Genomic DNA, 57,671 nt, shown 5'->3' on the forward strand with positions numbered 1-57,671 from the left:
ATCTTTTTTAGTAGTGTTGTATCAATATTTGATGCAAAACATTCAGCATAATATTCAACTTGAACATACTGCAGAATATTTTGGAATGAGCCCAGCGAGCTTGAAGCGTAAACTAAAAAAGCACCACACCCATTTTCAAGCTCAGCTTGACCAATGCCGTCTACATACTGCAATCAAGCTATATCGCATTTATGGCTATAAGACCGAACAAGTGTCTGAGTATCTTCAAATCAATGATGCGAATAATTTTAGACGTGCTTTCAAACGATGGAGCGGTATGTCACCACATGCAATTTGATCTCACGATATGGTAAAACTAAAAGAAAAAGGCTAACTATTATTTGTAATACCTAGCCTTGTTTATCTGACTTAAATTAACTGATTTAGGTTATCTGACTTAATCTTCTAACTGAAGATCAGTAGTCTGACGATAGGTTTTCACTTCTTTGCCTTCAGGATCGACATAAACGAGCTCAACCCGACGGCTCAAAGCATGTCCCATTTTCGCTTCATCATTAGCAATCAACTGAGTTTAGCCTTCTGCTTCCATCGCAATACGACTTTCGGTAATACCATGCTGTATCAGATAGCTTGCAACCGCATCAGCACGCTTTTTCGATAAACGTAAGTTGTAAGCTACACTGGCACGAAGATCAGTAAAGCCGTACAAAGTCATGGTATGGTCAGGATATTTATTCATGAACCGAATAATCTTATTCAAAATCACCGCACTTTCATCGGTGATATTTGATTGATCTAAACCGAAATGAACGACATTTGGAATCTTACCAAACTTAATGGCTTCTTCGGTTTCAAACTCATCAAGCACCGTTGGTTCAGGCTCAGGAATGACCACAGGCGCAACTACCGCAGGCGTCCAAATTGGCCATTGCCCTTTCACACCATTACACGCTTTTTCACCACCATTTAATTCTTCTAGTGATGGGTAAGTCACTTTAGGTAATTCTTGTGGTGCATTTGGATTGACAGTCAACACCTGGTAAGTTGCACGATCTAAAAGACGCTGCGCCGATAAAAACTTTTCACGAGAATGACGCCATCCGAGTTCGCAATGCTCTGCAACCGCCCAAACCAAAATGACTTCGGCTTGCGCAGTTTCTGCATAACTCGTATTAAATCCTTCATGGTGCTTTAATACTTCAGCAGTTGCCCACAAATCACGACGCATCACACCTGACATTGACAATACATTGGTCGTCAAGCTTAATTCTTCTGCTTGACCTTGCTCTAATGCGCTGATGATACGATCTGCTTCAGCAAGTGCTTCTTTGCGAGTATTTTTAATAAAACCACGTTCGCCACCTTCGTGAGCTGCATAAGTGAGCCACGTTGCTGCTTTTTTCGCATGATAATATTGAATACTTTGTTTATTGGCAAAAAATGGTAAAAGACGTCGTTGCATCTCAGCAACGTCTTTGTCTTGTGGATTGGCAATATACGTAGATTCGTCAATCGTTGGTCGAGCTAAACTTGTTGTAAGTTTCTTTTCAGCAGTAACTACAGGTGCAGATGGTTGAACTGGATTACTCATCTGCTCTGGCTGAGATGGTAGACTTGCAACAGCCTCTTGTGGAATCGAATCAAGCTCGACTGCAAAAGTTACAGTCGTATTTAAGGTGATTAAACCCAAAGACATCGCAACAATTAATGCAGGGCGTTGAAAGCCTCTCCAAGTCCGATCTGTACTGACTTGGTTAATATTTTTTTGCTTCATCGCTTTACTATTCATAGCTTGCTTATTCATAACTATGGCTCTCTCGAAGCATTAACAGATGAATCTTTACGTTTAAACAAGTTTTCATCAAACTTGAAGCGCATACGTAAATAAGGTCCTTTTACCGTGGTGTCACTATCAACAAGATCTTCATCGTCATAACCAGAGAAGTTATAACCACCTGACAACCATAGGTTTGCTGCAACAAGATAACCAACTTCCCCACCTACGAGCAAGCGTTTTCCTTCACTTACATCAGACCACAATAGACCACTGTGGATTCCAGCATCCCAACGCTCATTAATATCGTACATTGCACGACCTGAAACGAGGTATGTTGTACCGTCTGATTGTAGGCCTGAGAATGTCGTATCAACTTTTTTCATTGCATACTGACCAGACAAGGTCATTGCACGAGTTGGATGATAGTTCATATGTGTCGAGAAGATATACACATTCTTCAAGAATTTATTGCTTAAGTCAGATTCGTTCTTGTCATAACGATACTCAACTTTAGTCAACGCATCAAAACGATTGGTATCTGTATCACGATAAGCTGCACCAAGTTGGAAGCGATCGACAAGACGATTCCCACTATTTTCACTCTTATTGTCAGTGAAGCTGATTACATTCTTCGCAAGTAAAGTCACATCATCAGAATACTTATACGCTACGCCGAGGTTGTTCAATACTGTATCCGATTGATCAGCCCAACGTGCTTCAATACGACCTACCGCTTTCCAGTTTTCAGGTGCTAAATATTCTGCTCCAAGACTTACCGCTGTATTGTCTGCACTCAGATTGTTTGCACCAGATACTGCTTTAACTTGCTCAAAGCCTGCATTGACATAGAAGCCTTCTTCAAGCTCCCAACGGTTACGCAAACCAATCGCTGCTTCTGCTTCGCGAGCGCTGATACCATCACGTACACGATACTCACTGAATGCTGTAGAGTCGTTGTTATAACGGCTTTCTAAACCAAATACAGTGACGTTACGACGTTGTGTATCATTCAATTCGTACAAACCGCTAATACTTGAAACCAACTCGTGACGACCATAAGCACGTAGCTTAGTATTGATTTGGTAGTCTGCACCTACAGCAAATACTTGACGATCAGATTCTTCAATATCTTGCTCATATTCGATGAAGGCACTTGAACCTGCCCATGGCAATTGACCTGTCAATTTTGTACGAACAGTCGTACCACTATACGGTGCAATTTGATTAGTATTTGCAGTTGCAGGCTCAGACTCGTCGTAATAACGCAAGCCAAACTCAATTGCTAGAATCTTATTAATTGCACGTTGAATACTTGCAGATACACCTTGATTTACGCCGTTGTTTAAATCTTCTGTACGGATAAATTCGATATTTACCAAACCAACATTGTTAATGTTGGCACGTGCTTTGATCCCGCTTTCACTACGACCTGATGAGATCGGTGATGACGTATTGTAGAAGCCTTCATCTGCATTATTGTGATATGCACGGAAGTCCATATTCTTATAAGCATAATCAAGCTCAATGCGGTAAGCATCACCTGAGATCTCACCTGTTTCTGATGGATCGACATTGATCTGTGTCAATATATTGACATCGCTCACATTTACTTCAGATGTTGCAAACTCAGCAACCAACTTACCTGATTTGCCAAGATTAACCACAGTATTCGCACTGCTTAGTTGTTCTTCATTCAAAGGATTGTCACTTTGAACGTGTGAAGCACCAACTTTAACGCTATCAGTGATTTTGTATGAGCCTGATACACCACCAACAATATACTCTTCGCCACCCTGATCTGACTCAACTGTGATACGAATATACATTGGGTTTAAATTTGCATCGACACTTGGTACTGGATCTTTTAAATAAATACTATTACTAAAAGTATCTACTTCATAATCAGTAAAACGAGTCAATGTTTCAGTAGAAATGATCAGTCCTGGATTGTTACGATCACGGACTAAGATTTCAACTTTTTCACTATTTTCTAGAATGTCATCAGTGTCAACATTACCTAAGCTATATGGACCTGAGATACCTAATGCACGCTGTTCAGTAACGACTTGCTCAGTATTTGTTTCTGCAGCAAATGCTGAAACTTTATATTTATCACCTTCGATGACACCACGTACACCAGTCAAAGAACGGTTGTATTGACCGAGCGACAAGCCTTCATCATTTTCTGTGCGTGTTACATAGTCGCCATACATGACATGTGAGCGACCTTTGTCCACACGAATATAAAGCTTACTTGTTGACTGAGCTTCAAAACCTTTTGCCGCAGAATCACCGTACACTGGATAGTATTCATCTGGACGGATATCACGGAACAAACGCTGACTATTATCTTTATCAGAGTCATAAGCCAAAGTAAGTAGGTATTCGCCTTTTACCTTACCTTTTAAGAACATCGCAGCACGACCAGTGGTTTTCAGTTTACCATCGTCAGCGCTAGATATTTCTTTTAACTCTTCTTCAAAACCATCATTAGAATCAACTTTGTTGAGTTCACTTGGGTTAAAGTCTTTAAATGAAATTGCACCTTCGATGATACCCGTTGCAATAATCGGGCGAAGATTTGGCAAAAAACGTACAGGCGTACTTGCATGAAAGATACCACTTTCAACAGAAAGGATACCTTCACCTGCATCATTTGGAGATTGAATTGGTACAATTAAAGTACCACCTTCAACGAATACTTGAATGCCCGGTTCTTTTTTATCTAAATCTTCTAGTTCTACTGTACCAATATTTGATTGTACAGTGAGTGGCGTGCGGCTAGATACCACAGTACCAAAACGGTCTACGATTTTTAACTCAACATTCAAACGATCTGTACCATTCGCTTGTGCCATTTGAGCAGTTGCATTCAGTACAATCTTGTCAAGTTGATCAGGTGCAATCACTTCGATCTTTTTAGATTCACGAAGATTACCCATCATATCAAGCTGACGTGCTTCGATCGTATTTTTACCCGGTTTAAGCGCTACACCAATAAAGTCCAAACCAGACACTTGGAAATCAGGCAATACTGCACGTTTACCGATACGCTTTTCGCCAACTTGTTCGCCATTTACCCAAAGCTGTTGGTTCGTACCAGCTGTACCTTTGATCTGAATAGTGGCTTGCGGATAGGCCAACACTTGACCTTCACGTAAGTTTAGGATTTCAAGTTTATTATCTGTTGCATTTTCTAAGGCTTTTTCAAGACTAACCGTAGTTTCAACTTTTTTAGGTTCAAACTGAACTGGCTTCAAGTCCATCAACTTTTCTTTAGAATAGTCAACAGCACAATTCGAGCTAATGCCTTGTGCAGAAATACAACCACTTGCAGGCTGACCACGTGCATCAGATACACGGAAGTTTAATGGATCAATCGTTAAGTCTGTGCGTAGGATTTGCTCAAGCTTTGAATTTTTTAATTCAATTGATTCTTTACGCTTAAGGACTTGATCAATCAAAGTTTCAGAACAAGTACCAGCCGCACCACTAGAGATCGCAAAATCAGCACGATGCAATTCACCACGTTTCAAATCGACGAAACGGCTGTTCGGATCACCAGCTTGGCGATTACTAATCAAAAGCAATTCTGCTTCTGATGGCAACGTAATACGGTCAACTTTTAAAACGTGAGTTTTAGCTGAAATACCATAGAAATCGTATTTACCTTCGCTATCGGTAATCGCATAGCTACCATCTTCAAGATAAACACGTACACCCGGTACACCGATTTCGCCGAAGTCTTGTACGCCATTACGATTGCAATCTGTGAAGATCTTACCAACGATAAAGCCTTCGGAGATCATCGCACCTGGGGTTACTTCAACTTTAGCAGAAGCCTCATTTGACTCTTTGCCTGTTGAATCTTTTGCACGGACACGGTTGATCCCATCACCATTTAATGCGTTTGGACCAATATAAACTCTATATTGAACTTTAACTTCTTCATTAGCTTTTAAAGTTCCAAGACCCAATGTTAAGTAAGGTCCTTTGCCACCGTATGGATCGTCAACTTTCGTGCCATCAACTCGCATTGATCCTTCAACGTAGATAAAACCACGTGGTAAGGTATCTTTGATCGAAACATCAGTCGCATCAACATTGCCACGGTTAGCTACCGTAACTGTATATTCTTCAAAATCACCAATTTCCGCTTCGTTATCGGTCGCAACTTTTTTCACAAATAAGTTCGAGCGACTTTCATCTGACAATGGGTCAATTGGAATATCAATATTGAGTACGGTTTCACCTTGACCAATATCGAATTCACCAGCATATGACCATTCTGGATTAACAATTTTGTCAGATGAAAAACCTGAAATTGGATATACAGATTTGTCACTAGTAAACTTATATTCTGTATTGCTAGGAATCGTGCTTGTATCTACATCAATTATATAGCGACCTGCATTAACGTGTGGGTAAACAAATTCACCGTCGCTATTTGTTAGCTGAGTCGCAGAGATCGAAATCATCGCACCAGTTACAGGGTCGATACGATAAGCAACATTGTTACCAATAGGTTGACCTGTAGTAGCATCAATCAGTGTAACCGTAGCACCTGCAACTGGTAAACCTGTTTTTGCATCAAAAACCGTACCATAGTTATCCATTAATACTTGCGTATCGACATTATCAAATGTTTGCGTGGATTGATTGTTTGCATCCAAACAATCGGTCAAGTTAATCGCAACTTGATCACGCTTCACTGTTTGCAAAATATCATCTTGATTGATCGCAACGTCTGAACGTGTTGTTGGCAACTCGTAGCGGAATAGACCAGTGTTTGCACCAGTTTCCACACCGATAATTTCTTCCAAATCACCAGTTTTGCTAGATTGAACACGAATCTTAACACGATCAACTGTATAACGATCGGCATTACATGTTGCACTACGAGATTCAATATACAAAGGACGCTCTGCAGTGCCTGAGCCAAGTATGGTACTGAAATCGCTGGATTTATTGAAGATTTTTGAACTACCAGATATCGCTGTTGATACTTGGTTTGATGGTGTGACTTTTTGTCCACCAGTGGTTGCGTATTCAACATTAAAAACATTCTTTACAATTGTTTGTGCAATACCACTATTCATCGTAACGACGAAATCAACTTGCTCTGTCGTCTTTGCAGCAATCGTCGGAAAACCCACAACAAGCTGATCAATCGTTGATAAGTCAGTTGGCGCTGTTGTGCTATAATTATTTGCACCAGTTTTATAAAGTACTTTTGCTTGAGAATTCGTAGGGCGAGCAGATTTAAATGTTGTATTGGCAGGAATATCATCGACCAATAAGACCATTTGTTGTGTTTGACCATCAATTGTCACATCAATTGGCGTAGCTGCTTTTGAAGCATTATTTTGAATGCGCAACGTGTAGTCAAGATCGAAATCTGATGCGTTATCAGGATCAAACGACTGTTGCTGTACTTCTTTAGTCGCAACAAGTTCTGGAATAACGACATTTGCACTATCAATCGCACTTGCTGTAGCATCAGTATCTTCAACAACTACTGCATTAATCGGTAAATCAAGCTTCTGACCATTTGTCAGTGATGAACTTGCTGTAGCAACCACCCATAAATCAACACTCTCTCCCGGTTGAAGGAGAATGTATTGCGTAAACTCAGGGTCGCTAGAGTCAAATTGACCGTTTTTGTTTGAATCGATATATATTTTGACATTACTTAAACCAGTAATATCAACCGTATCTAAACTAACACGTGCAGGTGTATTACTATTATTTGTAAGTGTGTTAGACCAAATCACCAATTGACTTGGCTCAATCTCTTGAGCAATTGGCGTGGTTAAGTGAATTGCATATAGTGCGGAAACATTAATTTCTACTGCATTAGAAGTAACTGTTTGCTCAACACCTGAACTATCTACAAAGTATGTTGCATATGCAATGTTCTGAATCGTACTATTTGCACTAGGCATGGCTGCATTGCCATATTGCGCTAACAACATAGACATTGTCAACGCCGACAGTACAAATGTCGTTTTTTGGCAAGTCTGTAGTTTTGTCGATTGCAACACTGCGATGACCTTAAATAGATAATTTGAGATAATGAGATGCTTATATTTAGATATAAGCATCTCACAATACAGCCTTCTAGAGGCTGTATTGCTTATACCAAAACTTTAGATTAGTTTGCGTCCACTTTGACAGCGAATTCAATCACTACTTGTTTTAATGGATCTACTGCAAATCCTGGAGAAGTAATAACACTACCATTACTACCATTAGACACTGTCACACTAGGGTTACCTAATGCAGCTTGTACTGGTGTATAACCAGTGGTAAACGCTGGTGCAGGAGCTGTCGAAACAGTAGTATATGCTGGTACTGGGTCACTCATTACGACATTAGTCACTTGTTGATTACCATCATTGGTTGCAACAATGCGATACTGAATACATTGTCCTGGTTTTGCTTGTAAAGTACCTTTGGTGAACGAAATTTCATCTGTATCAGTCAAATCGCCATCACAGTTAATATCTAAACCTTGGAATTTCTCAAGACGCAATTGACCAATATTTACCACTGTACGGTCAACGACTTGAACTGCTGCAGGCGCATTCAAGCCACCCAATGTACCTGTTGGCGTAATGGTAATTGTAGAAAGATCATATTGACCAGCTGTTGCATTCAACGGCGCTTCAACTTTCACCAAGATACTCACAGATTCACCTGGTTGTAAACCTGCTGTACCAGTCTGTGATAACAAGTCCTGTAAAGAACCTGCACCTGTACCTGAAAAGTTAGTTACAAGTTCATTAATATCTGCAACACCATCATTATCTAAATCTACATATACCGATGTCACTGCACCAGCCATTGTACCCGCGTGAGTCGTTGATGGATCAGTAAGTGTTAATACACTTGAGCCAACACCTTCATCAAAACCACCGTTGTTGGTCAAAGTATGTGTATAAAGGATTGTACCACCTGGTTGAATCTGACCTTGTTGGTCTGCAAGGAAGTCAATATCACGTGCCAATACATCCACGATGCTAAGCTTCAATGTATCATTTGCAGATGCAGACGGATTATTTACAGGATCAATTGTTAAGATCACATCATCCGTAGTCGCTGAATTTATAGGCGTTGAGTAGTTTGATGGCAAAGTTACTTTTGCAACGATGTTTGCAGTTGAACCAGCCGCGATAGGACCTGTATCCACGATACCATCGCCATTTGTATCTGTTAAAGGTGTTGCACCATCAGATTTAAACAGTTCAACGGTACTACCTGCTGGAAGATCAGCCTGATTTACAGTGACGTTATATGTTTCTACACCAGTACCTGTATTGTGGATCACAATTTGATCTGGGCCTTGATCTGCTGAGCCTGTATTGTTACCAAATACTACTGGTGTACCAATGGTTGCATTTTCTTTAACAGTGTTATCTTGGTTGACATCACTTGGCACTGTTGCAGCATCTGCGTAATCGTTGTTTGTCCTTTCATTGACAGTACCCGAATAGGTTCTAGTCACGGTCACGACAGTTTGGTTAGAGTTAGTCGGTGTTACGCCATTTGGGGTTGTGCTTGCATCATTATCATTATCATCAAAGACAGATGCGGTGTTGAGAATGTTTGCAGTGTTCGTTGTATTTGCTTGGACTTTAAATTTGATCGTGCCTGTTGAGTTTGCAGGAACGTTATCCAATGAAATTAACATTACACCAGTTGTAGCATTAACTTGATAGTTAATGCCTGCAGGATCACCAAAAGCTCCATCAGTTAAAGGGGTTGCAGAACCATTCCAACGACCAGAATTTGGTACATAAGCAACTTTAGTAACATCAATGTTATCTGTAATAGATACATTAGCCGCCGCAGCATTACCAGTGTTACGATATGTCAATGTATATTCGATTTCACCATTTGCGCTGACGCTAGATACACTTGCAGCTTTCTCAATACGTAATACCGCACCGTTCGTTACAACAACAGTATCTGTATCTGTATCAGTTGCGCTATCAAATGCACTGGTCGCAGTGATAGTGTACTGTGCCTGACCTGTAGTGACTGTACTCGGTACAGTTGATTCAATAATCAAACCAACTGATGCACCTGGTGCTAAAGTTACTGAAGTTACAGGAGTATTACTATCTTTAACACCATCATTGTTAGCATCTAAATATACTTGTAGATTATTCAAGTTAAAGGCATCAGTTGTTAACTGTGCAAGTGCAAGTGTATATGTATCTGAACCATTACCTGTATTTGTTAATGTATGCGACAAGCTTACCGAACCATTTGGATTCGCAGATGCTGTACGATTATCAACCAAAGTAAAGCTACCCACTTGTAGTACTGTAGTTGTTACTTGGTTAGATGTAACAGATTGTGGGTTACCACTTGCATCATTATACGTTGCAGATGCAATGTTATTGATGTTTGATCCAGCTGCAGGAGCGGCCGCTTGGGTTGTTTGCGCTACAGCAACACCACCTAGAGCTAGTGCAATCGAAGTTGCTAGCTGGGTAATGCGCGGTAATTTAAAATTTTGAGACATTTTTACCTTCCTCATAAAGAGCATATTTAAGATTAATTACTTACAGCTGTACTATTAATGCGTGTTTGCGCAGAAACAGCAATTGACTTCCCAGCAGGAAGCTCTGCGATGGTCCAACGCAGAGCACGATAGTCTGCTAGTGGAACATTCACTACCTGATCGCCAACCTTTTTCTTCAGTGGCATTGGTGCAAAATTCACACCATCAGTACTTGCTTGAGCCTTTGTTGGAGCAGACTTAGCAAGGAATTGCGTTTCAGCAGGAATTGGTAAAGTTGCTACCAAGTTTTTGATCGTCCCTGCTGTGTTATTTGTATATACTGCACGATACTCAACCACCTGCCCCGGTTTCACTTCTGAAGCTACTTGTTCCGTAATTTTACCTTCAGCATTTTGTGCAATGAGATATGTTTTTAGATCTACTGATACAGGCTCTTTTGCAGCTTGAGTATTTGCAAGCACGCTAGGTGCCAATAGAATCAAAGCAGAGCTAATCAAAGCAGTTTTCACGAATTGTTTAGAAAGCACCATAGTCATCCTCGAAACTAAATTCACAATCTGAGATTATTTAGCGCTTAATATACAACATTTACGGTACAATAATGCAACATGTATCACAAAAAATATTTAAGAAGGGCAATTTTTTTGTAACTGGAGCGGAATTTAGGTGATAAATCATATTATTTTATGGTTTTGTATTTTGTAAACAGAACTTTATAATGATTTTTTAAGTTTTATTATTCAGCTATTGTGCTTTAGTTTTATGATTCATATAAAAAAGAGCAAACTAATCTGCTCTTTCTAACAAAACTTTATAGCTTAAGAAAGCTCGCTCAATCTTCCATGTGTTGAATAATCGCTTTACCAAATTCAGAACAACGAAGTAAAGTTGCATTTGGCATCAAACGCTCAAAGTCGTAAGTCACCGTTTTGGCTTTGATCGCACCAGATACACCACGAATGATGAGATCCGCTGCTTCAATCCAACCCATATCACGTAGCATCATTTCCGCAGAGAGAATGATAGAACCTGGATTGACTTTATCCTGACCTGCATATTTTGGTGCTGTACCATGTGTTGCTTCATACACAGCGATCGCCCCACCGATATTTGCACCTGGCGCAATACCAATACCACCGACTTCTGCTGCAAGTGCATCAGAGATATAGTCACCATTTAGGTTTAAAGTTGCGATCACAGAATAATCCGCTGGACGCATCAAGATTTGTTGTAAGAACGCATCAGCAATGACATCCTTAATAATGATATCTTTCCCTGTTTTCGGATTTTTAATTTTGACCCAAGGACCGCCATCTAACAACTCACCGCCAAAACGATCAATTGCAAGCTCATAGCCCCACTCTTTGAACGCCCCTTCGGTATATTTCATGATATTACCTTTGTGAACCAAAGTCACCGAAGGCTTATCATTATCAATCGCAAACTGAATCGCTTTTCGTACTAGACGCTGTGTTCCTTCTTTAGATACTGGCTTGATCCCAATACCACAACCTTCTTCAAAGCGAATCTTGGTCACGCCCATTTCTTCTTTGAGAAATTTAATAACTTTCTTGGCTTCATCAGAATCTGCTTTCCACTCGATCCCTGCATAGATGTCTTCTGAGTTTTCACGGAAGATGACCATATCAGTAAGCTCAGGGTGTTGCATCGGCGAAGGCACGCCTTCAAACCATCGCACTGGACGCACACAAACATACAAGTCTAATTCTTGTCGAAGTGCGACGTTGAGCGAACGAATACCACCACCAACTGGTGTGGTAAGCGGCCCTTTAATCGACACGATAAATTCACGTAGCGCATCAAAGGTTTCTTCAGGCATATACGTGCCATAGATTTTATCTGCTTTTTCGCCGCAATATACTTCCATCCATTCGATCGAACGCTTGCCACCATATGCTTTAAGAATCGCAGCATCGACCACCGTCTTCATTACAGGTGTAATATCCACACCAATCCCATCTCCTTCGATAAAAGGAATGATTGGATGGTTTGGAACATTCAGTGACAGGTCTGCATTTACGGTGATTTTATCACCATCTGCAGGAACTACGATCTTCTGATAACCCATTGTAAAGATGCTCCCTTCTTATAATTGGCAATGCTGTATAAATGTCTTGAACGACACTAAAACTTTTTTAACGCCTATATACTAAAGAATGTAGAATAGTTTTGTAATTTATCTCATAAATAGCAATATTTCCCAAAATGATGGTTACAATACTCGCTAAGCTATTGATTCAAATAAAGTAGAAGTTCATGGTAAAAATCGTCGCTTTCAATAAACCATTTAACGTACATTCCCAATTTCGTTCAGAAGAACTGCAGATCACTTTGTCTGATTTTATCCATGATCCAAGTTTGAGAATTGCTGGACGGCTTGATCGAGATTCCGAAGGTTTATTACTGCTGACTGATGATGGACAGCTCAATCAACAAATCACTCATCCAAAACATAAACAATATAAAAGCTATGTCGTGCAAGTCGAAGGTGACGTTTCAGAAAATGCAATTGAACAATTGCGTCGTGGTGTGATGCTAAAAGACGGTATGACACTCCCTGCAAAAGCCGAAAAAATAACAGAACCTAAATGGCTTTGGGAGCGTGACCCACCGATACGCCATCGTGCCAATATTCCAACCTCATGGATTGAAATCCAAATCTGTGAAGGCAAGAATCGGCAAGTACGCCGTATGACGGCTGCGATTGGCTTTCCAACGCTACGGTTAATTCGCACCCAAATTGGTTCAGTCAATCTGATTGATCTTGGTTTAGTACTTGGAGAATCTACGCCATTAGAAGCTTTGTTTTATGATGAGTTTCGACACCTCTTAAAGCAAAAGAATAAAACTCAAGATCATGCTAAAAGTGGTTTGAGTTGGAAAGATCAAAAAGCGAAAGATCAACAGAGAAAAAATCAAAATTCAAAAGACCATAACAACAATGGCTTTAAACCAAACAAAGCTAAAACAAAAAATTCTCAAACTGAAAAATCAGATTCTCGTCAAAAGAGCGGTAATCCATCGTCAGGACGACGAAATACAAATAGCCCAAAACCTTCTAATCGCCGTGCGACGACAAAACAGCGAAATAAAGAATAGTCATGGGTAGTATTCGTTCAGATCAAATTGCTCTAGATAAAATTGCAATCAATCAAATTCCTGCACGTCGTAAACAAATCCGTAAACAACGTCGTCAGCTTTCAAAGCGTCAACTTCGACAAGCGGAAACTGCCGTAGTGCAAAAATTGCTTAACGTCGCAGAAATTAAAAAGGCAAAAAAAATTGGACTTTATCTCAGTGATTTTGGCGAAGTGCCGACACAAGCTTTAATCCAAAAACTCATTCAACAGAATAAGAAAGTTTATATTCCAATGATTTGTAATATGAATCAGCGACTTGTTTGGACGGAGCTGACGTTAAATCATTTAAAATCTAATCGTTTGGCAAGACATCGACTAGGTATGCAACAAATCATGGCAAGTCGTGCTTTTGATATGGCTAGGCTTGATGTGGTGATCATGCCATTGGTACTTTTTGATCGGTTTGGACATCGTGTCGGTATGGGTGGTGGTTTTTATGATCGAACACTGGCAAAGCATTCATATCACCCTATTCGAGTTGGATTAGCGCATGATTTTCAGGAGGTCGATGGCGTTTTGGAAGTACAAGTTTGGGATCAGAATCTAGATCTAGTCTGCACACCAACACGTTTGATTCGGTTTTAATTTCAAATTGAAGTGAGTAGCTGCTTTAAAATCCAGCGTCTTTATAAACCAATCATCTGATAAAATTAATCGTAAAGCTTATAAATTCCAGTAAACCGCTTACAATTTTCCTCATCAGATTCAAGCTTTAGAATCGAAAATTTACGCTCAATTTTGTACTGACAACGACTATCCAAATCACTAATTTCTTGCAAAGCATCCGCCGTAGTATAAGAGCGTAAATGTGCATAACGTGCTGTGTCGCTATTATTAGGATTGCGAAATTGTTTTGCTTCGATTTTGATGCGATTGCGATCGAGTTGTTGTATTTGCAATGAGGTGAATTGCGGATCAACTTTGCCATTCACATAACGTACAAAATGCTGTGTAAGGCTTTGATTCATACTGGTTAAATATACCAATTCATCTACACGTTGCTCAAATTGCTGTGAAATACATGCTTTCGTTTTGCATTTATTGACGAAATTTTCCCACTGCTGTTGTGATAGCAATAGTAGCTTGAGTGGTGCGTTAGACATCAGCTGTGCTTGTAGATATTGTGCTTTAATTTCTTCGTTGTGTTCTTTCAGTTGTTCATCTTGGCAAACTAGTTTGTATAATCTTTTTGATGCGAATTTTTGATGAAACTCTTGATCGCAGTCTGGCAATATCGACTGCGAATTTGCATGCGCCATATTCGTCAATCCCACTATGACACATAAGGTTGCTATGTTCGTACCGACATATTTTATAACGTTTTTTGCCGATAAAATTCGAGCTTTCATAGAAATATCTTCAAAATATAATTTCATAAACAATATATACTTAGGTTGCTTATTATGACAGTTTTCTAAACCAATAATAATCTAACTATACGTGGCAAACCATTTATTAGACAAGTATTAATTTTAACAAATTTGCAAATCTATAATGCCAAGCTAATCATGAGTATGGAGTGAACACATCACTGTTACAGATTTATACCTTACTTATTGGCTGACTTTTAGGTTTTGGGATTAGCTTGAAGATTATTGCTGATGATGAAGCCTTTAAGCCTTTCCTTAAAATCATTCAACAACGTGATGCAGTGAAAGATGTTACTTGGATACAAAGCATTTAAATGCTTAAATATAATGAAAGCACTTTAAATCCACTACTTTGTTAAACTCGCTTGATGTACGCTATGTACAGCATCACTCGGTTGCCTTGTAGTGGCCATTAAATTACTTCAACTATAAAGTTCACAAATTAATTTTCTTGATAGAGCATTTTATGATTCGTATTGGTCAAGGCTTAGACGTCCATGCATTTGAAGATCAGGCATTCGAAAATGGCGATTTTGTTACCCTTGCAGGCGTGAAAATTCCACATACACACGGCTTAAAAGCCCACTCAGATGGTGATGTGATATTACATGCCCTGTCTGATGCTTTACTTGGTGCACTTGCAATGGGCGATATAGGTCATCACTTCCCTGATACTGATCCTGAGTTTAAAGGTGCTGATAGTCGTGTGCTACTACGTCATGTCTATACATTGATCCAAGATCGTGGCTATAAGCTACAAAATGCTGATATTACAGTCGCTTGTGAACGACCAAAACTTGCACCATACAATCTTGAGATGCGTCAAAATATTGCAGATGATTTAGATGTTGAACTGACGCAAGTCAGTGTCAAAGCAACCACTACAGAAAAGCTTGGATTTACTGGTCGTCAAGAAGGCATTTTTGCATCTGCTGTCGTGCTTTTAGCGAAGAAAGATGATTAATTGCATCTAAAAGATTCAATTTTCAACAAAATGCAGTGATCAAAAGCATTCAAGCAACTGTTTATACTCAAATTTTCATCGTATGACAGAAATTCTGATGCTTTTCCATTGTTTTTATAAAGGATATCAATAAAAGAAATTGGTACTTTTATATTTTTTTCCTTAGAATAGGCGCAATTTTTAAGATTTGACCATAAGGTAGCTGTCGCCATGACCTTTGTTGTAACTGAAAACTGTATTAAATGTAAATATCAAGACTGCGTTGAAGTATGTCCTGTAGATTGCTTTTACGAAGGTCCGAACTTCTTGGTCATCAATCCTGATGAATGTATCGACTGTGCGCTGTGCGAACCTGAATGTCCTGCCAATGCGATTTTCTCAGAAGATGAGTTACCTGAAGGTCAAGAAAAGTTTATTGAGATCAATGCTGAACTTTCTGAAAAATGGGCTGACAACAACATTACCCAAATTGGCGATCAACCAGAAGATCGTGAAGACTGGAATGGTAAACCTGATAAGTTGCAATACTTAGAACGCTAAGATTCTTAGCGAACAAAAAGTTATAAAAAGATTGAATGCGAAAGGGTTAAGCAAATTAACCCTTTTTCAATTTTAAAGCTTTAGGAAAATTTTAGTTTGATTGGTAAAAAAGATAAAACTTTTAATAAACTTAACACATACTTTGTCACTATTCCCCTACAAATCATTGCAAAGTCATTTTGTCGTCATTACAGCAAAATGTTAAAATCAAAAATATGAATGCTAAAAAAAACCTCTATATGCGTCGTACTGCTCAATGCTTTTTGCTACTCAGCTCACTCCCTTTTATCTTATCGGGTTGTACCACGACGCCACAAAAAACCACGTATAGACTCCCTCAACCTCAAGCGCCTAAAGTGAATCTCAATCCACAACAAGCGCCTCAAACACCGCATAGACGAATTTGGGTGCAACAACCTCCTGCCGACTATGTTGTGTGGCTAAATAATTATGGGATTAAGCAACGTGTTGCCCAATATGAACAATACTTAAAAGACAATCGGGTACATACTGCCGTTCCCACTCATCAACTCTTACGCAGTGCAAGAGATTGGCAAAAATGTGGTCGCTCGTATCCGTATGCGGTGCCAAGTCCAGAGCTATGGGGCAATGCGATTCCAACCTTAAAAATCATTCAATATTTGGTCGATACCAATGTACTGCGTGACTTTGAGGTAACTTCTGCCTATCGTGATTATTCATTGAATATTTGCGCAGGCGGTGCAGCGGGTTCGAAGCACGTCTACAACTCGGCGGTGGATTTTCGCTTAGGTTCTGCGTACACCACATCTGCACAAGACTTGATCTTGATCGAAGATACCAAGATCAAACTTTGCAACTTTTGGCGTCAGCATGGACAAAGCTTGAATATGGGACTTGGCGTCTATGCCTCAGGTCAGATTCATATAGACACACAGGGTTATCGTACTTGGGGACCTGATCATTCTAGTGCTACGTCGATTTGTAATTACTGATTTTATAGTCAGCTTAGTTAGTCAGGATCAAAAACTAAAAAGCGCTCAATCACTGTTCTTAGTGGTTTTAAATAGCCTGTAAAGAAGTGATTTGCACCTGGCATGATGGTGATTGGGTGTCGTTGAGGTTTTGCCCAAGCCACGACATCTGCAAGTGGCGTAATCTCATCTTGCTCACCGTGAATCAGTAAAATATCGTGATCAATCTCAGGTGTGTGATAGTCAATCAAATCTCGAACACGACCTGCAGGAAGCCCTGCCAAAACCATCTGTTTTGGTCGATGTGCTTGATCTAATAAATGAAAACTTTTCGCCCAAACATGTGAGCCAAAAGAAAATCCACCTGCATAAAATGGCAAGTTTGGATACTTCTCCTGCATCTGCATGGCAATATTGGCAATGTCTTTGCTCTCACCATTGCCATCGTCATGCTCACCATGTGAATCCCCAGAACCACGAAAGCTTGGTCGCCAAACTAAACAACCATGCTCAGCAAAAATCTCTGCCATCAGCTGAGGAATTTTATGTTTTGGATTGCCACCCATCAACGGATGTGGATGTGTAACTAAGGCAATGGCTTTGATAGTTTCTGGGCGATCTTCATAGACTTGCACTTGCCCTGCTTCACATTGCAGATAGATTTTTTCAGTCATAATTCACCTGTGTTTGTTGAACTTATTGTAGCAATCTTTACTCTAATAATTTGAGCAATATGTTGTTTTAAGTATCATCCAAAAGGATTGTTCAAATCGAAAAAGAATTTACCCATAAAACTCATCGCAGATTTCCATTTGCAGTTTGATTTTGCTTTGTTAAGCTAAGTACCAATGATCACTATGAATTAAAATCTTATGTTTGTCGTACTTTCCCCTGCGAAATCCTTAGACTACGAATCAGAATTACCGACTGAAAAATTTACTCAACCTCGTCTTTTAGATAATTCTTTTGAACTGATCCATGAAGCTCGAAAATTATCCGCTTCGCAACTCGGTCAATTGATGAGTATTAGCGAAAAGCTCTCTCAGCTGAATGTCGATCGTTTTAAAGATTGGCAAAAGGACTTTGATCTACATAATGCGCGCCAAGCGATATATGCGTTTACAGGTGATGTCTACACTGGACTGGACGCAACGACTTTAAATCAAACTCAAATCAACTATGCACAAAAACATTTGCGCATGTTGTCAGGCTTGTATGGGTTACTTCGTCCGCTAGATCTGATGATGCCGTATCGTTTGGAAATGGGTACAAAACTCAAAAATGATCGTGGTACTAATCTTTATCAATTTTGGGGCGATCAGATCAGCGAATTGCTTCGTGAAGATATGAAAGCGGAAAAGTCTAAAATTTTGGTCAATCTTGCGTCTGATGAATACTATAAATCTGTCAATGAAGAACTATTGGATTGTGAAATTATCAAACCTGTATTTCTCGATCAGAAGAATGGTAAATACAAAGTGATCAGCTTCTATGCAAAAAAAGCACGAGGGCTGATGTCACGCTTTATCATTGAACATAAAATCCAAAAAGTTGAACAACTTAAAGAGTTTAATGTCGATGGCTATTACTTCGATAAAGAAAACTCAGATGCGCAGGAGTTGGTGTTTAAACGTGATGAGCAAGTCGCTTAAACTTTTGTAAACTATGCAACTCATAAATCAGAAAAGCCTTCAAATGAAGGCTTTTTTACGCATTTGTATCAAGAATTAAACATCTTTACGACGCATATGCGGAAACAGGATCACATCACGGATACTAGGCGCATTGGCAAAAATCATTACCAAACGGTCAATCCCAATCCCTTCACCTGCGGTCGGTGGCAAACCATATTCAAGCGCTTCAATAAAGTCTGCATCGTAGTGCATTGCTTCATCATCACCTGCATCTTTTTCTACCACTTGCGCTTGGAAACGCTCTGCTTGGTCGATTGGATCATTCAACTCCGAGAAACCATTGGCAAGCTCACGCCCACCGATAAAGAATTCAAAACGATCGGTAATGTGTGGATTGTGATCATTACGACGTGCCAGCGGTGAGGTTTCTGCAGGATATTCCGTGATGAAAGTTGGTTGTCGAAGTTTAGTTTCAACCGTTTCTTCAAACACGATCGTTTGCAACTTGCCTAAGCCAAAGAACGGTTTGACTTGTTCTTTTAGCGTATTTTTCACATAATCCGCTAAGAACTCACGATCACCGACATTTTCAGCGGTAAATTCTGGATTATGTTCTAAGATCGCATCGAGCATTGAGATTTTCTTAAATGGGCCTTTGAAGCTAAACACTTCTTCACCATACGGCACATCTGTCGAACCCAAAATGTCGAGTGCTAATTTCTCTAGCATATTCTCGGTCAATTCCATCAAATCCTTATAATCTGCATAGGCTTGATAGAATTCAATCATGGTGAATTCAGGATTGTGGCGAGTCGATACGCCTTCGTTACGGAAGTTACGGTTAATCTCAAACACACGCTCAAAACCGCCAACCACAAGACGTTTTAAATACAACTCAGGCGCAATACGCAAGAATAATGGCATGTCCAACGCATTATGATGCGTTTCAAATGGTTTTGCTGCCGCACCACCTGGAATGACGTGCATCATGGGTGTTTCAACTTCCATATAACGCTGTTCAGTCAAGAACTGACGAATACCTGCAACGACTTTGGCACGGATTTCAAAGGTCTTACGAGTTTCTTCATTGACGATCAAATCAAGATAACGCTTACGATATTTCGCTTCGGTATCTGATAAGCCGTGGAATTTATCAGGTAGTGGGCGCAATGATTTAGTCAGTAACTCAAATTGTTCGATATGCACATACAAATCGCCTTTACCCGAACGACCGATGTAGCCAGACACCGCAATAATGTCCCCCAAATCTAAGCCTTTAATCGTTGCCAGTGTATCTTCATCAAGCTCTTTACGTGCGACATAGAGTTGAATACGCCCTGTCATGTCTTGAATCACCATGAACGAGCCACGATTAAGCATGACACGCCCTGCGACTTTGACATAGACATGCTCTGCCGCTTCGATTTGTTCTTTAGTTTGCTCTAAGAACTGGGCTTGCAAGTCCCCTGCATAATGTTCACGTTTAAAGGCATTTGGATAGACGCTGAGATTAGTCTGTTCAGCCTTTTCTTGGAGCTGTTTTAATTTGGCATGACGCTGTGCGATTAAATCGTTTTCAGAAATTTGTGGTTCGGAAGTCGATTGAGCGTTATTTTGCGTCATCTTTGCCTCGATATCTAAGAGAATGAAAAATTTGAAAGTGCGCTATTCTAGCAAAAAATGGTTGATTTCGCACACTTACACAGCAATACAATTTAAAAAATTTGCAAATTGAAAGCAACGCTATCCTATGTTTCAATTAAAATAGATGTAGCGTGATTTTATAGTAAGTTTTAAAGTAAGTTTGAAAGTAAATTTTATATAGAAATGATAAAAAAGGAGTTGCACCATGAGCTACCAACACATTCTCGTTCCAGTTGACGACTCACCAATCTCGTATGCTGCTGTTGATCATGCCATCACACTTGCCAAACTATGTCACTCACAAGTGACTTTGTTGAGTGTGGTATCGATTGATCCTTATGTTGGCGTGGATTTTTATCAAGTTGCACCAATGATCACCGATCACTTTATGGAAGCAGAAGCATCGGCAAAATCTCGGTTACAAGAAATTGCACAAACATTTAAAAATGAAGGCATTACAGCGCAATCCAAAGTCTTTCATGGCAGCGCCTCAGAAGGCATTATTTATGTAGCAGATGAAGTTAGTGCGGACTTGATCGTCATGGGCTCACACGGTCGAACAGGTGTGAAAAAGTTAGTTTTAGGAAGTGTGGCGCAGTCGGTTTTGACCCAATCACCAATTCCAGTATTAGTGATTAAGCATCAATCAAGTTAAACAAGATTGTTTGAGTTTATTTTCATTGAAGCGATGATCAAATCAGGACAAGATCAATATGACCAAAGTGACGATTCAAACGAGTTGTGCCAATTCGCCTAAGCGAGAGTTTTTAAAAGACTTTAATGTGGCGTTTGGCACAGGCGACGCCGAATTGATTATTGCCAATGTGACTGATGATATTCATTGGCAAATTTTGGGTGACAAAATCATTGATGGCATTGAAGATTTTCAAAAAAATATTCAAGACATGGCATCTACCACAAAAGTCACTGAAATCACGATTGATCAAGTCATTTCGCATGGTAAAGAAGGTGCGGTGAACGGCTTAATCACTTTGAAGAATGGCGAGCAATATGCCTTTGCAGACTTTTATCTTTTTAAAAATACCAAATCGACATTGATACAGTCGATCACTTCTTATGTGATTCAAGTGAAATAACTTAAACTACTATTACGCTAATAATCATCCCAAATACGTTAATGGGTTGCTAACAAATTGACTTGCTCAACCTGTACATCTGCAAGACTTTGCCCATGATGTAACAGTTGCTCGAAATACGCTGACACCACTTGCGCTTGCTCAGCAGTCGATTCGACCTTGTACATGGCTTGACGAAACGCATTACTATCACGTAAGCCTTTGGTGTACCACGCAATATGTTTCCGAGCGATACGACAACCTGAATATTCACCGTAAAATTGATACAACTCTGACAAATGCCCTATCAGCACTTCTCGGATTTCAGTAATTCCAGGCGCATCTAAATACGTTCCAGTTTTTAAGTAATGCTGTATCTCACGGAAAATCCACGGACGACCTTGCGCAGCTCGACCAATCATGATTGCATCGGCACCTGTGTAGTCCAATACATATTTGGCTTTTTCAGGGCTATCAATATCGCCATTGGCGATCACAGGAATATTAATCGACTGCTTGACTGCTTTGATGAGTTCGTAGCGAGCGGTATTGAGATACATATCTTCCCGAGTCCGACCGTGTAAAGCTAAAGCCGCAATCCCCGCCTGCTCTGCATATTTGGCAACTTTTAGAATATTTTCTTCACCATTTTTAAAGCCAAGTCTAGTCTTTAAAGTAACAGGTACATCAACCGCTTCAACGACTGCATTTAAGATGCGTTGTACCAAATCTTCATCTTGGAGTAGTGCCGATCCTGCAAGTTTATTGCAAACTTTTTTCGCTGGACACCCCATATTAATATCAACGATTTGCGCACCATTGGCGACTTGATAACGTGCCGCTTCGGCAAGTTGCTCGGGGTCTGAGCCTGCGATTTGCGCAGAGATTGGCGCAAGCTCACCGTCAAAGTTTGCACGATACAGGCTTTTCTTAGACATGCGTAATGTCTTATCTGAGGTCATCATTTCACTGACCGCATGCCCTGCACCAAAGTGCTTACACAGCGTGCGAAATGGACGGTCTGTAACGCCCGCCATCGGAGCGACGATCAAAGCATTGTCTAGTTGATAAGGACCGATACGCATATAGTGTTTGAAACAAACCTCAAAAATACAAAATATTTCTAATAAAATTCAATGTTGAACTTTATCGTCAAAACAATTTCAATTGCCGCATAGTATACGCTAAGCACAAATTTATTCTATAATTCACTAGGTCTGCTTTATCTTTCCGCTTTGATCATTGATTTCTATTTTAGAGTCGCTCATTCAATCAACGAAAATCTATGTCTCATTCCCATTCTACATTCAAGATGTCGAACGCTTTTAAGCGCAATGTTTTCTGTCTATCACTTTCTGCGACCATGTTTTTGACGGCATGTGATGGCAGTTGGTTTAACCGTGATCAAGAACCACAGCTCGATGCAGAGCAAATCAACAAACTGATTCCCAATCGAGTGAAAGACAGCCAAAGTTGGGCGGATGATATTTTTGCCATTAGTGAAGAATTAAACATTGTTCGTGATAAAGAAAATGTCTGCACCATGATCGCAGTCATTGATCAAGAGTCCAACTTTATTGCCGATCCTCATGTACCGAATCTCGGTCGGAAAGCAGTACAAGAAATCAATGAGCGATTGGAAGATAAGCTGGGCAAAACGATGGCAAAGTATTTTGAGAATATGCTCAAAACCAAGCCGACAGCTGAAGATAATTATCTGATGAAATTGGAAAATGTACAGACTGAACGTGAGCTCGATCAGCTCTATCGTGAGATGTTTGAATATTTTGCTGTGCATTATCATGTCAGCGTTGTGGCTGGTGCAGCCAAACTTGTTGGTCAGGATATTGCCGAAAGCTTCAACCCAATTACCACACTCGGCTCAATGCAAGTGCATATCCGCTACGCGAAAGCAAATAAGCGCAGTTTTATGACCATCAATCAGCTCCGTGATGATCTATATACGCAACAAGGTGGTTTGTACTATGGCATTCACCGCCTGATGATGTACCCTGCGAATTATGAAAAACCATTGTACCGCTTCGCAGATTACAACTCTGGCATGTACTCTAGTCGTAATGCCGCTTTCCAAAAAATGTTGAATCGACTCACTGATGCCGACCTCGATCTTGATGGTGATTTGTTGCTATACAACAAAGACAACGATGTCCGCATGCAAAAAAGTAGCTCTGAAAAAGCGCTGATCGAGTATTTCTCAACCAATCCCACTGCGCCATCACCACGTAAGATTCGTGCTGATTTGAAAAAAGAGAAACAACAAGACTTTGAACAAACTGAAACCTATCTGCTGATTAAAGCAAAGTTTGAAGAAAAGACTGGTAGTGATGCACCCTATGCCATCATGCCAAAAGTCGTGATCTCAGGACCAAAGCTCAGCCGTGACTACAATACCAACTGGTTTGCTGAACGTGTAAACGGTCGTTACCAAAACTGTATGTCTAAAGCCAAACGCATTAAACTCGAAGAATAATTTTTTAAAATTTGAGCAAAAGCTGATGAAAAAATTGGTGGTGTTTTCAGGCGCAGGCATGAGTGCCGAAAGTGGTATTAATACCTTTCGAGATAGTGACGGACTCTGGGAAAACTATCGTATCGAGGACGTTGCCACACCTGAAGCTTGGGCGAAGAACCCTAAACTTGTTCAGCAGTTTTATAATCAACGTCGTAAACAAATCATCGAAGCACAGCCAAACAGCGCACATCTCGCCATTGCTGAATTAGAAAATGATTTTTCAGTGCAAGTAATCACACAGAATATTGATGATTTACATGAGCGTGCAGGCAGCCAAAATGTATTGCATTTGCATGGGAATATTCGACTCGCCAAATCCTCTAAACTGTCATTAAATCAAGAAGAAACCTATTATCCAATCGAAGGTTGGGAGCTTGATTTAAAACGTGACCTTTGCCCACAAGACTATCCGCTTCGCCCTCATGTGGTGTGGTTTGGAGAAGCCGTTCCTGCATATGAACAAGCAATTCGTATGGCTAATGAGGCTGATATTTTTATTGTGATTGGGACAAGTCTAGCAGTCTATCCTGTGGCGGCCTTAGTTCATGAGATTCCTGCGCATTGCCAAGCGTTTTATATTGATCCAAAGGCAGATTATCACGCACCTATGCAACTGCCTCCGCAATATCAACGTATCAATATGACAGCAAGCAAAGGCATGCAATACATTCAAGATGTTTTGCGAAAAAGCAATAATTGAATTGAAGGACAATTCAATTAAAAGGCTGAAATATATTTGACATCAACACGACAGCTCTATATTATACGCACACCTCACAACGTCCCTATCGTCTAGAGGCCTAGGACATCGCCCTTTCACGGCGGTAACCGGGGTTCGAATCCCCGTAGGGACGCCATTATTCTTATAAATTTTCTCTCTTTTTATTTTTTCCTTTCTAATCAATTTCATTGAATGTGCCGCAATTGCTCTTTTTATAATTTTAGCTTTTTAAATCTTTGTTTTCCTTTTACACTCATTGCTAACTGTTACTTTTATTTTTTCATGTATGTTTTCACATTTAGATGATTATTACTGCTTTGCCATGGTCGTCGAACTCGGTGGCTTTAGTGCAGCCGAACGTGCTACAGATATTCCAAAATCAAAACTTAGCCGTCGTATACAAAAGCTTGAAGAATATTTAGATATTCGCCTCATTCATCGCAATTCAAGACAGTTCTCCGTGACAGACATGGGCATGCAAGTCTATGAACGTGCAAAAGTCATGATTGAAGCTGCCAAGTCTGCCGAAGATTTGGTACAAAACCTGAGTGATACGCCACGTGGTACGGTCAAAGTCAGTATTCCTACATCAATGGCACAGAATGAATTTGCAAAAATTCTGCCTGAGTTTTTGGCACGTTATCCTGAAGTACGATTACAGCTTTTAATTAGCAATCGACGTGTTGATCTGATCAATGAAGGCATCGATTTGGCAGTTCGTGTCCGCACACAGCTTGATGAAGATAGTAATTTGATTATTCGTTGCTTTGGCATCAGCGAACAACATCTATGTGCAAGCCAAGCTTATCTCAATCAATATGGTACGCCAAACAGCCCTGATGAACTTGCATCACACCGTATCTTGAGTATGTCAGATCAATTTATTCAGCAAAATATTGAACTAAAATGTACCGATGGCTCTTTGGAGAAAGTGCAGATTAAACCGATATTGTTAGGTTCAGACTTGATCATGCTCGCAGAATTGGCTGCCAAAGATTGTGGAATTGCCCTACTTCCCGATTCTGTAACTTCGGAAAAAATTGTCTCAGGTGAGTTGGTCTATGTCTTGCCTGATTATCATGCGCAACATGGTATTTTCCATATGGTCTACCCAAGTCGCAAAGGTGTTTTACCTGCGGTACGTGTATTGATTGACTTTTTGTCAGAAAAATTAACCCAAGAATGTGAAATTGCCATGACTTGATTGAAGCCATACCAACTATGGGCTTCAAGTTAGTTTTTTCAATCTATTGAATTTTTTGTTGCAAATATAAAACAGTGTATTGTAAATACACTACTGCAAGATATTTCATTCAACTTTATACTGCGCTTGTCTTGTTAAATTAACTGAACAATCAGTACAGCTTGAAGGAATATCACCATGTCTTTTATTGAACAAATCAAGCAACGTCGTTCTATCTACGCCATTGGCAAAAACGTCAGCCAAACGCCTGAACAGCTTGATGCTGTGATTCAGGAAGCCATCAAACAATCGCCATCTTCGTTTAACTCTCAATCTTCTCGTGCAGTGACTTTATACGGCGACTCGCATGCTAAGTTTTGGGAAATCGTGCGTGAAACATTGCGAAAAATGGTGCCTACGGAAAACTTTGAATCAACCAGTCAAAAAATTGATAGCTTTGCAGCAGGTTATGGCACAGTATTATTTTATGAAGATCAAAATGTGATCAAAGACTTGCAAGAACAATTTCCACTTTATTCAGACAACTTTCCAGTGTGGTCTGAGCATTCTTCTGCAATTGCACAGTTTGCAACATGGACTGCCCTTGCGGAAATCAACATCGGCGCTTCATTGCAACATTACAATCCGATCGTTGATGAAGAAGTTGCACAGACTTTTGACATTCCTGCAAACTGGAAACTTCGTGCGCAGTTGGTATTTGGCTCGATCGAAGCACCTGCAGGTGAGAAAACATTTATGAATGATAGCGAGCGTTTTAAATCGTTTCGTTAATTCCTAGGCTAAAAAGTCTTGTATAAAATTAAATCCCTCTTTCTGAGGGATTTTTTTATTGCTTTAATATAGGCTATACACAAGATAGATCACTAAGTACCTTGAAAATTTTGCCAATGCGACAAAGCATAAAAATCTTAAAAACCTCTCTTTTAATACACCACTGACTAAAGTGATCGGATCACCAATGATCGGCACCCAACTGAGTAGTAAAATCGGCGAGCCATATTTGGCGTATAACTTTTGAGCCTGATCTAGCTTTTGCTTGGAGATCGGAAACCAATTTCGATCTCTATATTTTTCAATTTTTATACCCAACCACCAATTCACACATGAACCTAAGACATTGCCAAATGTTACGATCATTAATAGCAAAACAGCCGAGTATTTTTCAGAAATCAATAATGCAAGTAGCAAAGCTTCTGACTGCAGTGGAAGTAGCGTAGCTGCGCCAAATGCACTTAAAAATAAACTGATATAGCCGATGAGGATTTCATTCATTTGCAAGTCGTAAATTAATGACTGGAATAGGTCGAAAAGAAAATTTTAGCGCTGTAGATATAAATGAATGCTAAAGCTATAAAAAGACATAAGGTATAAATAAGACATAAGGTATAAATAAGACATAAAAAAACCTGCTAAATATTAGCAGGCTTTTCAGAATTTGGCAGAGGATCAAGGATTCGAACCTTGACGAACGGTTTTGGAGACCGTCATGCTACCATTACACCAATCCTCTTTATCTGTCTGATCTCTCAAGACGATGCGAAAGATAACATAGCCCTTCGCTCAATACAACAACCCTTTGTTCGACTGCACATTTCTAAACCATTTCCAGCCAATTTTAAAATCATTTTTATTGAAATCTCATGGCTCTAATGGGATAGCGTATATACCCAAAAGCATTAATGGAACAAGAGCTATAGGCACTTAAAACATTAAACTATTGTGCTTAAGCATCCGATCGACAATCGTATCTGATTCAAAGCCAAAGCGCCAATAGAGTAATTCTAACACATCGAGCTCATCTTGGCTGATGATTCGACTTGACCACATTTCTCGTTCAATCACAGAAAGCAAATACATTCTCTGACGATACAAAAGCCCTGAGATGCTTTGAATACACTGCCCCAAATCTATCTCATGTTCTGTAATCCGAGTATAGGCTTGCAACTCATGATGTTTAAGAATTTTTTTTAAAATCCGTTGCCTGACTTTCACTTGCCTAAGACTATCAATTTGTTGTACATGAAGGATCGCATCGACCACAACGACAAGCTCAGTTAAACAATTTTCACGAATTACAGGGAGTGCAGGCTCAAGCAAAGATTGCGTAGACTTTACTCGATCAAAGAGCAAACTGTCTAGCAAGCCAATTTCCCCATCCGCCTGAATGATTGACGCAATTTTTTTCAAATAATGATGACTGATAATATTAGGCATCCGATCTATATATTGCAATGCTTCATCAAAAATTTGCAAATGAATACGACCATCAAGCTTTAATAACGCCTCAACAATTGCCCTACTCACTTCTGCATCTTCAGGAATAAATTCACGGTATTGGCGAATCATAAATATTGCCAAAATTACTTCTCGGCTACCTGTCGCAGTTTGCATTGCACGGATAATCACATCGGGGCGTTGCCAACCTTGTCTAAGCTCAAGACTAAGCGGTTTCATCGCATCTTTAGTTGCAAAGCTAATCGGTGAAAGTCGAAGCACAGGCGATGGTTGTATTGAGAATTGATTGGACGTATCAAAAATCTCAAGCACGCGATTCTCATTGGTTGGTAATAAGAATCGTGTGGCAAGTTTTTTCCAATCAATCACATTACCATTATTTTTATATTTAAGAATTTGACTATGCAAATCATGCAACTGGTCAATACGATCACTCAAAATCGCATGCACACGAAACCAACTTTGTTCAGTCAACGCATTAGCAAAGCACATATGTGCAAGTGCTTCACTTTCTACTCGAAAAAGTTGTGAGCCGTAGGTATGAACATAGATACGACTGAGTGCGTGTAACAAGTCCTCTTCAGTAACGAAGCTTAAAGTTTGCTGATCAACTCGATATTCACGGCGCACATAAAGTAGAAATTTCACCAAACGACTAGTAAGCACCCCAAGACTGCCCAAGAGCCAAATAAATCCACCCCATGCCACATAGATCGCTGCAAACTTACTATCCATGACCAACGATTTACGTTTCGTGCCTTTTACAACAAACAAACTACCAAGCTGTGAAAAAAATAAAAAACCACTGCACCAAATGAGTAATCGAGTATGTTCAACAAATGCACGAGATTGGATATGTACATATTGCTGTGCAATGATTGCTTTAATTTCAGTATAGTCCATCGCCTGTAAAGCACCCCAAGTCAATACGATACTGGCATCTTTTTCGGAAAAACCAACAGTAAACGCATTCACACCGAGTTCATCAGGCAATACAAATAAATAGGCAGGTTTTACCCTGCAAAGACCTGCAATCTCATTATTAATTTTTAGTGCGATACTCTCATTCGGAACTGCATTTAGACGCTCTATACTTTTTGCTCGAAGATGCCGTGCAATGAGTCGCCCATCACCTTTGTACATAATCTGGCGATAAATAATATTTAGACCACACAACAAAAAAATCCCAATAATCACTGCGGGACTAAGAACATGCCACCAAATTAATTGCGTCGTATCAAAAAAATGAACAATCAGCCCAAGAATAAAATTGATCACAGCAATCACTATGATCAATGCAAGCGCATAAACCAAAGGAAGTTTGAACTGATGAAGCCGAAAAGTGATCATATTTAGACCGAAATGTAAGTGCTAAAAAGCATATCAATACTGTGTTTTATCCAATAATTTCTAAGTGATAACTCATTTTGAATCGTATCGCAAGCTTGTCCGTTAGAATAATGCGACGAAATGGTGGGATTTCAAATGCTAATCTAAGAAATTAAAAATATCTTAAAATTTAAGATGTAAAAAAGACGTTTAAACCATTTGGCCTAAACGTCTTTTTATTAGCACTAAACAAGCACTATGGATATTAAGCGTCTTCTTTGATGCCAGTAAGATCAACCGATGCCGCATCAGCATTGACATCAATGTAGCCATCTTTTTTCTTCTTGGCAGTGTCATTACGACTCTGTTCAAGACGTTTTAGATACTCAGTATCAATGCCTTCAGTCACATAGTGACCATCAAATACCGCACACTCAAACTCAGTGATTTTTGGAATTTTCTTAGTACGTACAGCAGCTTTTAAGTCTTCCAAATCTTGGAAAATCAAGCGATCTGCACCGATCATTTGACGAACTTCATCCACAGTACGATCTGCTGCAATCAACTCAGACTTTGCAGGCATATCTATACCATAGACATTGGGAAATTTAATCATTGGCGCAGCAGAGGCAAAAAACACCTGTTTCGCACCCGAGTCACGTGCCATTTGAATGATTTCTTCACAGGTCGTACCACGTACAATGGAGTCATCGACGAGTAATACATTCTTGTCTTTAAACTCAAGCTCTACAGGGTTGAGCTTTTGACGGACTGATTTTTTACGTTGTTGCTGACCTGGCATGATGAAGGTACGACCGATATAACGGTTTTTCATAAAACCTTCACGGAACTTCACACCAAGATAATTGGCAAGCTCAAGCGCAGATGTACGGCTAGTATCTGGAATTGGAATGACCACATCAATCTCGTGATCTTTGCCCCACTCTTTGAGGATTTTATGCGCGAGCTTTTTGCCCATTTTTAAGCGAGCTTTATAGACAGAAATTCCATCAAGCGTCGCATCTGGACGAGCAAAATATACATATTCAAAAATACATGGACGATGTAATGGTGCAGACGCACATTGTTGTAGGAAAAGATTGCCTTTGCTATCTACAAACATCGCTTCACCCGGTTCGAGGTCACGCTCAACCTTAAAGCCTAGAGAAGTAATCGCAACTGATTCAGACGCAATAATATATTCCATACCTGTATCAGTTTCACGAGAACCATAAACCAAAGGACGAATACCATTCGGATCACGAAAGCCAACCAAGCCATGACCTGTGATCAATGCCACCACGCCATAAGCACCCTTACAACGCTCATGCACGCTTGCTACTGCGGTAAAAATATCTTTTTCACTTGGGTTGACCTTGCCACATTTTTGCAATTCATGCGCAAAGACATTGAGCAAAACTTCTGAGTCGGAATCAGTATTGATATGACGCAAATCTGCGCTAAATAAATCTTTATGAATATCTGCCGCATTGGTCAGATTGCCATTATGCGCAAGGGAAATGCCATACGGTGAATTGACATAAAACGGCTGTGCTTCTGCACTACTTGATGAGCCTGCCGTCGGGTAACGAACATGACCGATACCATAGTTGCCGACTAATGCACGCATGTGACGTGTGTGAAATACATCTCGTACCATGCCATTGTCTTTACGGAGATATAGACGCCCATCATGGCAGGTAATGATCCCTGCTGCGTCCTGTCCACGATGCTGTAACATGGTTAACGCATCATATAACATTTGATTTACTGGCGACTTCGCAGCTATACCAACCACACCACACATAGAGACCTCGCAGACTGGCTAGGAACTTTATAGATAAAACGAGTGTTAAAACAAAAACATAAAACCATTTGAACATCTCTTCGAATTGATACGAAATAGCCTTTCAAATTGTTTTATAAAAATGGATTGGCAGTCTTAGACTGATTTTCCCCATTCGAGGGCAATATTATATCATCTTGCGCTTTAGAATGATCATCAGAATTGAAGCTTTCTATCTCAGCAGTCGTTTTTTGTACAATCTGTTGTGAATATTCAATGGTTTGTGAGGCATAAGGTTGAAGCCATTCGATCACTTTTGAATCTTGCCACATTTTGGTTTGCGCAAACCAACCTTGCAAGATATGTATCGCAATCAAAAATACCACAGCCATTTTTGCAAAACCAAATGCACCGCCTGCCAAGCGATTAAACCAAGACAATTTCAACTTTTTGACTACTTGATGCAACAAATACCCCAGTGTCCACGTTAAAATCACAACAACCAAAACAATCGCAATAAAGGCAGCAATATGTTGAACTGTCTGATCTTGGCTGATGATACCCATCAGCGGTCGCAGAGATTCACTAAATTTCGTTGCACAGACTAATGCAAATACCCAACCAATCAGATTGGCTAAAGCATGAATCAAACCTTGACGCAGACCGTTCATGGTACTGATCAAGATAAGAATGATCATGATAATATCAAGGGTATTCATGCGCTTCTACTCAACAATATTCAACCTTTAATCAGTACTTTAATTGGATTAAAAATATTGATTTAAAAATCAGATTTAAAAAGATTCAACACAATCTGCAATCAGATTCGGACCTGTATAAATCAAACCACTATAAATCTGCACTAAGCTTGCACCTGAAGCACGTTTCAGTGCTGCTTGTTCACCCGACAGAATACCACCGACACCAATCAATGGGATTTGATCTTGTAATATTTTGGAAAACTGACTCAGGCATTTGGTACTTTTTGTGAAGACAGGCTCACCTGATAATCCACCCTGTTCATCGCCATGAAGCATCCCTTCGACACCTTCTCGTCCTAATGTCGTATTGGTGACAATCAAACCATCAATTTTAAACTTGCGCAATTGATCTGCAATAAACTCAATATCTTCAGTCGTTAAATCAGGTGCAACTTTGAGCACTAAAGGTACATAAAAGCTAAATTGTTTTGCAAGCTCTAATTGTTTATTTTTTAAAGTTTCTAAGAGTTCAGTCAGCGCATGACCACTTTGTAAACTACGCAAACCTTTGGTATTTGGTGAGGAAATATTGACCGTGACATAGGACGCATATTGATAGACTTTTTCTAAGCAAATCAAATAGTCTTCTGTGGCATTTTCCACTGGTGTATCAGCATTTTTACCGATGTTAATGCCAAGTACACCTTGATATTTTGCACTTTTAACATTTTCAACGAGCTTATCTACACCATCATTATTGAAGCCCATACGGTTAATGATCGCTTTGGCATCAGGTAGACGAAACAAGCGTGGATGTGGATTGCCTGATTGTGGACGTGGAGTGATTGTACCAATCTCAATAAAGCCAAAACCTAAAGCTGCTAACGCATCGATGTAGTCGCCATTTTTATCCAAACCTGCGGCAAGTCCAACTGGATTTGTGAATTGAATACCCATACAGGTCACAGGCTTTTGATATTGTTTATAAATATTTTGGACCAAGCCAAGCTTGTGAGCGATTTTCAGTGAAGATAAAGTCACTTCATGAGCACGTTCGGCTTCGAGCTTAAACAACAATGGGCGAGCTAAGGAATATAACATTGCGATTTGACAGGTATTTTATTGAAAAATTCGCCAAATAGTTTACGTGAACTATACACAAAAATATAGGGTTAGTTTTGAACTTGCATCAGTCGATTTAGCAAATAAGTTCGTAATCTTATCTTGTTAAACATCAAAAAAAGACTCAGTAAAAACTGAGTCTTTCTTTTTAAAGCGGTATCATCGAAATGATTAGTCGCCTTGATAACCTTTTAGCTTCAAACGTGCAGCGTGCAATAGTGGCTCTGTATAGCCCGATGGTTGCTCTGCGCCTTTCAAGATCAAGTCAGATGCGGCTTGGAACGCAATACCGTCAAAGTTTGGCGCCATAGGCGTGTATAGCGGATCATTGGCATTTTGCTCATCGACGATTTTCGCCATGCGCTTCAATACTTCTTCCACTTGCGCTTGAGTCACGATACCGTGACGCAACCAGTTGGCAACGTGTTGAGATGAAATACGCAATGTTGCACGGTCTTCCATCAAGCCAACATTGTTAATGTCTGGTACTTTTGAACAACCTACACCCAAGTCAACCCAACGTACAACATAACCCAAGATACCTTGACAGTTATTTTCAAGTTCGTTGTTAATTTCAGCTTCTGACCAGTTAACTTCTGGACCAAATGGTGGTGTCAATAGATCATCTAAAGACAACATTTGCTCAGTTTTCAACTGATCTTGACGTGCTTTGACGTTGATTTGATGATAGTGCATTGCGTGAAGTGCTGCACCCGTCGGTGACGGTACCCATGCACAGCTTGCACCTGCATTTGGATGTGCTGTCTTCGTCGCAAGCATGTCTTTCATGCTGTCAGGTTTTGGCCACATGCCTTTACCGATTTGCGCTTTGCCTTGTAGACCACATGCAAGACCGATTGCAACGTTACGGTTTTCGTAAGCTGCAATCCATTTTTGTGTTTTCACAGCTTCTTTACGAACGACTGGCGCAGCTTCCATTGAAGTATGGATTTCATCACCTGTACGATCCATAAAGCCTGTGTTGATGAAGATGGTACGATCTTTTGCTTCCGCAATACAGTTCTTCAAGTTCACAGAAGTACGACGCTCTTCGTCCATGATACCGACTTTCAACGTCTTATCAGGAAGACCTAAAGCTTTCTCTACACGACCGAACAACTCAACCGTAAATGCAACTTCTTCTGGACCGTGCATTTTCGGTTTTACGATGTACATCGAACCTTTACGAGAGTTCTTGAGTTCGTTTTGACCTTTGATGTCTGCAATCGTCAGCAAAGGTGTCACCAATGCGTCCATGATGCCTTCAAAGATTTCTTGACCATCCACTAAGATCGCAGGGTTTGTCATCAAATGACCAACATTACGAAGCAACATCAATGAACGACCGTGAAGCGTCGTTTCACCACCGATCAAGTTTTTGCAAGTACGATCCGCATTCAAAGTACGAGTGATGACTTGATCACCTTTGGCAATTGATTCTTGAAGGGTACCACGCATCAAACCTAACCAGTTGCGATAGCCTTCAACTTTCTCTTCTGCATCTACTGCAGCAACCGAATCTTCCAAATCTTGAATGGTCGTGATTGCAGCTTCCATGATGAGATCTTTTACGCCTGCAGAATCCGCTTGACCGATTGGGCTAGACGCATCTACTTCAATGATCACATGAAGACCGTTGTTTAGAAGAACGATTTCTGTCGGTGCAGACGTTTCGCCATTGAAGCCAACGAATTGCGCTTCATTTTTCAACGTCGTGGTTAAGCCATCTTTGAGCGTAACAACTAAAGCATTTGATGCCACAGCATATTTGGTCACATCATCGTGTGTACCTTGTGCCAATGGGAATGTTTCATTTAAGAAGTTCTTCGCAAATGCGATAACTTTTGCACCACGTGCAGGATTGTAGCCTACGCCTTTTTCTGCGCCATCTTCATCAGAGATCACGTCGAAGCCATACAAGGCATCGTACAATGAACCCCAACGTGCATTCGCCGCATTCAAGCAATAACGTGCATTACGTACAGGTACAACCAATTGCGCACCTGCAAGAAGTGCAATCTCTTCATCAACATTTTCAGTAGTGATTTGGAAGTCTGCAACTTCAGGCTCTAAATAACCGATCTCTGTTAAGAATGCTTTGTACGCTTCAAGTTCAAACTTGTTATTACGATGCCATTCATCAATTTGCTTTTGCAAAGCATCACGTTTTTCTAATAAGGCTTTATTTTTTGGGCTAAGATCGACAACGACTTGTTCAAAGTTTTTCCAGTATGTTGCACTGTCGATGCCACTGCCTGGGAGTGCTTCATTTTCAATAAAATCATAAAGTTCTTTGGCAATCGCAAGTTTGCCCTGTTGAATACGTTGAGTCATTGTACTTCCTAACTTTTGGATACTTTGAATTTTTGATTAAGGTTCAGTTCAGCTTACATACATAAATAGATGTAGATGCAAACTCAATAGACGCAAAATTCAATTAAACGACTAGTATACTGATGAAAAATCATCTGCATACCTCTATTACCACGTAAAATAATAAACATGTTTTGAGAAAATAATAGTCTTTTCTCAAGCCTGTAATGCTTTTACACAAAAAAGCTGATCAATCGAACCATTCTGCAATCAATTCAATTGATCAACTGACTTTCTTTAGATTAACTCACGCTGTGTCGGATTGGTCGATTCATTCAAACGATGTTCCGTATTGAGGTAATCTTCCGACTGCATCTCAAGTAAACGTGAACGAGTTCGTTCAATCTCAAATGCAAGGCGTTCACCTTTATACAATTGGATAATGGAGTCTTCTGAGGTCAAAATCAACTTCACACGGCGATCATAAAACTCATCTACTAAATAAATAAATCGACGTGTGCCATCTGCCAAATGATCATTGAGATGTGGAATATGGCTCACAAGCACTGTATTGTAAGTATTCGCAATCTCGATAAAATCCGCAGGACTACGAGGTTTCAAACATAGCTCAGAAAAGTCACACCATAATACATCCTCTGTGTGCATGCGTGTTACGACCACACGATTGTTGACCAAAATCGGTTCTGGTGATTTGACTTGATTGGTCGTTAAACTATGAAAGCGTTCTTCAATCCACGCTTCATGCTCACGATGCAGCGGATATTTAAACAGTTGCGATTGCTTGAGAACACGTAGACGATAATCCACACCCGAATCAACATTAAGCACGGTACAATTCTTTTTCACCAATTCAATGGTTGGTAAAAAACGATCACGATGAATGCCATTTTTATATAGACCATCAGGTGCAATATTTGACGTCGCAACCAACGTCACGCCACGACTAAATAGCTTTTGGAATAGATCACCCAAAATCATCGCATCAGTAACATTCGATACAAAAAATTCATCGAAGCAAATCACCACCGCATCACGATAAATCTGATCGGCAACGATATCGAGCGGATTACGCTGACCTGAAAGTTTATTGAGCTCTAGATGTACGTGTTGCATAAAGTGGTGAAAGTGCATGCGCATCTTACGGCGAAATGGTACAGCATCGTAAAACTGATCCATCAACCACGTTTTACCACGCCCTACGCCGCCCCACATGTAGACACCATCAGGTGAATCCTGACGACGGAAACGGCGAAATGCTTTTTTTGAAGATTTGTAGCGTTGAATCAGCTCTTCCCAAACTCGTTCTAGGTTTTCTACTGCTTTGGCTTGTTCAATATCAGGACTAAACTGACCTGAATCTAAAGCATTTTGGTAACGGGTAGCAGGAGAAAGCACTTCGACGGTATGGAAAGTATTCATAGGAGATAAAGTATTTATACAACTGTGTAAAATAGTATAACAGACCGAGTGGGATAAACATGCAACTTTAGTGAAAGCACAGTCAGATCAAAAAAATATATGCTGAACTATCAGAAAGTTGCATCTGGAAAACACATTAGAAATTTTTTAAATAAAAATCCCTAATGCTTAAGCTGTCGACAATTTCTTTTTAATTTCGTCTTCAATGATTGAAAATTCTAAATCGCTAAAACGACGAATCTCACCTTCTGCATGTTTTTCAAGCATACCGCCGATAAGTGGAACTTTCACCTTAACCGTCCAATTCAGCTTAAAATTCACTTGGTTTTCGTCGCCTGTCACTGTACGTTGACTGGTCGCTTGTAGTGGAAGATTTGCACCAAGCTCAACTGTCGAAGTGAGTTGCTCTACATTGGTCACATCACTACGCTTTAGACGAAAGGCATCTTTGAGTAGTTTTTTAGCTACTTCAGGAATATTCACATCAAGGTTATATTCACGGCGCAAGGTGTAAATATTGCCATTCAAATTTGATTCAAGAATCTCAAGCTTTTCCCCCGGGATACGGCGACACACGGCTTCATGTAATTCGGTGTCTTTAACCAAAGTTTTAAACTGCTCAAGTGAAACCCCAGTAATCGTTGCATCGACTGTAAACTGATGTGCCATAAATTTCATTTCCATAGTTAGGTTTTTTATTGAAGGGTCTATTTAACTTGAATTATAAGTATTTGTAAAACGCATTTTAGTCAAAAGTTAAACTGTCCACCAAATTCGCCGATTCGATTTCACCACGATTAAGCTGTTCTAAAATGCTTTGTGAAATATCTTTGGTGCTTCTTGCACCTTTACGCGCTGTGTTCATCAGTTCTCTTTGTGAGTTTTGAGTTGTATAAGAATAATCATACTAACTAAGCCACTAAGCATTTTGAAAAGATTCACACCAAAATGAATAATACTGTCCTGCATATTTTTTCATCTGTGGGAAATACCACTTGGCGACACTATCCACCAAGTTGAAACCACGCTCATCATCAATGATTTCAAAGTCTGGATGATTGAGTATGGCATGTTGATAGCAAGCGCATAGCAAAAACTGTGCAATATTATCCGCCACCGTGTCCCCATAATCCCAACTGCCCGAGCCGTGTATGCGCATTTCCACTTGGGTCGTGCCACTTTTCAAATCAATAAAATAGGGATCGCCTCCCTCATTTGCAATCATAAAATAATTCGCTGGCCAACCTGCAATATCTTCTTTGAGCACTGGATTATAGTTATATCCATCCTGAATAAATTTCAACTCATGTAACGGCAATAAACTCAGCGGATTACCGACAGTATCTAAGGTGACACCTTTTTGATCGCAGACTTGGACGATATAGTCTTGCAACTCGCTTGGAAATGGATCAGCAAACTCTGATTGAATCCGCTTGAGTTCTTCGCTGTTATCGTGCTTGCCTTGCATGGTAAATTCTTGATAAACACCTTCATACCATTCATGCCCGACCAGTTTGGGATCAGGTTCAGGCCAAAATTTTTCAATGTCGAGTAATGCTTCATTTAATTTACTCATGTTATTCCTTTTTATATGGGTAATTTATTGCAATGAATAACTTTTTATTGATTAGTAGTCGCCCATCAAGCACTCAATGTAACAACTGCTGTTCAATTCGCTCAAGCCGTTTGCTCAATCGCCAATTCAGCAGATAAAAGATCACCATCAACACAGCAAAGCTAATAATCAAAGCGATCAATATTAATCGCATGATTTGCACAATACGATTCGCTTCATTGACTTGAGTTTGCACAGTTTCGGCAAAAGGTGTGACTGCTTTGCCGTAGATTTGATGCTGCATCATCCACAATTGTTCAGGCTTAAAACCATTCGCTACCATTTGACTTGCATCATTTTGTTCAACTTTGGCAAGCTTGGATAAATAAGCCAGTGCCACTTCACGATCTATTGGGCGATGTAAAATAGCAGTTTGTGCTAAAAGGTAATCTGCAACAGGTTCATCAATCTTACTTTGCTGAATATAACGATAAACGTCACTTTGCTGAATATTAGTTTGATATTCAACAGCTTTAAGATACTGTTCTTGCTGAGGATCATCACCAACCCATTCGTACTGAGCAAAGCTCAACCCTGCCCATAACAAGATAAAACTAATCACAAATGCCAAAGTGGTTTGTACAAAGCCTTTAAATTTTTGCTTAAAAAAAGAAAGTTTTTTGGCGTAGAAAATCAGTAAAATCGCGCCAACAAAAGACATACTGAGCTTGAGTCCGAGCCATAAAATCCACTGAATCAAATGGCTGAAATAATCGTTTTGTCCGCCGATACGATCTTGAACCGATTGCGCACTAAATGGTACATGGAGCTGTTGCAAAGTTGGTGAAATCTCAAATATGGCATAGACCAGTTGTTGATTAAAATACAAAGCCACCAGCGCCATGATGCCAAGCAATAAAGACAGCATCATCGAGGCACGCATTTTGTTACGGCGAGCTTTGAGTTGCACCAAACCTTGCTCAAACTCAACCTGCTGTTGCACCGATAGATGTACTGAAGACCTATCTTTTAATTTGCTCATATGTATTTATGCTCAAAATTGAATAAGTTGAGATTAAGACTTTTTCATCTCATACTGACTATCTTCGATCACCAATTGATTTAAATTAGACTGTAAAGATTTCAGTTTTTCAGTGGCTTGGACACGTTGTTGCATGCCCTCTTTTTGAATCTGAATCACATCATTGACGGTTTTGATCAAGGTATTCTGCACATGCTCTAAGGTTTCTACGTCGATCACTGCACGTTGATTCGCCCTTGCAGTTTTTACCGAATTATCATGTAAAAGTTCCGCATTGCGACGCAATAATTCATTGGTGGCATCATCAATGGTATTTGCCAATTCCACGCTATTTTTCTGCTCATTTAAGGACAGTGCCAAACTGATCTGATTTTTCCATGCAGGTAAGGTGATGTTTTTAATCGCATAAAACTTATCGACCAGCATCAGATTATTGGATTGGATAATCCGAATCATCGGTAACGTTTGCAGTGCAGACTGTTGTAGTGTGCGCAGATCATGCACACGCTTTTCCAAATTATTGGCATGATGATTTAGGTCATAAATCTGACTGACAATCTGTTGATTGCTTTGGTCATTGCTTTGACTGCTTAATTGACTGATTTGATTGGCAATCTGCTTTTTCTTGAGCTGTCCAGAGGCGACATATATGCCAAGCTGACGGTACTCATCTTGAATCGCGTCGTGCATTTTATCCAGCATATCCACACGTTGTTTTAGACCGCCTTGTGTGGTTTCAATCTCTTTGACCAAGGTATCAATTTGCGCTTTGCTATCATTAAATCGCAGTTGAAAACTTTGCTTTGCCCCACTAAATTTCGATAAAATCGAGCCGATCAGCCCTTTCTTTTTATTTTCAGCAAGCACATTTTCACTGTTGAGTTGTTGAGCGACTTGCACCACTTGGTTGAGCTTTTGTCCTGTTTCATCTAAATCTTTACTTTGCACCATTTGTAGCAATTCATCGGTATAGCTAGAGGTGTTTGAAGCAATATTTTTGCCATATTCCGCCACACTCTGCTGACCTAATTCGTCAAGTTCATGACTGACTTCTTGTACTTGTACAAAGTCTTGCGCAGATAATCCCAAAGACTGTAAATCTAGTTGCTCAAATTCGGATTGGCTGATTTTATTTTCCGTCTGAATGATTTGGTTTTTCGGGTCAGAAGACGATGGGTTTGAATTGCTCATGATTGTTTTCCTAAAGATCGCTTTTTCTCAGAATTTATTTGATGTTTGTTGCATTTGAGCTTTGCTGTGCTTGTATTGACTGGGATTGCGAATGCTCAATATCTAAAGTCCGAATCAATTGCTCACGCAGTCGATTGAGTTTTTCCAATTCTGCAGGACTTTGCCCTGCATGACTCGCCCGAATCTGTTGATACCACAGTGGAATCAATACATTTTTCGCCTCATTAAAACGATCTAAAATGCTCATCGCCACATTTTGATTGAGCTGAATCTGCGCCATGGCGAGGTCGGTGGCATGCTGTGAAGTCATGAGCATATTAATTTTTTTATCCAATCGCATTGAAAATGACTCATATTGAGCACTCGATGCAAACTGCTGAGCTTGCTGTAAAAACTGTTCGCCTGCCTCAATATATTGGGACATTTCCACCTGTTTATTTTCTAAGGCTTGGAAATTTTGTTGCGATTGCATGATCTCACCATAGACACATTGGCTTAAAACCGTGGCTTGCTCAATACTTTTTTCAAGATTTTTTAAGAAGTTAATCGAACCTGCCTGATGCTCTAAATCGACACCAAACCAGCGATGTAGGAAATGATATTTCTTGGCGCTAAAGATTTTTTTCGATTGATTCAGCTGAGCAATGATATTTTTGATCAGTCGTCCAAGTTCGGCAGAATGCGCAATATTTGCTTGTGACAAAAGGCAATGCTGATCTTGAATAATCGCATCTGCATAATTACTGAGCTTAGAAGGATCATTGAGTATTGGCGTAAGAATATCTCGTTGAATGGCGATAACTGCTGATTGGTCTGATTGAGATTGATCAACGCCATTTGCATGATTTACTGGGTTTAAATCATGTACATTTTTTTCATCAGACTTTTTGTCTATTCGACGCGATCGCTTAAACGAAATACCCAAATGAGCTTCACCCCCAAATGCCTTAGAATCTATAGATTGCAAACTACACGTTAACAACAAACAATTGAATTACCTATTAATAATAAATGGTATTTTTCTTATTCATTTCAACATGTATCGTTTAAAAATTACAAATTCGCTACGTAGATTTTTTCACGCATCAAGCACCTAAATTTAAAAGTCATCAGAATCTCTCAACAAAGTGAAAGCCTATTGATTCTGTTATACTTTCAGTTTCTTATCTGTTTTTTCAATTCACATTGACCCTCCATGTCCAAAGCCATTCCCAATATCGACCTACAGCTTCGTAACGATCCCATAGCACTCAAAGCATGGATCAAAGCAGAGGCGCAAGACCTAGGTTTTGCCGACTGTGTGGTGGCTCGTCCTGATGCACAAGATCAATTGCAGCATCTACAAGGCTATTTGGACAAAGGCTATCACGCCGATATGCACTATTTGGCTGAGAACTTGGATAAACGTGCCAATCCAAAACTCTTGGTTGAAGGTACAGAATGTATTCTTTGCGTCAGACTCAACTATCTACAAGAAAAACCACAAGGTCGCTATGTACCAGAACAGCCTGATGTCGGCATCATTGCACGTTATGCGCGCGGGCGTGATTATCACAAGATCATGCGCGGACGATTAAAACAATTGGCTCAACGCATCGAAGCCAAAGTTGGGCAATTTTCCAATCGTCCATTTAGCGACTCTGCACCGATCTTCGAAAAAGCCCTCGCCGAAAATGCAGGCATGGGTTGGACAGGCAAACACACTTTACTCATCAATCGAGATTCAGGCTCATTTTTTGTATTGGGTGAGCTGTTTTGTGGCTTGCCCTTGCCTTTTGATGAGCCAACCACGGCGCACTGTGGCAGTTGCTCCGCCTGTATTGATATTTGTCCAACCCAAGCCATCGTTGCGCCTTATCAGCTTGATGCACGCAAATGTATCGCTTACTTAACCATTGAATATAAAGGCAGTATTCCTCTCGAACTGCGTCCACAAATCGGCAATCGAATTTTCGGCTGTGATGATTGTCAGTTGGTCTGTCCGTGGAATCGTTATGCACATGTCACGACCATTGATGACTTCTTACCTCGCCATGGCTTAGACCAAACGTCGCTACTTGAATTTTGGCAATGGGATGAAGCGACCTTTTTAGCAAAAACCGAAGGTAGTCCAATTCGTCGAACAGGTTTTCAGAGTTTTAAACGCAATATTGCCATCGCTTTGGGTAATGCCTCGCACTCTAAAGACATTATTCAACAGCTTTCAATGCAAGATAATCAGCAACATCAAGACATCGTGCTTGAACATCAACATTGGGCGTTGCAACAACAGCTCGCTAAAAACATTTAAAAAATCTTTGAACCAAAAATTCGCATAAAAAAAATGACGCACTAGGCGTCACTTAATTATTCGTTGCAAAGCATCTTAGGACACTTCTTTGACCACGACAGACTTAGCAATCTTGTCATGCCAACCTTGCTTTTTGCCGTCCCAAATCATCCAAAAGTAACCGAGAAAAAATACCAACGTAGAAGGGATATAACCGATATAACGAAGGATCGCTTGCCCAATACTGAGGTTGTTGCCTGTAGCTTCGTCTAAAACTTTTAATTTAAGCAATCGCTTACCAGGTGTTCCTGCAAACTTCACCCAACAGAACACGATAAAGATAATGCCAATTGCTTGCATAATCCAATCTGCTTTCGTCCATGCAAATGGATTTTGCATATCCGCTTCTGATGCGAATAAAAAGCCAATTGGAGTAAAGATAATCATTAAAATAATGGTGTCGATGATCACCGCCGCTAGTCGAATCCAGAATCCTGCGTATTGGTATTGTCCAGACATTGTTTATACTCACTTTATATTTAATTTAATCATAAAAAACCAGTTAAAACTCTACGATGCCGTAAAACTTAACTGGTTTTATTCTATTTGAAAAATATTCTTATTAAAAGTGCTAAGTTACTGTGTAAGTTACCGTACTTGCTCAAGAAAAATTTTTCTTTGTAATATCTTTTGTGAGTCGATTTATACACTCAGCATACTATTAATGGTTTCCACCACATTTTTCGACTTGGCTTGACCTTGTAGCGTTTGCAGTTTTTCTTTAAGCTCAGTACGTCTAGGCTCACTCAGGGTATACCAACGTGACAAGGCTTGGATCATGCGAGAGCCAACGATTGGATTTTTCTGATCCATATTTTTTGCCAAGTTGATAAAGTGCGCCGTCCCAACATCTCCCCAGAGGTTGACTGGACGTGAACCGATCCCGCCTGTGATTGCTCGAATACGATTCGGTGTACCGAGATCATAATCAGGATGTGCCACCAATTGCGCAATGCGTGATTGATCGGCACGAGGATGCGCCGCTTGGATCATAAACCATTGATCAATCGCCAAATCTTCATCTTTAAAACGATCATAAAAATCCTGCAACGCATCAGACGCTTGCGGTGCATCAAACCAGACGAGGACACGAAGCGCACCAAGACGTTCGGTCATATTGTCAGTCGTTTGATACTGCTGATAGGCTAGATCAAACACTTCCGTAGAGCCTTGTCGAGCCATCATGGTGAGTGCAATATTTCTTAATGCACGAATGCCCATTGCTTGGCTAAATTCGGTTTGCGACTTTGGATCAAGTGTTGTGTAAATGGCTTTCCAAAATTCACCAAATTGTTTTGCCAAATCATTCAGCAAGGCTTCACGTTTGATTTCCACAATTTCAGGACGATAGTCGTTATCTATACGACTTGCCAGATAGCTTTCTGACGGCACATCGAGTAATCGAGAAGCAAGATTTGGATCAGTTTTAATCAGCTCAGGCAATAGTTTTACATTGGTGATCACATCTAAATACACGGTCGCATCGTGATCTTTGAGCAGTATATTTTCCAATAAAGTCTGCGCTGCTTGCCATTGGTTAAAGCCACTGGTTTCATGTTGAAGCAGGAACGCAAGCTCGGCATCGTTATAGGCAAATTCAAGATTTACTGGTGCTGAGAAATTACGCAATAATGACACCACAGGGCGATTCGTCACGTTGTTAAAGTGAACCGTCGCCTCATCTTGATCAAATAAAATCATACCATCTTTGACATGGTTTTCGGTCAATGACTCGCTGTCGAGTTCACACTGCTCGCCTGTTTCGGCATCGAATAGCGCAATCGCAACAGGAATCGGAACCGCTTTAAGATTTGGGTATTTCGCATGTGGCTTGACACTTTGTTTTAAACGCAAAGTATAGACATGCGTGGTTGCGTCATATTCTTCATTGACTTCGAGCGTTGGCGTACCCGGTTGGTTGTACCACGTCAGAAATGCCGATAAATCCACACCAGAACCTGCGCTGAGTGCAGCGACCCAATCCTCGACCGTCACGGCTTGCCCATCATGACGTTTGAAATATTCGTCTGTACCCAGGCGGAATTTTTCTTTACCAAGCAAAGTCGCCATCATGCGAGAGATTTCCGCACCTTTTTCATAGACGGTTGCGGTGTAGAAATTATTAATCTCCACAAAATGATCAGGACGTGCAGGATGTGATAACGGTCCTGCATCTTCTGGGAATTGGTGTGATTTTAATACCGACACATCATCAATGCGCTGAACCGCAGCCGACTGTAAATCTTCGGAAAAAGATTGATCACGGAAAACGGTTAAGCCTTCTTTTAGACAGAGTTGAAACCAATCACGGCAAGTAATGCGATTGCCTGTCCAGTTATGGAAATATTCATGGGCAATCACCGACTGCACCCGCATGATCGAGGCATCAGTGGTGTATTCAGGATCAGCGAGCACACACGAAGTATTGAAAATATTTAAGCCTTTATTTTCCATTGCACCCATGTTGAAGGCACTGGTCGCCACGATCATATAGTTGTCCAAATCATACGGGCGACCATAATGGACTTCGTCCCATTTCATCGAATCTTTCAGCGCTTGCATGGCGATATGACATTTCGGAATGTCTTTGGCTTCGGCGTAGATTTCCAGCGCCACATTACGCCCTTCAATGGTGGTGTAACTGTCTTTGAGCACCTGTAAATCACCGATCACACAAGCAAATAAATAGCTTGGCTTCTTGGTTGGATCTTGCCAAACCGTATAATGACGACCGCCGTCTAACTCACCTTTTTCAATCAAGTTCCCATTAGCAAGTAAGACTGGAAATTTTTTGTCCGCTTCGACACGCGTAGTAAATACTGACAACACATCTGGACGATCAGGATAAAAAGTGATTTTACGGAAGCCTTCAGGCTCGTTTTGAGTAACAAAAAGGTCATCACCCGCTTTGTACAGACCTTCGAGCTGTGTATTTGATTCAGGGTGAATGATCACTACGGTTTCAACAATTGCTTGATCAGACGCATTAGCAATGGTCAGTTGTTCGCTATCGAGTTGATATTGTTCAGGACTAAGCACTTGACCATTGATTTTGATTGATTTTAATTCTAAATCTCGCCCAAGTAGTACCAAATCCCCTGCATGCTGGCGTCGCATGTCCAGTTTGGCAGTGACTTCACTGTATGTATCAAATACACGAATATCCAAGTCGATGCTGTTCACCGCAAAGGCAGGGGGCGTGTAATCTTTTAAATAGACGGTTTCAGGGACGCTCGGGGTATCAACAGCAATATTCATGTTTTTTTCCTTTAATTTGAGTACAGTTTCATTCAATTCAGATCAATTGATATAAGTAATGGCGAATTATTTATTTTAAAGCTTCCTGATACCAAGCTTGGTCAACATTTGTGCTTAATGTGAAACTGATTTTGAAAACAAATTAATCACGATCACACCAACAATAATCAAGGCAATGCCAATCTGTGCAGGTAGATCAAGCCGTTGATTCAAATAAATCCACCCCACAATCGAAATCAGCACAATGCCCAAACCACTCCACAAGGCATAAGTAATCCCAATCGGAATACTTTTACTGACGATGCTTAAACAATAAAATGCAATACCATACCCAACTGCCATGATTAAGGTTGGCATCATCTTGGTAAAGCCTTCTGAGCGAACCAACGCTGTGGTTGCAATCACTTCACAAACAATCGCAAAGGCAAGAATAAAATAGCTTTTTAACATCACTCACCCATTAAAACCATTGTTAAGTGAATAAATTATAAATGAATTTTAAAGTGATAATACCATTCGATTGAAAATTCACACGATAAAATTGTGCTGATGCTTTACAATACTTCATCGCCATTTTCACATCTTGTTTAAGCTCAAATCATGCCCGAAGTCAGTCAAATTTTCCAAAAACAATTGGATGCCAGTCAGTATTGCCCTGTCTGTCAGGCGGCGATGTATTGGGTTGAGGCAGAGTATTACCACCAAGCGATGAGCTACCACCAATGTTCACACTGTGATCATTGTCAGTTCGTACAAAATGCAGGACAAAACTGTCACTGCGAATACTGTCTAAAACAACGCAAAAAATCCATCCAAAGCAGTTTATATACCGAACGCAAAGAACAACAACGCAAAAAGCAACGTGCCGAAGACAATTTGGAATATTTACTTGATGATTTGAGTTTATTAGAGAAATTATTTTTACTCAGTTTACTTGATGGTACGGTGGATGATCATCGTGTGCATGATCAGTTTGTTGATTTTTCACGTTATCGTTCAACGCATATCGCACCAAGCTATCAACTGTTTAAAATGCTGAAACAGCAATTAATCCATAATGACTATGTGCTAGAAAAACCGCTTTTAGAAAAACAACACTCGGAAAATGTAGAACAATATTATACCAATTTGAAATTGCAGGGCTATCGAGAGCCAAGCCTACTCAGTATCACGGAACAACTTCGAGCATGGTTTTATCGTGATTTTTGTCAAGGCTTGCCATTTCGAAGTAGTAGTGAAGTGAAACAGACTTTGCAATTGATCTTGGCACATGAACTGTTGCATTTTTGCCAATATCGCTGTCAGGCTTTACATGTGCAGTTTTATGGTAATCAAGCTTTGATTGATCAATTTCAAAATTTACTGAATGAACTTGCTGTAACACAAATCTACTTTCTGATTGATCGTGCACTGAATTATTTAGCAGAAAAGAAGCTATTACAACCGTCTAATCAAAACTACGTCAATACCAACCGACTACGCAAAACCTTAGCTGAATATCGGCAACGTGGTATCGAACAGCACTGGGAAACGCAAAACTTACCACGTCCGCAAGATATGCCACGCTCACAGATGACAGAAATTTTCCTACATCGGTTTTTAAAACTTGATGACAAGGTCTATCAACAACCACTGTGGAAATCATGGCAACTGATCTCGCCGAAGCTACGTTTCTTCGCAGAGTGTCATTGTATCCAATGTGGTAGCCGTGATTTAACCATTGAGTATTCGACTGAAGAATATGTATCGTTTAGCTGTTTGCGTTGTAAGCAACAGGATCATTATTTTATTTAGATCACTGAGTAAACTTCAGTTTCGATTTTCGTATCAACACATACATCAATGGAATAAATAGCAAGACCAAAACCGTACCGAACAATACCCCACCAAATACGCTGTAACCAATCGACTGACGACTGATCGCACCTGCACCTGAGGAAAACATCAACGGAATCACACCTGCACCAAAAGCAATCGACGTCATCAAAATCGGGCGTAAACGTAACTCAGCAGCGTGCAAAGCAGCATCAGTCGCTGATCGACCTTGCTCTTGTAAGCTTGCCGCATACTCGACCATGAGAATGGCATTTTTACAGGACAATCCAATCGTCGTGAGTAAAGCAATTTGGAAATAAATATCGTTGGCAAAACCAAACACAAAACTAAATACAATCGTACCACCAATCCCCAAGGGAATCGCCGCCATGACTGCTGTTGGAATCGACCAACTTTCATAAAGCGCAGCAAGACATAAGAAGATAAAGGCGACTGATACTAGATATAGCCAAATCGTCTGATTACTGGATTGTTGCTCTTGATAAGACAAGCCACTCCAAGCGAGATCAACACCATCGATTTTTTGGACTAATTCAGTTAATTTCTGCATCACTTGACCGCTACTAACTCCTGTCGCTGGTTCAGCCTCCATTTCCATGCCTGCATACCCTGCAAAACGCTCAAGCGTTGGCGGTGCGCCTTGCCATGAAACCGAACTAAATTGACTAAACGGAATCATCTGACCAAGATCATTTTTGATATACCAATAACTTAAATCTTCAGGCTTTGAGCGATACGGTGCATCACCTTGTAGATAAACACGTTTAATCCGTCCACGATCAATAAAGTCATTGATATAACTGCCACTCCATGCAGTTGATAAGGTACTATTAATCGCATTGACAGCAACACCGTTAACCATTGCTGCTTTATGATCAATATCAACGCTGAGTACCGCTTGATTGTCATTACTTTCTTTTTCGATATTGGCAATCACACCACTTGCACCCGCAAGTTGTTGTAATTCGGCAAACTTCTCAAGTAATCCTTGTTGCCCAAGTCCACGATTATCCTGTAGCCAAAACTCAACCTTATCCGAATTCCCTAGCCCACGAATCACAGACGGCGCAATCACGCGTACATTTGCATCGGTTTTTGCGCTAAAGTATTTATTGGCACGTTGACGTATTGCATCGGTTGTATTGTCTGCGCCTTTGCGCTCACTCCAATCTTTAAAGGAAACAAAAGCTTGACCAAGATTCTGTCCATTGCCTGAAAAGTTTCTACCATGAATCACCATAATGCCATTTAAGGTATTTTTTTCTTGTTCATTAAAATATTTATAAATCTCTAAACCAATTTTTTCAGTTTCTCGAAGTGGCGTACCTTCTGGTAAGCTAAATTGAACACTGAGCAAACCTTGATCTTCTTGTGGTAAAAAACTGGTTGGTAAATTTTGATAAATCCACACAAATCCTGCAATCAATATAGCAAATATAAACAAAGAGATATTGCGAACATTGATCATTTTATTGGCTATTTTTAAATAATAATTTTTTAACCGATCAATCCACGAATTAAATTTCTCCGCCCATTTTGATTTTTTCTCGGGACGTAACAACAAAGCACACAATGCAGGTGTCAGAATCAGTGCAACAAGTAATGACAATGCCATTGCAACAACGAGTGTAACAGAAAACTGCCGATAAATAATCCCTGTCGCACCACTAAAAAATGACATGGGAATAAATACCGCAGTCAACACTAAAGTAATACCAATCAACGCCCCACTAATCTCTTGCATCGACTGAATACTGGCTTGCTTGGCATCGATATGCTGCTCGTGCATGATGCGCTCAACATTTTCCACCACCACGATCGCATCATCAACCAAAAGACCAATCGCTAAAACCATGGCAAACAAAGTTAAAGTATTGATACTCATGCCAAGTACCAATAGCACTGCACAAGTTCCCAAAATCACCACAGGTACCGTCACCGCAGGAATAATCGTCGCTCGCCAACTTTGTAAGAATAAAAACATCACCAAAACGACTAAGACGATTGCCTCAAACAATGTCGCTGTGACCTGTGACATGGATGCTTTGACAAATGGCGTATCATCACGTGGATAGACGATAAAATAACCTTCAGGTAAATTTTCTTTCAGATGTTCAACTTCCGCATAGATCGCATCTGCGGTTTGCATCATATTTGCACCGACTGACAAAGAGATCGACAGACCAGATGCAGGATGACCATTTAAACGGTTAAAAACTTGATAGTTCTCTGCCCCAATTTCCACACGAGCAATGTCTTTGAGATAAACAAAACTGCCGTGGTTATTGGCTTTGATAATGATTTGTTCAAATTGTTCAGGTGTTCGAAGCAAGGCACCTGATTTAACCTTCGCATTCAGATATTGTTCACTGGATGCAGGCAAATCACCAACTGCACCTGCAACGACTTGTGCATTTTGTGACTCTAAAGCACTACGCACATCGCTGACCATTAGGCCATAACGCTGTAATTGCAAAGGATTAAGCCAAATCCGCATGGCATATTGCGAACCAAAAACATTGATCTCGCCAACGCCTTCGATACGGCTTAAATTCAATTCAAAATGATTGGTGAGATAATCAGAAATATCAATATTGGTCGAGCGCCCACTTCGATCACCTAAGCCTATGACCAGAAAGGAATCACTTAACGACTTGCGTACATTGACCCCTTGTCGTTGTACATCTTCAGGGAGGCGATTGAGTGCTCCATTAATCGCATTTTGCACTTGAACTTGTGCTTGATCTGCATCTGTACCTTGCTCAAAATATAGGCTAATTCGACTACGACCATTAGAATCACTGCTTGCCTGAAAATACAGTAAATTATCAATGCCTTTAATTTGTTGTTCTAATACTTGGGTCACGCTTTCTTCGACAGTTTGTGCATCTGCACCATTGTACGTTGCATTGACGGTAATACGAGGTGGCGCAATATCAGGATAACGCTCTACAGGTAGTTGGAATACGGAAAAGCTACCGATTGCAACTGTTAAAATTGCCAGTACAAATGCAAAAATTGGACGATGAATAAAAAACTTTGAAATCATTTACATCTGTACCGTACAAAATCAAAAATAGAAAAATCAATTCAATATAGAAATAGAAAAAATGCCGCATAAATTATTCTAAACGTGGACATTGGAAATTTAGCACAACTGCATAAAATTCCTATGAATTCATATGGAATCCATGCTGAATTTACAAAAAAGACAGACTATGAATGAATTAAGAAGATGGTTTATCAATCACTGATCATTAAAAAACCTATAGCTCGATATGAACTATAGGCTTTCTCAAGAAACTTAATCAGATGCTTTTAGAAACTTTGTAAAAGCGAGCGAATAGCGTACTCAAGGCGCAACGCAGAAATTTGCCTATGCAGATACTTTTCTAATGTTTCGTATTATTGATTGGCTGCCTGCTCTGCTAACCAAGCTGTAAACTTTTGACGTTCTTGTGGTGTTGCAGATTGCCAAAGTTGAATCAACTGCTGTGCTTTTCCAGTAGTTTGTAATTGCCCTGTACTTTGTGCTTGAGCTAATGGCGCTTGAACCGTTGTTGTTGTCACTGCGCCTACAGTTTGTGCCATTGAAGTGGTGTTTTTTGCTGCCTGAGTATTGAGCATAGCAGATTGCGTCGATATCTTTTTAGGTGCATCGTTTTGAGAACGTAAATCCACTGAGGAACCAAAAATACTATTACCAAACCACGATGTTGACTTGCTATTTGCACCCGCTTGTTTTGCAATCAATTGCCCTTGTGCATTTTCAACACCAATGGTTGGCTTTTTTGCAAACTTTTTCGCTTCGTCATAGTCCGATGGTGCATTGACCAAAGTGATTCTATAGTTTTGTCCATCTTGTAATTGGACTTGATTTAAACTGACGATACCCGATTTCAAGATGTCATGTCGGATTGGGTCAAGGTTGAACAAATCTTTATAACGCACTGCAATATTATGTGTACCCGCATCGAGCTGAAAGCTATTTTCTTTATAACTTAGAAAACCATCCTGGACTTCTTGACCATTGATTGCGATGACTTCAATTTCTTCAGGTGCAGTGATGGTCACATCGGCATAGCTCAATGAAGCTGTCAGTAACACATAAAGACCTAAAAGCATTGAGCTAAGTCTTGGTGACGTGAAGCGTTGTGAAGCCAATTGTTGCGGAGATAATTTTACGAATTTCATTACTTTTGCCCAATTCATCAATTTGTCATAAATTATTGCCTTTGCACTATGCGTATTTTAGATGACATTTTTATGACAATAACGCCGATCAATACAATTTTCAACGATAAGCTTATCTTAGATTTTGGCTAAGCCTTTGACCGATCAATTTCGCCAAGCAATTTGAATCAAACCTTCACATAATAAAAAGCCAAATCTGATGATTTGGCTTTTCGAGTCATGCTTACTGCAAATGATTAAAACAACGAATTAGCTTATTCGTCAGTTTGGAACAACGCCGTCACAAAGGATTTTGCAGAAAACGGACGCAAGTCATCAATCTTCTCACCGACACCGATATAGCGAATCGGTACATGCGATTTACTGGCAATATTAAACAGCACACCACCTTTTGCTGTACCATCAAGCTTGGTAATGGTAATCCCAGTTAAACCAACTGCTTCATCAAAGAGTTGTACTTGATTAATCGCATTCTGACCTGTGCCTGCATCAACCACGAGCATGATCTCATGCGGTGCCGTGCCGTCGATCTTTTGCATGACACGTTTTACTTTGCTGAGTTCTTCCATCAGATTAGATTTATTGTGCAAACGTCCTGCGGTATCGGCGATCAACACATCTATATTTCTCGCTTTGGCACTGGCGATTGCATCATAGATCACTGATGCACTGTCCGAGCCATGCCCTTGAGCCACGACGGGAATCTGATTGCGCTCACCCCAAATTTGTAACTGTTCAGTTGCTGCTGCACGGAAAGTATCACCTGCTGCGAGCATGACTTTTTTGCCTTCACCTTGTAAGCGTTTTGCGAGTTTACCAATCGTTGTGGTTTTCCCGACACCATTGACACCAACCACAAGGATCACATACGGCGTTTTATTCGGATCAATGTGTAATGGTTTAACACGAGGTGCAAGGATATTGACCAATTCTTCTTGCAGAGCTTTGTACAAAGAATGTGAATAAATCAAACCGCCACGTGCAGTACGTTCGGTGAGATTTTGAATGATGGTTTTGGTGGCATCGACACCAATATCAGCAACTAAGAGTTGATCTTCAACTTCTTCTAAGAGCTCATCGTCGATTTCTTTGCCACCGATCAAAATATTGACCATACCATCTGCAAGATTTTTACGTGACTTGGATAAGCCTTGTTTCATACGGCTAAAGAAGCCGCCAGTTTCTTCTGTTGCTGTAGCCTCAGTCGCAGATTCATTACTGATTTCCGTATTATTTTCGACTGTTTGTTGTGCTTTGCCCTGTGTAACTGCTTCTTGAATTACAGTTTCTTGAATTTGCGCTTGCTTGGCTTGAACAGCTTGCTCAACACGTGGCGTTTCGATGATTGGCACATCGACACTTGGCAAACTCGGTAAGGTCACATCATCATCACCAATCTCGTCATCAATTAAAAACTTTTGTTGTGAATTAGAATTGTCTTGCATGAAAAATCCTTGATGCGAGCAAATAGCAAAATGCAATGTGAAACTGATATATGAATGGGGAATATTGTAGCATAATTACTTTTTTCAACTCATCTCTTCATCGTTTATATTGATGCTTTTCACTCGATGTTACTGAACTAAACCCGAAGCACTTGCATCTGCGCTAGATTTCTTATATCAATAGATTTCTTTTATCAATAGTTGATCTCGTAAAAATCAGATTCATCATAACGCATCACATTTCAGGCTAAACTTTTTGTGCATAAAACTTCCCAAACAACTACGCTTCAAATCAGCAAAGATAAAAAACCATTATCACTATGGCAGTCGCCAATCTGTGTTGCGCTCACTGCTACGCTAATCGTGGTGACCATGCCTCAGCTCGCTTATGCGAAAAATGAAACGACAAAAAGTCACAGCATCAAAAGTAAAAGTGTCAAAACTGAAAACCAAACCATTTATCACACTTTAAATAATGGGCTAAAAGTCATCATTCAGCCTGATCATCGTGCGCCTTTGGCGATGGTACAAGTCTGGTATCAAGTCGGCGGTGCAGATGAGCCTGATGATTTATTAGGAATTTCACATGTGCTTGAACATATGATGTTTAAAGGTACGGTCAAAGTACCAGATGATCAATTTAAACGGATCAATGCCAACTTTGGTGGTAGTTTAAATGCCCTGACCAATCACAATTACACCTATTATTATCAACTTTTTCCGAAAGATTACGTGGCATTAGCACTTGAGCTAGAAGCCGATCGTATGAGCAATCTGCATTTACGACAGCAAGACTTTGCCACCGAAATCGAAGTGGTGAAAGAAGAGCGCCGTCAACGTATCGAAGACAATCCACAAGCACAGGCATTTGAAGATTTTCGGCAAATCGCCTACCCAAGTAGTCGCTATCGACTACCTGTGATTGGCTATATGCAAAATCTAAATCAAATGAATTTATCGGATGTACGCAAATGGTATCAAACGTGGTATGCACCGAATAATGCAACGTTGGTGATCGTTGGTGATGTCAATCCACAACAAACTTTGACCCAAGTACAACGCTATTTTGGTGATTTAAAATCAAAGCAATTACCTGAACGAAATCGCTTAAAAGAATCGAATCAATCAGGCTATCGCCATGAGGTAAAATATGCTTCGGTACAGGTGCCGAATCTCTATATGGCGTGGAATGTACCTAGCCTAGCTACTGCATCACCGAAAAATCAGGCGTATGTACTAGATGTTTTGCGTGAGGTATTAGATGGCGGTTTGTCTGCACGAATCGAGAAAGAATTAGTCCGTGAGCAAAAAATCCTCACCACAGCCAGTGCCAACTATGAAATGCTTAATCGTGGCGATACCATCTTTAGCATTACCGCCATTCCTGCCGAGGGCGTGACATTAAAGCAAGCTGAACAAGCCATTATCAAGCTGATTGATGAACTAAAAACATCATGGATTCAACCTGATGAATTGCTCCGTGTGCAATCCTCTACATTGTCAAAAATGGTCTACGCACAAGATACCTTGCAAGGTCAGGCGGAGCTGATTGGAAAAATGCAAGCCAACAATGTCGATGCAAACGAGGCTAAAAATCTCTTTCAAAAATATGACGGCATCAAAGCCGAAGACTTACAGCAAGTAATTACGCAATATTTTAATGATGATAATTTGGCGAGTTTATATTTATTGCCTATGGATCAACAGCCTGTCTTTACTCAAAATCAGACCCAAACTCAAAAAACCAGCCAAAATCAAGTAAAACCAACACAGCAAAACCAACAAAATAATGATGTTGTAAACACCGCTAAAACACAAACCACAACAACACAAAGTTTAAAAAATTAAGGCAATTCTATGATCAAGCTCAAAGCAAAACGCACCGCCTTAACTCATGTCATTAAATTATCTTTATGCCTATTTACGGCTTTTTCAACGTCTTATGTCTATGCACAGCAAACGGAATATGCCACAACGGCCAGTGACATACAGTCAGATAGCGATACTGGCGAAGTAATCCAATCGACTGAAAACAACCTTATCGCAAATACCGCATCACTTCCCTATCTGCAAAGTTTGCACGACCTACAGCAACACCCTTATCAAGCGCCCCAGGTACAAGAACTGTTTAGTAAAAATGGCGTAAGAACTTTATTGGTCGAGTCAAAGCAACTCCCAATTGTGGATATTCAATTGACCTTTAATGCAGGCTCTGCACGTGATGAAAGCATTTCAAAAGGCATAAATGGTTTAGCAAACCTGACCGCAAGATTATTAAATGAAGGCACATCGACGCAAACTGCCAACTATATTGCCCAAAGCTTTGAACGACTCGGCGCACAGTATTCTGCACAAGCGTATCGAGATATGTTTGTGGTGCGTCTACGTGTTTTATCCGATGAAAAACGCCTAGAACCCGCACTCAACCAATTGATTTTTTTACTTAAAGATGCACAATTTCCTCAAGGTAGTATTGATCGAATTTTGAATAATGCACAAGTCGGTCAGAAACAAGTTAAAGAAAATCCAAAACGCAGTATGAGTGTGCGCTTCTATCGTGCGATTTATGGCGATCACCCTTATGCACAGCCAAGTACAGGCACGATTCAAAGCCTAAAACGTATCAAAAGTGAAGATATTCAAGCCTTTAAAAATCAATTCTTGGTGGCGAATAATTTAAATATCGCTATTACAGGCAATGTTAATCAACAGCAAGCACAACAAATGATTGACCTGCTCACCGAACAAATCAGCACAGGAGAATCTGCACAGCTTTTACCTGAAGCAGAAGCACTGGAAAAAGCGCAAATTATCCGTATTCCATTTAACTCATCGCAAGCGCATGTGATGATCGGTCAAATCGGTATTCGCCGTGATGATCCAGACCGATTTGCACTTGAGGTTGGTAATGAAATCTTTGGTAGCGGTGGCTTTCAAAGCCTACTTATGCAAGAGCTTCGTGAAAAACGTGGACTGACTTATAGCGCATCGAGCAATCTCAGCAGTATGCAGTCGCAAGGTTTGTTTTATATTCAATATTCGACGCAACGTGAGCAACTGCTCGAAAGCCTTAATATCACCTATGACACTTTATTAAAATTTCTACATCAGCCGTTGGCGACTGCGCAAATCGAAGGAAGCAAACGTGGGCTCATTCGAGCCTTTCCACTCCTTCTACGCAGTAATGCCAATATCAATAGCCAACTTGGTGCAATTGGATTTTATGGCTTACCAAGTAACTATCTGAGCCAATATCAACAATATATTTCAGCAGTGACCGCCGAAGATGTACAGCAAGCTTGGCAAAAGCATATTCACCCTGAAAAATTTTTAACTGTTTTGGCAGGTAAAGATATTTCCACAAATGAAGTGGCAGAACTCTATGAAAAATTGCTTACGCCTTATCAGCTTACACCATCGCAGAAGACAGCCGATACGGAAAAGAATACTTTAGAAGTTAAAAATAATAGCGATCAAGCTCCATTAACGACCACACCTTAATCGCTTAAAAACTTATGAGCTGGTTTTATTCTACTTCTACTGATTTTTGAAAATGAATCCGTTGTTGCTCACGATGATGCACACGAAGCCATTTGAAATATTGAAACTGATTGACTTCTGTTTGCGATAATTGCGCTTGATTCAATAGATAATTTGCAGATTCTCGACTATTTGAATATAAAGCTTGCGATGCAAATCGTTGTAACTGTTGGTGCTGTGCATCACTGATCGGCTGTTGAAAACTCGAAATCCCCCAACTCAGCAAAATCACAATCAATATAGCTGTGGCAATATGCTGTGCATAATCCATGAGTTTGATCATA

At 40.2% G+C, this 57,671-nt stretch carries 46 protein-coding genes and 2 tRNA genes (1 of these 48 running past the window's edge); 18 read left to right on the top strand and 30 right to left on the bottom strand.

Translation table 11 applies throughout. The annotated features are described in order from the left end of the window. Positions 1 to 298 (top strand): helix-turn-helix domain-containing protein (locus ACE3PQ_RS09745; RefSeq protein ID WP_374297351.1); only part of this gene is annotated, 298 nt, incomplete at its 5' end. A gap of 99 nt (positions 299 to 397) precedes the next feature. On the opposite strand, the gene ACE3PQ_RS09750 is transcribed toward ACE3PQ_RS09745, so the two are convergent. From ACE3PQ_RS09750 to icd, 6 genes are all read right to left on the bottom strand, one after another. Further along, entirely contained in the window at positions 398 to 526 is a 129-nt protein-coding gene (locus tag ACE3PQ_RS09750; RefSeq protein WP_374297354.1) for a hypothetical protein, read from the bottom strand. Between the two features lie 6 nt (positions 527 to 532). Beyond that, complete coding sequence (locus ACE3PQ_RS09755) at positions 533 to 1,765, bottom strand: OmpA family protein (RefSeq protein ID WP_374297356.1); 1,233 nt, start codon at positions 1,763 to 1,765, stop codon at positions 533 to 535. A 2-nt stretch (positions 1,766 to 1,767) separates the two neighbouring features. Continuing rightward, complete coding sequence (locus ACE3PQ_RS09760) at positions 1,768 to 7,782, bottom strand: SdrD B-like domain-containing protein (RefSeq protein WP_374297434.1); 6,015 nt, start codon at positions 7,780 to 7,782, stop codon at positions 1,768 to 1,770. A 110-nt stretch (positions 7,783 to 7,892) separates the two neighbouring features. Continuing rightward, positions 7,893 to 10,271, bottom strand: coding sequence for a beta strand repeat-containing protein (locus tag ACE3PQ_RS09765; protein ID WP_374297358.1), 2,379 nt, complete (start codon positions 10,269 to 10,271; stop codon positions 7,893 to 7,895). A 32-nt stretch (positions 10,272 to 10,303) separates the two neighbouring features. Further along, positions 10,304 to 10,801, bottom strand: a complete 498-nt coding sequence (locus tag ACE3PQ_RS09770; RefSeq protein ID WP_374297360.1) for a hypothetical protein — start codon at positions 10,799 to 10,801, stop codon at positions 10,304 to 10,306. A gap of 302 nt (positions 10,802 to 11,103) precedes the next feature. Beyond that, positions 11,104 to 12,360 carry an NADP-dependent isocitrate dehydrogenase gene (gene icd / locus ACE3PQ_RS09775; RefSeq protein WP_374297363.1) on the bottom strand — a complete coding sequence of 419 codons (1,257 nt, stop codon included), beginning with the start codon at positions 12,358 to 12,360 and terminating at the stop codon, positions 11,104 to 11,106. Between the two features lie 188 nt (positions 12,361 to 12,548). Between icd and ACE3PQ_RS09780 the strand changes: the two genes are divergently transcribed. Together ACE3PQ_RS09780 and ACE3PQ_RS09785 are read left to right on the top strand one after the other, a co-directional pair. After that, entirely contained in the window at positions 12,549 to 13,391 is an 843-nt protein-coding gene (locus ACE3PQ_RS09780; RefSeq protein WP_374297365.1) for an rRNA large subunit pseudouridine synthase E, read from the top strand. Positions 13,392 to 13,393: 2 nt separating this feature from the next. Continuing rightward, positions 13,394 to 14,017, top strand: coding sequence for a 5-formyltetrahydrofolate cyclo-ligase (locus ACE3PQ_RS09785; RefSeq protein ID WP_374297367.1), 624 nt, complete (start codon positions 13,394 to 13,396; stop codon positions 14,015 to 14,017). 65 nt (positions 14,018 to 14,082) lie between these two features. On the opposite strand, the gene ACE3PQ_RS09790 is transcribed toward ACE3PQ_RS09785, so the two are convergent. Continuing rightward, the gene (locus ACE3PQ_RS09790; protein WP_374297369.1) at positions 14,083 to 14,691 is read right to left on the bottom strand and encodes a hypothetical protein; all 609 of its coding nucleotides are present in this window, start codon (positions 14,689 to 14,691) and stop codon (positions 14,083 to 14,085) included. A 577-nt stretch (positions 14,692 to 15,268) separates the two neighbouring features. Here ACE3PQ_RS09790 and ispF point away from each other — a divergent pair. The 3 genes from ispF to ACE3PQ_RS09805 all read left to right on the top strand — a co-directional run bounded on the left by ispF (position 15,269) and on the right by ACE3PQ_RS09805 (position 17,280). After that, a complete protein-coding gene (gene ispF, locus ACE3PQ_RS09795) occupies positions 15,269 to 15,766 on the top strand; it encodes a 2-C-methyl-D-erythritol 2,4-cyclodiphosphate synthase (RefSeq protein ID WP_374297372.1) in 498 nt (165 codons plus the stop codon). A gap of 210 nt (positions 15,767 to 15,976) precedes the next feature. After that, the gene (gene fdxA / locus ACE3PQ_RS09800) at positions 15,977 to 16,306 is read left to right on the top strand and encodes a ferredoxin FdxA (protein ID WP_241573857.1); all 330 of its coding nucleotides are present in this window, start codon (positions 15,977 to 15,979) and stop codon (positions 16,304 to 16,306) included. A 239-nt stretch (positions 16,307 to 16,545) separates the two neighbouring features. Next, positions 16,546 to 17,280, top strand: a complete 735-nt coding sequence (locus tag ACE3PQ_RS09805; RefSeq protein WP_374297436.1) for a D-Ala-D-Ala carboxypeptidase family metallohydrolase — start codon at positions 16,546 to 16,548, stop codon at positions 17,278 to 17,280. Between the two features lie 17 nt (positions 17,281 to 17,297). On the opposite strand, the gene ACE3PQ_RS09810 is transcribed toward ACE3PQ_RS09805, so the two are convergent. Continuing rightward, the gene (locus tag ACE3PQ_RS09810) at positions 17,298 to 17,933 is read right to left on the bottom strand and encodes an alpha/beta hydrolase (RefSeq protein WP_374297374.1); all 636 of its coding nucleotides are present in this window, start codon (positions 17,931 to 17,933) and stop codon (positions 17,298 to 17,300) included. Positions 17,934 to 18,131: 198 nt separating this feature from the next. Between ACE3PQ_RS09810 and yaaA the strand changes: the two genes are divergently transcribed. Beyond that, entirely contained in the window at positions 18,132 to 18,911 is a 780-nt protein-coding gene (gene yaaA / locus ACE3PQ_RS09815; protein WP_374297376.1) for a peroxide stress protein YaaA, read from the top strand. Positions 18,912 to 18,986: 75 nt separating this feature from the next. On the opposite strand, the gene lysS is transcribed toward yaaA, so the two are convergent. Beyond that, positions 18,987 to 20,516, bottom strand: coding sequence for a lysine--tRNA ligase (gene lysS / locus ACE3PQ_RS09820; RefSeq protein ID WP_374297379.1), 1,530 nt, complete (start codon positions 20,514 to 20,516; stop codon positions 18,987 to 18,989). Positions 20,517 to 20,742: 226 nt separating this feature from the next. Between lysS and ACE3PQ_RS09825 the strand changes: the two genes are divergently transcribed. Both ACE3PQ_RS09825 and ACE3PQ_RS09830 read left to right on the top strand, forming a co-directional pair. Then, a complete protein-coding gene (locus ACE3PQ_RS09825) occupies positions 20,743 to 21,192 on the top strand; it encodes a universal stress protein (protein WP_374297380.1) in 450 nt (149 codons plus the stop codon). A 58-nt stretch (positions 21,193 to 21,250) separates the two neighbouring features. Further along, the gene (locus tag ACE3PQ_RS09830) at positions 21,251 to 21,634 is read left to right on the top strand and encodes a nuclear transport factor 2 family protein (RefSeq protein WP_374297382.1); all 384 of its coding nucleotides are present in this window, start codon (positions 21,251 to 21,253) and stop codon (positions 21,632 to 21,634) included. A 38-nt stretch (positions 21,635 to 21,672) separates the two neighbouring features. Here the strand turns inward: ACE3PQ_RS09830 and dusB are convergent, their stop codons facing one another. After that, positions 21,673 to 22,698 (bottom strand): tRNA dihydrouridine synthase DusB, encoded by a 1,026-nt coding sequence (gene dusB, locus ACE3PQ_RS09835; RefSeq protein ID WP_374297384.1) that lies wholly within the window; start codon positions 22,696 to 22,698, stop codon positions 21,673 to 21,675. A 227-nt stretch (positions 22,699 to 22,925) separates the two neighbouring features. On the opposite strand from dusB, the gene ACE3PQ_RS09840 reads away from it, so the two are divergent. The 5 genes from ACE3PQ_RS09840 to ACE3PQ_RS09860 all read left to right on the top strand — a co-directional run bounded on the left by ACE3PQ_RS09840 (position 22,926) and on the right by ACE3PQ_RS09860 (position 26,842). Then, positions 22,926 to 24,104, top strand: coding sequence for a DUF1615 family protein (locus ACE3PQ_RS09840; protein ID WP_374297438.1), 1,179 nt, complete (start codon positions 22,926 to 22,928; stop codon positions 24,102 to 24,104). Between the two features lie 25 nt (positions 24,105 to 24,129). After that, entirely contained in the window at positions 24,130 to 24,846 is a 717-nt protein-coding gene (locus tag ACE3PQ_RS09845; protein WP_374297386.1) for an NAD-dependent deacetylase, read from the top strand. A gap of 81 nt (positions 24,847 to 24,927) precedes the next feature. Beyond that, positions 24,928 to 25,003 (top strand) — tRNA-Glu (locus tag ACE3PQ_RS09850). 150 nt (positions 25,004 to 25,153) lie between these two features. Continuing rightward, positions 25,154 to 26,071 carry a LysR family transcriptional regulator gene (locus ACE3PQ_RS09855; RefSeq protein WP_374297387.1) on the top strand — a complete coding sequence of 306 codons (918 nt, stop codon included), beginning with the start codon at positions 25,154 to 25,156 and terminating at the stop codon, positions 26,069 to 26,071. Positions 26,072 to 26,248: 177 nt separating this feature from the next. Next, positions 26,249 to 26,842, top strand: coding sequence for a nitroreductase family protein (locus tag ACE3PQ_RS09860; protein ID WP_374297389.1), 594 nt, complete (start codon positions 26,249 to 26,251; stop codon positions 26,840 to 26,842). 63 nt (positions 26,843 to 26,905) lie between these two features. Here ACE3PQ_RS09860 and ACE3PQ_RS09865 read toward each other — a convergent pair whose 3' ends face one another. The 13 genes from ACE3PQ_RS09865 to ACE3PQ_RS09925 all read right to left on the bottom strand — a co-directional run bounded on the left by ACE3PQ_RS09865 (position 26,906) and on the right by ACE3PQ_RS09925 (position 41,710). After that, a complete protein-coding gene (locus tag ACE3PQ_RS09865) occupies positions 26,906 to 27,343 on the bottom strand; it encodes a YqaA family protein (protein ID WP_374297391.1) in 438 nt (145 codons plus the stop codon). Positions 27,344 to 27,507: 164 nt separating this feature from the next. Next, positions 27,508 to 27,581 (bottom strand) — tRNA-Trp (locus ACE3PQ_RS09870). Between the two features lie 191 nt (positions 27,582 to 27,772). Continuing rightward, positions 27,773 to 29,656 carry a M48 family metallopeptidase gene (locus ACE3PQ_RS09875; protein WP_374297393.1) on the bottom strand — a complete coding sequence of 628 codons (1,884 nt, stop codon included), beginning with the start codon at positions 29,654 to 29,656 and terminating at the stop codon, positions 27,773 to 27,775. A gap of 244 nt (positions 29,657 to 29,900) precedes the next feature. Beyond that, the gene (gene purF / locus ACE3PQ_RS09880) at positions 29,901 to 31,442 is read right to left on the bottom strand and encodes an amidophosphoribosyltransferase (RefSeq protein ID WP_374297395.1); all 1,542 of its coding nucleotides are present in this window, start codon (positions 31,440 to 31,442) and stop codon (positions 29,901 to 29,903) included. A 113-nt stretch (positions 31,443 to 31,555) separates the two neighbouring features. After that, complete coding sequence (locus tag ACE3PQ_RS09885) at positions 31,556 to 32,140, bottom strand: CvpA family protein (protein ID WP_374297397.1); 585 nt, start codon at positions 32,138 to 32,140, stop codon at positions 31,556 to 31,558. Between the two features lie 75 nt (positions 32,141 to 32,215). Beyond that, positions 32,216 to 33,223, bottom strand: coding sequence for a quinone-dependent dihydroorotate dehydrogenase (locus ACE3PQ_RS09890; RefSeq protein WP_374297399.1), 1,008 nt, complete (start codon positions 33,221 to 33,223; stop codon positions 32,216 to 32,218). Between the two features lie 192 nt (positions 33,224 to 33,415). Next, complete coding sequence (locus tag ACE3PQ_RS09895; protein ID WP_374297400.1) at positions 33,416 to 35,578, bottom strand: malate synthase G; 2,163 nt, start codon at positions 35,576 to 35,578, stop codon at positions 33,416 to 33,418. A 276-nt stretch (positions 35,579 to 35,854) separates the two neighbouring features. Beyond that, positions 35,855 to 36,997 carry a cell division protein ZapE gene (zapE, locus tag ACE3PQ_RS09900; RefSeq protein WP_374297402.1) on the bottom strand — a complete coding sequence of 381 codons (1,143 nt, stop codon included), beginning with the start codon at positions 36,995 to 36,997 and terminating at the stop codon, positions 35,855 to 35,857. Positions 36,998 to 37,165: 168 nt separating this feature from the next. Beyond that, a complete protein-coding gene (locus ACE3PQ_RS09905; RefSeq protein ID WP_374297404.1) occupies positions 37,166 to 37,666 on the bottom strand; it encodes a DUF2505 family protein in 501 nt (166 codons plus the stop codon). Between the two features lie 250 nt (positions 37,667 to 37,916). Next, entirely contained in the window at positions 37,917 to 38,573 is a 657-nt protein-coding gene (locus ACE3PQ_RS09910) for an SMI1/KNR4 family protein (protein WP_374297406.1), read from the bottom strand. A gap of 73 nt (positions 38,574 to 38,646) precedes the next feature. Next, positions 38,647 to 39,594, bottom strand: a complete 948-nt coding sequence (locus ACE3PQ_RS09915) for a hypothetical protein (protein WP_374297408.1) — start codon at positions 39,592 to 39,594, stop codon at positions 38,647 to 38,649. 33 nt (positions 39,595 to 39,627) lie between these two features. Beyond that, positions 39,628 to 40,785: a toxic anion resistance protein gene (locus ACE3PQ_RS09920; RefSeq protein ID WP_374297410.1), complete on the bottom strand. Its 1,158-nt coding sequence runs from the start codon at positions 40,783 to 40,785 to the stop codon at positions 39,628 to 39,630. Positions 40,786 to 40,819: 34 nt separating this feature from the next. After that, positions 40,820 to 41,710 (bottom strand): tellurium resistance protein, encoded by an 891-nt coding sequence (locus tag ACE3PQ_RS09925; protein ID WP_374297412.1) that lies wholly within the window; start codon positions 41,708 to 41,710, stop codon positions 40,820 to 40,822. A gap of 270 nt (positions 41,711 to 41,980) precedes the next feature. Between ACE3PQ_RS09925 and queG the strand changes: the two genes are divergently transcribed. Beyond that, on the top strand, positions 41,981 to 43,075 hold the full coding sequence (queG, locus tag ACE3PQ_RS09930) for a tRNA epoxyqueuosine(34) reductase QueG (RefSeq protein WP_374297414.1): 1,095 nt from the start codon (positions 41,981 to 41,983) through the stop codon (positions 43,073 to 43,075). Positions 43,076 to 43,150: 75 nt separating this feature from the next. Here the strand turns inward: queG and ACE3PQ_RS09935 are convergent, their stop codons facing one another. The 3 genes from ACE3PQ_RS09935 to ACE3PQ_RS09945 all read right to left on the bottom strand — a co-directional run bounded on the left by ACE3PQ_RS09935 (position 43,151) and on the right by ACE3PQ_RS09945 (position 46,822). Beyond that, a complete protein-coding gene (locus tag ACE3PQ_RS09935; RefSeq protein WP_241573080.1) occupies positions 43,151 to 43,573 on the bottom strand; it encodes an RDD family protein in 423 nt (140 codons plus the stop codon). Between the two features lie 183 nt (positions 43,574 to 43,756). Continuing rightward, on the bottom strand, positions 43,757 to 46,372 hold the full coding sequence (gene pepN / locus ACE3PQ_RS09940) for an aminopeptidase N (RefSeq protein WP_374297415.1): 2,616 nt from the start codon (positions 46,370 to 46,372) through the stop codon (positions 43,757 to 43,759). Positions 46,373 to 46,486: 114 nt separating this feature from the next. Beyond that, entirely contained in the window at positions 46,487 to 46,822 is a 336-nt protein-coding gene (locus tag ACE3PQ_RS09945) for a multidrug efflux SMR transporter (RefSeq protein WP_374297417.1), read from the bottom strand. 150 nt (positions 46,823 to 46,972) lie between these two features. Between ACE3PQ_RS09945 and ACE3PQ_RS09950 the strand changes: the two genes are divergently transcribed. Beyond that, positions 46,973 to 48,166 (top strand): hypothetical protein, encoded by a 1,194-nt coding sequence (locus ACE3PQ_RS09950; protein WP_374297418.1) that lies wholly within the window; start codon positions 46,973 to 46,975, stop codon positions 48,164 to 48,166. Position 48,167: 1 nt separating this feature from the next. On the opposite strand, the gene ACE3PQ_RS09955 is transcribed toward ACE3PQ_RS09950, so the two are convergent. From ACE3PQ_RS09955 to ftsY, 3 genes are all read right to left on the bottom strand, one after another. Continuing rightward, a complete protein-coding gene (locus ACE3PQ_RS09955) occupies positions 48,168 to 51,257 on the bottom strand; it encodes a multidrug efflux RND transporter permease subunit (RefSeq protein ID WP_374297420.1) in 3,090 nt (1,029 codons plus the stop codon). A gap of 356 nt (positions 51,258 to 51,613) precedes the next feature. Then, positions 51,614 to 52,402: a DUF2057 family protein gene (locus tag ACE3PQ_RS09960; protein WP_374297422.1), complete on the bottom strand. Its 789-nt coding sequence runs from the start codon at positions 52,400 to 52,402 to the stop codon at positions 51,614 to 51,616. Between the two features lie 254 nt (positions 52,403 to 52,656). Further along, positions 52,657 to 53,847 carry a signal recognition particle-docking protein FtsY gene (ftsY, locus tag ACE3PQ_RS09965; RefSeq protein WP_374297424.1) on the bottom strand — a complete coding sequence of 397 codons (1,191 nt, stop codon included), beginning with the start codon at positions 53,845 to 53,847 and terminating at the stop codon, positions 52,657 to 52,659. Positions 53,848 to 54,105: 258 nt separating this feature from the next. Here ftsY and ACE3PQ_RS09970 point away from each other — a divergent pair, with 258 nt between their 5' ends. Next, a complete protein-coding gene (locus ACE3PQ_RS09970) occupies positions 54,106 to 55,695 on the top strand; it encodes a M16 family metallopeptidase (protein ID WP_374297425.1) in 1,590 nt (529 codons plus the stop codon). 9 nt (positions 55,696 to 55,704) lie between these two features. Further along, a complete protein-coding gene (locus ACE3PQ_RS09975; protein WP_374297428.1) occupies positions 55,705 to 57,348 on the top strand; it encodes a M16 family metallopeptidase in 1,644 nt (547 codons plus the stop codon). 25 nt (positions 57,349 to 57,373) lie between these two features. On the opposite strand, the gene ACE3PQ_RS09980 is transcribed toward ACE3PQ_RS09975, so the two are convergent. Next, positions 57,374 to 57,671, bottom strand: partial view of a hypothetical protein gene (locus ACE3PQ_RS09980; RefSeq protein WP_374297430.1) — the 3' portion only. The gene runs 56 nt beyond the window's last position; 298 of the gene's 354 nt are visible here — the last part of the coding sequence; the start codon falls outside the window, past its right edge; it ends in the stop codon at positions 57,374 to 57,376.

The sequence above is a fragment of the Acinetobacter sp. genome (assembly GCF_041911495.1).
Classification (GTDB): domain Bacteria; phylum Pseudomonadota; class Gammaproteobacteria; order Pseudomonadales; family Moraxellaceae; genus Acinetobacter.

Coding starts and splice junctions, on each gene's coding strand:
- ACE3PQ_RS09770 (WP_374297360.1), bottom strand. CDS start 10,801: ATGGTGCTTTCTAAACAATTCGTGAAAACTGCTTTGATTAGCTCTGCT.
- ACE3PQ_RS09915 (WP_374297408.1), bottom strand. CDS start 39,594: ATGAGCAAATTAAAAGATAGGTCTTCAGTACATCTATCGGTGCAACAG.
- ACE3PQ_RS09910 (WP_374297406.1), bottom strand. CDS start 38,573: ATGAGTAAATTAAATGAAGCATTACTCGACATTGAAAAATTTTGGCCT.
- ACE3PQ_RS09830 (WP_374297382.1), top strand. CDS start 21,251: ATGACCAAAGTGACGATTCAAACGAGTTGTGCCAATTCGCCTAAGCGA.
- ACE3PQ_RS09810 (WP_374297374.1), bottom strand. CDS start 17,933: ATGACTGAAAAAATCTATCTGCAATGTGAAGCAGGGCAAGTGCAAGTC.
- fdxA (WP_241573857.1), top strand. CDS start 15,977: ATGACCTTTGTTGTAACTGAAAACTGTATTAAATGTAAATATCAAGAC.
- ACE3PQ_RS09805 (WP_374297436.1), top strand. CDS start 16,546: ATGCGTCGTACTGCTCAATGCTTTTTGCTACTCAGCTCACTCCCTTTT.
- ACE3PQ_RS09945 (WP_374297417.1), bottom strand. CDS start 46,822: ATGTTAAAAAGCTATTTTATTCTTGCCTTTGCGATTGTTTGTGAAGTG.
- zapE (WP_374297402.1), bottom strand. CDS start 36,997: ATGAATACTTTCCATACCGTCGAAGTGCTTTCTCCTGCTACCCGTTAC.
- purF (WP_374297395.1), bottom strand. CDS start 31,442: ATGTGTGGTGTGGTTGGTATAGCTGCGAAGTCGCCAGTAAATCAAATG.
- ACE3PQ_RS09950 (WP_374297418.1), top strand. CDS start 46,973: ATGCCCGAAGTCAGTCAAATTTTCCAAAAACAATTGGATGCCAGTCAG.
- ACE3PQ_RS09785 (WP_374297367.1), top strand. CDS start 13,394: ATGGGTAGTATTCGTTCAGATCAAATTGCTCTAGATAAAATTGCAATC.
- queG (WP_374297414.1), top strand. CDS start 41,981: ATGTCCAAAGCCATTCCCAATATCGACCTACAGCTTCGTAACGATCCC.
- ACE3PQ_RS09865 (WP_374297391.1), bottom strand. CDS start 27,343: ATGAATGAAATCCTCATCGGCTATATCAGTTTATTTTTAAGTGCATTT.
- ACE3PQ_RS09840 (WP_374297438.1), top strand. CDS start 22,926: ATGTCGAACGCTTTTAAGCGCAATGTTTTCTGTCTATCACTTTCTGCG.
- ACE3PQ_RS09855 (WP_374297387.1), top strand. CDS start 25,154: ATGTTTTCACATTTAGATGATTATTACTGCTTTGCCATGGTCGTCGAA.
- ACE3PQ_RS09890 (WP_374297399.1), bottom strand. CDS start 33,223: ATGTTATATTCCTTAGCTCGCCCATTGTTGTTTAAGCTCGAAGCCGAA.
- ispF (WP_374297372.1), top strand. CDS start 15,269: ATGATTCGTATTGGTCAAGGCTTAGACGTCCATGCATTTGAAGATCAG.
- ACE3PQ_RS09955 (WP_374297420.1), bottom strand. CDS start 51,257: ATGATTTCAAAGTTTTTTATTCATCGTCCAATTTTTGCATTTGTACTG.
- ACE3PQ_RS09895 (WP_374297400.1), bottom strand. CDS start 35,578: ATGACTCAACGTATTCAACAGGGCAAACTTGCGATTGCCAAAGAACTT.
- ACE3PQ_RS09825 (WP_374297380.1), top strand. CDS start 20,743: ATGAGCTACCAACACATTCTCGTTCCAGTTGACGACTCACCAATCTCG.
- ACE3PQ_RS09845 (WP_374297386.1), top strand. CDS start 24,130: ATGAAAAAATTGGTGGTGTTTTCAGGCGCAGGCATGAGTGCCGAAAGT.
- ACE3PQ_RS09790 (WP_374297369.1), bottom strand. CDS start 14,691: ATGGCGCATGCAAATTCGCAGTCGATATTGCCAGACTGCGATCAAGAG.
- ACE3PQ_RS09975 (WP_374297428.1), top strand. CDS start 55,705: ATGATCAAGCTCAAAGCAAAACGCACCGCCTTAACTCATGTCATTAAA.
- ACE3PQ_RS09960 (WP_374297422.1), bottom strand. CDS start 52,402: ATGAAATTCGTAAAATTATCTCCGCAACAATTGGCTTCACAACGCTTC.
- ACE3PQ_RS09905 (WP_374297404.1), bottom strand. CDS start 37,666: ATGGCACATCAGTTTACAGTCGATGCAACGATTACTGGGGTTTCACTT.
- ACE3PQ_RS09860 (WP_374297389.1), top strand. CDS start 26,249: ATGTCTTTTATTGAACAAATCAAGCAACGTCGTTCTATCTACGCCATT.
- dusB (WP_374297384.1), bottom strand. CDS start 22,698: ATGCGTATCGGTCCTTATCAACTAGACAATGCTTTGATCGTCGCTCCG.
- ACE3PQ_RS09920 (WP_374297410.1), bottom strand. CDS start 40,785: ATGAGCAATTCAAACCCATCGTCTTCTGACCCGAAAAACCAAATCATT.
- icd (WP_374297363.1), bottom strand. CDS start 12,360: ATGGGTTATCAGAAGATCGTAGTTCCTGCAGATGGTGATAAAATCACC.
- ACE3PQ_RS09935 (WP_241573080.1), bottom strand. CDS start 43,573: ATGTCTGGACAATACCAATACGCAGGATTCTGGATTCGACTAGCGGCG.
- yaaA (WP_374297376.1), top strand. CDS start 18,132: ATGTTTGTCGTACTTTCCCCTGCGAAATCCTTAGACTACGAATCAGAA.
- ACE3PQ_RS09885 (WP_374297397.1), bottom strand. CDS start 32,140: ATGAATACCCTTGATATTATCATGATCATTCTTATCTTGATCAGTACC.
- ftsY (WP_374297424.1), bottom strand. CDS start 53,847: ATGCAAGACAATTCTAATTCACAACAAAAGTTTTTAATTGATGACGAG.
- ACE3PQ_RS09765 (WP_374297358.1), bottom strand. CDS start 10,271: ATGTCTCAAAATTTTAAATTACCGCGCATTACCCAGCTAGCAACTTCG.
- lysS (WP_374297379.1), bottom strand. CDS start 20,516: ATGACGCAAAATAACGCTCAATCGACTTCCGAACCACAAATTTCTGAA.
- ACE3PQ_RS09780 (WP_374297365.1), top strand. CDS start 12,549: ATGGTAAAAATCGTCGCTTTCAATAAACCATTTAACGTACATTCCCAA.
- ACE3PQ_RS09875 (WP_374297393.1), bottom strand. CDS start 29,656: ATGATCACTTTTCGGCTTCATCAGTTCAAACTTCCTTTGGTTTATGCG.
- pepN (WP_374297415.1), bottom strand. CDS start 46,372: ATGAATATTGCTGTTGATACCCCGAGCGTCCCTGAAACCGTCTATTTA.
- ACE3PQ_RS09755 (WP_374297356.1), bottom strand. CDS start 1,765: ATGAATAAGCAAGCTATGAATAGTAAAGCGATGAAGCAAAAAAATATT.